Annotated in this window: 65 protein-coding genes (2 of these 65 only partly in view); 11 read left to right on the top strand and 54 right to left on the bottom strand. The window is 37.0% G+C overall.

Going from position 1 to position 56,092, the window contains the following annotated elements:
- From DRF67_RS06260 to DRF67_RS06230, 7 genes are all read right to left on the bottom strand, one after another.
- Positions 1-1,308: the 5' portion of a DUF58 domain-containing protein gene (locus DRF67_RS06260; protein ID WP_115927443.1), read on the bottom strand. The gene continues 15 nt to the left of window position 1, outside the view; the window shows 1,308 of its 1,323 coding nt (coding positions 1-1,308); it begins with the start codon at positions 1,306-1,308; the stop codon falls past the left edge of the window.
- A gap of 142 nt (positions 1,309-1,450) precedes the next feature.
- The gene (locus tag DRF67_RS06255; RefSeq protein ID WP_228435751.1) at positions 1,451-1,735 is read right to left on the bottom strand and encodes a four helix bundle protein; all 285 of its coding nucleotides are present in this window, start codon (positions 1,733-1,735) and stop codon (positions 1,451-1,453) included.
- A gap of 54 nt (positions 1,736-1,789) precedes the next feature.
- On the bottom strand, positions 1,790-2,821 hold the full coding sequence (locus tag DRF67_RS06250) for an AAA family ATPase (protein ID WP_185142062.1): 1,032 nt from the start codon (positions 2,819-2,821) through the stop codon (positions 1,790-1,792).
- Between the two features lie 110 nt (positions 2,822-2,931).
- On the bottom strand, positions 2,932-4,089 hold the full coding sequence (locus DRF67_RS06245) for a DUF4350 domain-containing protein (RefSeq protein ID WP_115927442.1): 1,158 nt from the start codon (positions 4,087-4,089) through the stop codon (positions 2,932-2,934).
- A 10-nt stretch (positions 4,090-4,099) separates the two neighbouring features.
- On the bottom strand, positions 4,100-4,888 hold the full coding sequence (locus DRF67_RS06240) for a DUF4129 domain-containing protein (protein ID WP_115927441.1): 789 nt from the start codon (positions 4,886-4,888) through the stop codon (positions 4,100-4,102).
- Entirely contained in the window at positions 4,881-5,843 is a 963-nt protein-coding gene (locus tag DRF67_RS06235; protein ID WP_115927440.1) for a DUF4013 domain-containing protein, read from the bottom strand. Before DRF67_RS06235 ends, DRF67_RS06240 begins: the two co-directional genes overlap by 8 nt.
- Positions 5,827-6,810: a stage II sporulation protein M gene (locus DRF67_RS06230; protein WP_115927439.1), complete on the bottom strand. Its 984-nt coding sequence runs from the start codon at positions 6,808-6,810 to the stop codon at positions 5,827-5,829. Before DRF67_RS06230 ends, DRF67_RS06235 begins: the two co-directional genes overlap by 17 nt.
- Positions 6,811-6,838: 28 nt before the next feature.
- Between DRF67_RS06230 and DRF67_RS06225 the strand changes: the two genes are divergently transcribed.
- Together DRF67_RS06225 and DRF67_RS06220 are read left to right on the top strand one after the other, a co-directional pair.
- Complete coding sequence (locus DRF67_RS06225; RefSeq protein ID WP_115927438.1) at positions 6,839-7,588, top strand: RDD family protein; 750 nt, start codon at positions 6,839-6,841, stop codon at positions 7,586-7,588.
- Between the two features lie 153 nt (positions 7,589-7,741).
- Positions 7,742-8,032 (top strand): GNAT family N-acetyltransferase, encoded by a 291-nt coding sequence (locus tag DRF67_RS06220; RefSeq protein WP_115927437.1) that lies wholly within the window; start codon positions 7,742-7,744, stop codon positions 8,030-8,032.
- Here the strand turns inward: DRF67_RS06220 and DRF67_RS06215 are convergent.
- From DRF67_RS06215 to smpB, 5 genes are all read right to left on the bottom strand, one after another.
- On the bottom strand, positions 8,021-8,992 hold the full coding sequence (locus DRF67_RS06215; RefSeq protein WP_115927436.1) for a glycosyltransferase family protein: 972 nt from the start codon (positions 8,990-8,992) through the stop codon (positions 8,021-8,023). The genes DRF67_RS06220 and DRF67_RS06215 overlap by 12 nt on opposite strands.
- Positions 8,992-9,816, bottom strand: coding sequence for a UDP-2,3-diacylglucosamine diphosphatase (locus DRF67_RS06210; RefSeq protein ID WP_115927435.1), 825 nt, complete (start codon positions 9,814-9,816; stop codon positions 8,992-8,994). Before DRF67_RS06210 ends, DRF67_RS06215 begins: the two co-directional genes overlap by 1 nt.
- Positions 9,817-9,946: 130 nt before the next feature.
- Positions 9,947-10,687 (bottom strand): YebC/PmpR family DNA-binding transcriptional regulator, encoded by a 741-nt coding sequence (locus tag DRF67_RS06205; protein WP_115927434.1) that lies wholly within the window; start codon positions 10,685-10,687, stop codon positions 9,947-9,949.
- 94 nt (positions 10,688-10,781) lie between these two features.
- A complete protein-coding gene (locus DRF67_RS06200; RefSeq protein ID WP_115927433.1) occupies positions 10,782-12,290 on the bottom strand; it encodes an OmpA family protein in 1,509 nt (502 codons plus the stop codon).
- Between the two features lie 77 nt (positions 12,291-12,367).
- A complete protein-coding gene (smpB, locus tag DRF67_RS06195) occupies positions 12,368-12,826 on the bottom strand; it encodes an SsrA-binding protein SmpB (protein WP_047096870.1) in 459 nt (152 codons plus the stop codon).
- Between the two features lie 121 nt (positions 12,827-12,947).
- On the opposite strand from smpB, the gene DRF67_RS06190 reads away from it, so the two are divergent.
- On the top strand, positions 12,948-14,570 hold the full coding sequence (locus DRF67_RS06190; RefSeq protein WP_115927432.1) for an ABC-F family ATP-binding cassette domain-containing protein: 1,623 nt from the start codon (positions 12,948-12,950) through the stop codon (positions 14,568-14,570).
- Positions 14,571-14,651: 81 nt separating this feature from the next.
- Here DRF67_RS06190 and DRF67_RS06185 read toward each other — a convergent pair whose 3' ends face one another.
- Positions 14,652-15,464, bottom strand: coding sequence for a M48 family metallopeptidase (locus DRF67_RS06185; RefSeq protein WP_115927431.1), 813 nt, complete (start codon positions 15,462-15,464; stop codon positions 14,652-14,654).
- A 109-nt stretch (positions 15,465-15,573) separates the two neighbouring features.
- Here DRF67_RS06185 and recJ point away from each other — a divergent pair, with 109 nt between their 5' ends.
- From recJ to DRF67_RS06155, 6 genes are all read left to right on the top strand, one after another.
- Positions 15,574-17,286, top strand: coding sequence for a single-stranded-DNA-specific exonuclease RecJ (gene recJ, locus DRF67_RS06180; RefSeq protein WP_115927430.1), 1,713 nt, complete (start codon positions 15,574-15,576; stop codon positions 17,284-17,286).
- A gap of 131 nt (positions 17,287-17,417) precedes the next feature.
- Positions 17,418-18,002, top strand: coding sequence for a nicotinate (nicotinamide) nucleotide adenylyltransferase (gene nadD, locus DRF67_RS06175; protein WP_115927429.1), 585 nt, complete (start codon positions 17,418-17,420; stop codon positions 18,000-18,002).
- A gap of 77 nt (positions 18,003-18,079) precedes the next feature.
- The gene (locus DRF67_RS06170) at positions 18,080-18,421 is read left to right on the top strand and encodes a DUF3817 domain-containing protein (protein ID WP_115927428.1); all 342 of its coding nucleotides are present in this window, start codon (positions 18,080-18,082) and stop codon (positions 18,419-18,421) included.
- A gap of 241 nt (positions 18,422-18,662) precedes the next feature.
- Positions 18,663-20,924 (top strand): outer membrane beta-barrel family protein, encoded by a 2,262-nt coding sequence (locus DRF67_RS06165; protein ID WP_115927427.1) that lies wholly within the window; start codon positions 18,663-18,665, stop codon positions 20,922-20,924.
- Between the two features lie 43 nt (positions 20,925-20,967).
- Positions 20,968-23,220: an outer membrane beta-barrel family protein gene (locus DRF67_RS06160; RefSeq protein WP_115927426.1), complete on the top strand. Its 2,253-nt coding sequence runs from the start codon at positions 20,968-20,970 to the stop codon at positions 23,218-23,220.
- Between the two features lie 79 nt (positions 23,221-23,299).
- Positions 23,300-24,160, top strand: a complete 861-nt coding sequence (locus DRF67_RS06155) for an alpha/beta hydrolase (protein ID WP_115927425.1) — start codon at positions 23,300-23,302, stop codon at positions 24,158-24,160.
- Between the two features lie 47 nt (positions 24,161-24,207).
- On the opposite strand, the gene DRF67_RS06150 is transcribed toward DRF67_RS06155, so the two are convergent.
- From DRF67_RS06150 to DRF67_RS06105, 10 genes are all read right to left on the bottom strand, one after another.
- Positions 24,208-25,962 carry a discoidin domain-containing protein gene (locus DRF67_RS06150; protein WP_115927424.1) on the bottom strand — a complete coding sequence of 585 codons (1,755 nt, stop codon included), beginning with the start codon at positions 25,960-25,962 and terminating at the stop codon, positions 24,208-24,210.
- A 27-nt stretch (positions 25,963-25,989) separates the two neighbouring features.
- Complete coding sequence (locus DRF67_RS06145) at positions 25,990-27,015, bottom strand: hypothetical protein (RefSeq protein WP_115927423.1); 1,026 nt, start codon at positions 27,013-27,015, stop codon at positions 25,990-25,992.
- A 4-nt stretch (positions 27,016-27,019) separates the two neighbouring features.
- On the bottom strand, positions 27,020-28,507 hold the full coding sequence (locus DRF67_RS06140; protein WP_228435748.1) for an NAD(P)/FAD-dependent oxidoreductase: 1,488 nt from the start codon (positions 28,505-28,507) through the stop codon (positions 27,020-27,022).
- A gap of 79 nt (positions 28,508-28,586) precedes the next feature.
- A complete protein-coding gene (locus DRF67_RS06135; RefSeq protein WP_115927421.1) occupies positions 28,587-30,101 on the bottom strand; it encodes a polyamine aminopropyltransferase in 1,515 nt (504 codons plus the stop codon).
- Positions 30,094-30,309, bottom strand: a complete 216-nt coding sequence (locus tag DRF67_RS06130) for a DUF350 domain-containing protein (RefSeq protein WP_115927420.1) — start codon at positions 30,307-30,309, stop codon at positions 30,094-30,096. Before DRF67_RS06130 ends, DRF67_RS06135 begins: the two co-directional genes overlap by 8 nt.
- Before the next feature lie 12 nt (positions 30,310-30,321).
- Positions 30,322-30,516, bottom strand: a complete 195-nt coding sequence (locus tag DRF67_RS06125; protein WP_115927419.1) for a hypothetical protein — start codon at positions 30,514-30,516, stop codon at positions 30,322-30,324.
- Complete coding sequence (locus DRF67_RS06120; protein WP_115927418.1) at positions 30,513-31,970, bottom strand: DUF4178 domain-containing protein; 1,458 nt, start codon at positions 31,968-31,970, stop codon at positions 30,513-30,515. Before DRF67_RS06120 ends, DRF67_RS06125 begins: the two co-directional genes overlap by 4 nt.
- Before the next feature lie 3 nt (positions 31,971-31,973).
- Positions 31,974-32,333 (bottom strand): S-adenosylmethionine decarboxylase family protein, encoded by a 360-nt coding sequence (locus DRF67_RS06115; RefSeq protein WP_115927417.1) that lies wholly within the window; start codon positions 32,331-32,333, stop codon positions 31,974-31,976.
- A 21-nt stretch (positions 32,334-32,354) separates the two neighbouring features.
- Entirely contained in the window at positions 32,355-33,278 is a 924-nt protein-coding gene (ctlX, locus tag DRF67_RS06110) for a citrulline utilization hydrolase CtlX (protein ID WP_115927416.1), read from the bottom strand.
- Positions 33,279-33,343: 65 nt separating this feature from the next.
- A complete protein-coding gene (locus DRF67_RS06105) occupies positions 33,344-34,258 on the bottom strand; it encodes a dimethylarginine dimethylaminohydrolase family protein (RefSeq protein ID WP_115927415.1) in 915 nt (304 codons plus the stop codon).
- Positions 34,259-34,986: 728 nt separating this feature from the next.
- Here DRF67_RS06105 and DRF67_RS21470 point away from each other — a divergent pair.
- The gene (locus tag DRF67_RS21470) at positions 34,987-35,151 is read left to right on the top strand and encodes a hypothetical protein (RefSeq protein ID WP_165851742.1); all 165 of its coding nucleotides are present in this window, start codon (positions 34,987-34,989) and stop codon (positions 35,149-35,151) included.
- A 473-nt stretch (positions 35,152-35,624) separates the two neighbouring features.
- On the opposite strand, the gene DRF67_RS06100 is transcribed toward DRF67_RS21470, so the two are convergent.
- The 10 genes from DRF67_RS06100 to DRF67_RS06055 all read right to left on the bottom strand — a co-directional run bounded on the left by DRF67_RS06100 (position 35,625) and on the right by DRF67_RS06055 (position 45,621).
- The gene (locus DRF67_RS06100; protein ID WP_115927414.1) at positions 35,625-36,911 is read right to left on the bottom strand and encodes a citrate synthase; all 1,287 of its coding nucleotides are present in this window, start codon (positions 36,909-36,911) and stop codon (positions 35,625-35,627) included.
- An 84-nt stretch (positions 36,912-36,995) separates the two neighbouring features.
- Positions 36,996-38,288 (bottom strand): phosphopyruvate hydratase, encoded by a 1,293-nt coding sequence (eno, locus tag DRF67_RS06095; RefSeq protein WP_115927413.1) that lies wholly within the window; start codon positions 38,286-38,288, stop codon positions 36,996-36,998.
- A 263-nt stretch (positions 38,289-38,551) separates the two neighbouring features.
- The gene (locus DRF67_RS06090) at positions 38,552-39,763 is read right to left on the bottom strand and encodes a hypothetical protein (protein WP_115927412.1); all 1,212 of its coding nucleotides are present in this window, start codon (positions 39,761-39,763) and stop codon (positions 38,552-38,554) included.
- A 14-nt stretch (positions 39,764-39,777) separates the two neighbouring features.
- Positions 39,778-40,269: a hypothetical protein gene (locus DRF67_RS06085; RefSeq protein ID WP_115927411.1), complete on the bottom strand. Its 492-nt coding sequence runs from the start codon at positions 40,267-40,269 to the stop codon at positions 39,778-39,780.
- Between the two features lie 15 nt (positions 40,270-40,284).
- The gene (locus DRF67_RS06080) at positions 40,285-40,620 is read right to left on the bottom strand and encodes a hypothetical protein (protein ID WP_115927410.1); all 336 of its coding nucleotides are present in this window, start codon (positions 40,618-40,620) and stop codon (positions 40,285-40,287) included.
- A 124-nt stretch (positions 40,621-40,744) separates the two neighbouring features.
- Positions 40,745-41,533, bottom strand: a complete 789-nt coding sequence (locus DRF67_RS06075) for a sensor histidine kinase (RefSeq protein ID WP_115927409.1) — start codon at positions 41,531-41,533, stop codon at positions 40,745-40,747.
- Positions 41,530-42,174, bottom strand: coding sequence for a hypothetical protein (locus tag DRF67_RS06070; RefSeq protein WP_115927408.1), 645 nt, complete (start codon positions 42,172-42,174; stop codon positions 41,530-41,532). The genes DRF67_RS06075 and DRF67_RS06070 overlap by 4 nt, the downstream gene beginning before the upstream one ends.
- Before the next feature lies 1 nt (position 42,175).
- Positions 42,176-42,952, bottom strand: coding sequence for a hypothetical protein (locus DRF67_RS06065; RefSeq protein ID WP_115927407.1), 777 nt, complete (start codon positions 42,950-42,952; stop codon positions 42,176-42,178).
- A 6-nt stretch (positions 42,953-42,958) separates the two neighbouring features.
- Complete coding sequence (locus DRF67_RS06060; protein WP_115927406.1) at positions 42,959-43,591, bottom strand: response regulator; 633 nt, start codon at positions 43,589-43,591, stop codon at positions 42,959-42,961.
- A 173-nt stretch (positions 43,592-43,764) separates the two neighbouring features.
- The gene (locus tag DRF67_RS06055; protein ID WP_115927405.1) at positions 43,765-45,621 is read right to left on the bottom strand and encodes a glycoside hydrolase family 35 protein; all 1,857 of its coding nucleotides are present in this window, start codon (positions 45,619-45,621) and stop codon (positions 43,765-43,767) included.
- Positions 45,622-45,687: 66 nt separating this feature from the next.
- On the opposite strand from DRF67_RS06055, the gene DRF67_RS06050 reads away from it, so the two are divergent.
- Positions 45,688-46,122 carry a hypothetical protein gene (locus DRF67_RS06050; protein WP_115927404.1) on the top strand — a complete coding sequence of 145 codons (435 nt, stop codon included), beginning with the start codon at positions 45,688-45,690 and terminating at the stop codon, positions 46,120-46,122.
- 131 nt (positions 46,123-46,253) lie between these two features.
- Here the strand turns inward: DRF67_RS06050 and rplQ are convergent, their stop codons facing one another.
- The 21 genes from rplQ to rplP form a co-directional block, all read right to left on the bottom strand.
- Positions 46,254-46,775, bottom strand: coding sequence for a 50S ribosomal protein L17 (rplQ, locus tag DRF67_RS06045; RefSeq protein ID WP_115927403.1), 522 nt, complete (start codon positions 46,773-46,775; stop codon positions 46,254-46,256).
- A 6-nt stretch (positions 46,776-46,781) separates the two neighbouring features.
- A complete protein-coding gene (locus tag DRF67_RS06040; protein ID WP_115927402.1) occupies positions 46,782-47,777 on the bottom strand; it encodes a DNA-directed RNA polymerase subunit alpha in 996 nt (331 codons plus the stop codon).
- Positions 47,778-47,810: 33 nt separating this feature from the next.
- Positions 47,811-48,419 carry a 30S ribosomal protein S4 gene (gene rpsD / locus DRF67_RS06035; RefSeq protein WP_045491111.1) on the bottom strand — a complete coding sequence of 203 codons (609 nt, stop codon included), beginning with the start codon at positions 48,417-48,419 and terminating at the stop codon, positions 47,811-47,813.
- A 19-nt stretch (positions 48,420-48,438) separates the two neighbouring features.
- Positions 48,439-48,828 carry a 30S ribosomal protein S11 gene (gene rpsK, locus DRF67_RS06030; protein ID WP_034694697.1) on the bottom strand — a complete coding sequence of 130 codons (390 nt, stop codon included), beginning with the start codon at positions 48,826-48,828 and terminating at the stop codon, positions 48,439-48,441.
- 12 nt (positions 48,829-48,840) lie between these two features.
- Entirely contained in the window at positions 48,841-49,218 is a 378-nt protein-coding gene (rpsM, locus tag DRF67_RS06025; RefSeq protein ID WP_034738759.1) for a 30S ribosomal protein S13, read from the bottom strand.
- Positions 49,219-49,227: 9 nt separating this feature from the next.
- Positions 49,228-49,344: a 50S ribosomal protein L36 gene (gene rpmJ / locus DRF67_RS06020; RefSeq protein ID WP_007839480.1), complete on the bottom strand. Its 117-nt coding sequence runs from the start codon at positions 49,342-49,344 to the stop codon at positions 49,228-49,230.
- Positions 49,345-49,406: 62 nt separating this feature from the next.
- Complete coding sequence (gene infA, locus DRF67_RS06015; RefSeq protein ID WP_034684855.1) at positions 49,407-49,622, bottom strand: translation initiation factor IF-1; 216 nt, start codon at positions 49,620-49,622, stop codon at positions 49,407-49,409.
- A 3-nt stretch (positions 49,623-49,625) separates the two neighbouring features.
- A complete protein-coding gene (secY, locus tag DRF67_RS06010) occupies positions 49,626-51,005 on the bottom strand; it encodes a preprotein translocase subunit SecY (RefSeq protein ID WP_002983253.1) in 1,380 nt (459 codons plus the stop codon).
- 9 nt (positions 51,006-51,014) lie between these two features.
- Positions 51,015-51,464 (bottom strand): 50S ribosomal protein L15, encoded by a 450-nt coding sequence (gene rplO / locus DRF67_RS06005; protein ID WP_027371709.1) that lies wholly within the window; start codon positions 51,462-51,464, stop codon positions 51,015-51,017.
- Positions 51,465-51,484: 20 nt separating this feature from the next.
- A complete protein-coding gene (rpmD, locus tag DRF67_RS06000; protein ID WP_029297759.1) occupies positions 51,485-51,661 on the bottom strand; it encodes a 50S ribosomal protein L30 in 177 nt (58 codons plus the stop codon).
- An 11-nt stretch (positions 51,662-51,672) separates the two neighbouring features.
- Complete coding sequence (gene rpsE, locus DRF67_RS05995; RefSeq protein ID WP_042721505.1) at positions 51,673-52,194, bottom strand: 30S ribosomal protein S5; 522 nt, start codon at positions 52,192-52,194, stop codon at positions 51,673-51,675.
- Positions 52,195-52,213: 19 nt separating this feature from the next.
- The gene (rplR, locus tag DRF67_RS05990; RefSeq protein WP_115927401.1) at positions 52,214-52,567 is read right to left on the bottom strand and encodes a 50S ribosomal protein L18; all 354 of its coding nucleotides are present in this window, start codon (positions 52,565-52,567) and stop codon (positions 52,214-52,216) included.
- A 15-nt stretch (positions 52,568-52,582) separates the two neighbouring features.
- Positions 52,583-53,128, bottom strand: a complete 546-nt coding sequence (gene rplF / locus DRF67_RS05985; protein WP_034694687.1) for a 50S ribosomal protein L6 — start codon at positions 53,126-53,128, stop codon at positions 52,583-52,585.
- A 17-nt stretch (positions 53,129-53,145) separates the two neighbouring features.
- On the bottom strand, positions 53,146-53,544 hold the full coding sequence (gene rpsH / locus DRF67_RS05980) for a 30S ribosomal protein S8 (protein WP_047376575.1): 399 nt from the start codon (positions 53,542-53,544) through the stop codon (positions 53,146-53,148).
- A 146-nt stretch (positions 53,545-53,690) separates the two neighbouring features.
- A complete protein-coding gene (gene rpsN / locus DRF67_RS05975) occupies positions 53,691-53,960 on the bottom strand; it encodes a 30S ribosomal protein S14 (protein WP_047376574.1) in 270 nt (89 codons plus the stop codon).
- Positions 53,961-53,963: 3 nt separating this feature from the next.
- Positions 53,964-54,515 carry a 50S ribosomal protein L5 gene (gene rplE, locus DRF67_RS05970; protein WP_115927400.1) on the bottom strand — a complete coding sequence of 184 codons (552 nt, stop codon included), beginning with the start codon at positions 54,513-54,515 and terminating at the stop codon, positions 53,964-53,966.
- A gap of 11 nt (positions 54,516-54,526) precedes the next feature.
- Positions 54,527-54,853: a 50S ribosomal protein L24 gene (rplX, locus tag DRF67_RS05965; RefSeq protein ID WP_047427597.1), complete on the bottom strand. Its 327-nt coding sequence runs from the start codon at positions 54,851-54,853 to the stop codon at positions 54,527-54,529.
- 21 nt (positions 54,854-54,874) lie between these two features.
- Positions 54,875-55,243, bottom strand: coding sequence for a 50S ribosomal protein L14 (gene rplN, locus DRF67_RS05960; protein ID WP_002983226.1), 369 nt, complete (start codon positions 55,241-55,243; stop codon positions 54,875-54,877).
- Between the two features lie 2 nt (positions 55,244-55,245).
- Positions 55,246-55,500: a 30S ribosomal protein S17 gene (gene rpsQ, locus DRF67_RS05955; RefSeq protein ID WP_027371715.1), complete on the bottom strand. Its 255-nt coding sequence runs from the start codon at positions 55,498-55,500 to the stop codon at positions 55,246-55,248.
- Between the two features lie 12 nt (positions 55,501-55,512).
- Positions 55,513-55,698: a 50S ribosomal protein L29 gene (rpmC, locus tag DRF67_RS05950; RefSeq protein ID WP_027371716.1), complete on the bottom strand. Its 186-nt coding sequence runs from the start codon at positions 55,696-55,698 to the stop codon at positions 55,513-55,515.
- Between the two features lie 12 nt (positions 55,699-55,710).
- On the bottom strand, positions 55,711-56,092 hold the 3' portion of the coding sequence (gene rplP, locus DRF67_RS05945) for a 50S ribosomal protein L16 (RefSeq protein ID WP_002983219.1). 44 nt of this gene lie beyond the right edge of the window; the window shows 382 of its 426 coding nt (coding positions 45-426); the start codon falls outside the window, past its right edge — the gene reads right to left on this strand; it ends in the stop codon at positions 55,711-55,713.

The following is a 56,092-nucleotide window of genomic DNA, read 5'->3' as shown; positions in this document are numbered from 1 at the left end:
TGCTTTTATCTCCAGATATTTATTGATAACATCGATATTCAAATTTTCCGGAAGCGTATACACCGTATAAATTCCATATTTACGGAGCTCCTGGATAATGAGTTTCTTTTCAAACTCAAATTTTTCAGCGATGATCTCATCATATATTTCCTGCATATTTTCAGGATTTTTATTAATCAGGGTGTGCAGTTCTGAATTTTTGAAGAAAACGACGACCAATAAATGATTCTTAGCAATACCGCGAAGGTACTTCAGCTGGCGGTTAAGCCCATCTACTGTTTCAAAATTGGTGAATAAAAGAATCAGACTTCTCTGGTTGACAGAATATTTTATATCCTGATACAATCTGTTGAAATCGCTTTCAAAGAAATCTGTCTTAATGTTGTATAGAGCCTCAGAAATTTTCTTAAGCTGTCCGGATTTGTTATCCGCCGCAATTTTGTTTTCAGCTCTTTTGGAGAACGTCATCATTCCTGCGCGGTCACCTTTTCTCAGAATAATATGTGATAATGCCATGGCAGCATTAATAGAATAATCCAGCAGGCTCAGTCCATTGAAAGGCATCTTCATGCTTCGTCCTTTATCAATCAGTATAAAAATACGTTGAGATTTTTCATCCTGAAACTGGTTTACCATGAGCCGGTTTGCTTTAGAAGTAGCCTTCCAGTTGATCGTTCTGATATCATCTCCCGGTACATAATCTTTGATTTGCTCAAATTCCATGGTATGCCCCAGCTTTCGGACCTTTTTGATCCCTCCCAGCATAAACTCACTCTGCAACGCCATCAGTTCATACTTTCTTAAATGAATGAACGAAGGATAAGACTTCAGCATAATGTCTTTCTGAAAATTAAATCTCTTTGAAACGAATCCCAGAGGGGAAGAAATGTAAATATTAAGGCTTCCGAAATAATATTCGCCTCTTTCTTTAGGCTCTAAAGTATACTGAAAAAAGGCATTAGCTCCTGAACGGATATGCTTTTCAATCAGAAAATCTCTCTTCTGAAACTGAAAAGGAATTTCATCGATGACCTTAGCCGTAATATTAAAGCTATAATTATTTTTTATATCAATTTTTACAAAATTCTCATCACCGTTAGAAAGTTTTTCCGGTAATATTCTTTGCGCCTGTAGTGCATTCTTTTGATTAAATATCAATAGGTAATCTACCATCGCAGCAAGAAAACACATCATAAGGACAATGTGTGCGACCCACATCATCCCCGGAAAGAAAAATGCCAGGACATACAGAATCCCCACTCCAACGAGTGAAAAGAAGAAACGTGTATTGATGTATAAATTTTTCATTGGTTAGGTTGCAGGTTGCAGCTAAAAGGTTTTCGGTGGACGTTTATGAACTTTATCTCTGTCATTATTATTGTTGGAGAGCGTTTTTTAAGCCGTTTAACATTTTCGATATTTCTATAAGCCTCTATTTAATTTTACATATTCATCTCCGTTTAAAAATTTGAGGTTTTTTGAAATTACTAATTGTGTTTCTACTTCTGCAACTGCCTCTTGATATTTTTAAAAATTGCAGATAAGCAGGTTTGCTTATTCTCGAGTTTTCCTCAGCAATATGGGATGGTATAGAAATAACGGCTCTTCTGATTTGTGACACTAATCTGTAGATTTCGGCTTTAGGAAAAGTTTCTGTAATTCTATACATTTCAGTTACAAAACCAATAGACTGGTGCCAAACTAAAAGCTCTTTAAAATTTGCCCTATTGAATATTTTGGCTTTTAATTAATTTTGCCTATCCATTACCTCTCACCTATTATCTGCTACCTATCTCGGAATTTCTATTCCCTCTAAAATCTGACGGATAATTTCATCTGCAGTAAGTCCTTCCATTTCACGTTCTGGAGAGACAATGACCCTATGTCTTAAAACAGCATAACTTGCTTCTTTAATATCTTCAGGAGTGACAAAATCCCTGCCTCTTAATGCAGCGAATGCTTTTGAAGCAGTAAGGAGAGCCAGCGATGCTCTGGGTGATGCTCCCAGATACAGAAACTGATTTTCTCGGGTATTAATGATTATTTTGGCGATGTATTCCATCAGCTGCCCTTCCACAATGATTTCTTTCACCAGGTGCTGATAGTTTTTAAGCTGTTCGGCATTGATAACGTGGTTAACGCCTTCTGTTTTATCATCTTTCTTACTTTCGTGCTGGTTTTTTATGATCGCAATTTCCTGTTCCAGGTTTGGATATCCAACGTTGATTTTAAACAGAAAACGATCCAGCTGAGCTTCCGGAAGTCTGTAGGTCCCTTCATGCTCAATAGGATTTTGTGTAGCCACTACCAGAAATGGCTCATCCATTACATAGCGGGTGCCATCCATGGTAATCTGCCTCTCTTCCATCACCTCAAACAGTGCAGCCTGTGTTTTCGCAGGTGACCTGTTGATCTCATCAATTAATATGAAGTTGGAAAAAATGGGTCCTTTTTTAAATTCGAATTCAGAGTTTTTCACACTGAAAACTGAAGTACCCAGAATATCGGATGGCATCAAATCGGGAGTGAACTGAATCCTGCTGAAACCTACATCTACGGTTCTGGCCAAAAGTTTTGCGGTAATGGTTTTTGCTACTCCGGGAACCCCTTCAATCAGAACATGCCCGTTGGAAAGCAACGCAGCCAAAAGATGTTCTATCATACTTTCCTGCCCCACGATTACTTTTGCTATTTCCCTTTTTACTTTATCGAGACTGGCCCGAAGCTCTATCATGTCTATCCTTGAGTGAAACTGATCTTCCTGCTTATTGAGGTTTATATCACTTTGATTTTCTATGTTTGACTGATCTGTGTTTTCCATATTAATGTATTTGTCTAACAAATGTATTCATGTAACAAATTATCCTGTATTCCGGAATGGTCGTTCTGATCATTGATAACTGCTCCATTGTTATAGTTTATATTGTTATATTATTTTAGTATTTCATCGAGAAGAGTATTAATCTTTGTAAGATCTTCCTTCATCACACTCGCATAAGGATCCTGTGCTCTTTTGATGAGGGCAATTGCTTCACTGATCTGTTCCACGGGTTTCCCTGTTTTCAGCTGTAGTTTTTTTTCAAACTCCGCATCTAAATTCTGTGTATCAATAAGCAGATCGATTCTTACTTTATTCAAAAAATATTGAGCCTTCTTAGCCATCATATCATGAAAATCTCCTTCCTGAAGATACAGATTTCCGATGCTTTTTACAAAGTCCAGCGAAGTATTTCTCAGAGGCTCTACGATGGGTACTATTCTTTGCTTTCTTTTTGCATTAAAGAAAATAAACAGTACAAGTCCGCCCAGAAGCACCCACCATGCATATTTTAAGGCAGGATTCCCCAATACAAATCGCATGAAAAAGCGGGACACTTTTGTATCATTTGTAACAAACCAGAGTGTTTCCCTATCCGGAAGATAAGAAAAAATATCCTGGGCGTATTTTACATTTCCCGGCTTTAGAAGGTAATAGTTCGTAAGAAACAGAGGCTCACTATGAACATATAGGTTACCTTTTCCAAATTTCACTTTGATAAAATTCGCCTGATCGGCATTCTTTTTCTCAACAGTCTTTCCAAGAACCTCCACTTTAGGTTTGATATATGAGAAGCCTCTTCCGGATGGGAATTTATCTAATTTAATAAAATCATTCTGATACTTTTTATCCGTCAGTTTCAGTACATTTTCATCCTGAAATGAGATCTCTGAATCATAATATCCGATACTGTCCGAAATTTCTTTAGGAATGCGGCTTGCCATAAGCATAGCGTCTGAACCTTCAGATACCTGAGTCAGGATTTTCTTCCACGATTCAGAGTCTATATCATTTTCGATAACCACAATATTGTGAACCGCTTTTTTCCGCTGACTATAATATTCATAGGGAGTCTTATCTACCTTCGTGAGCTTATTTTTAAAGAGATGGCTGGCCTCACTGTTAAAGACAAACAGACCGAAGGGAGACTTTTCATTAATATCAAAATTTTTACGCCAATCCGTCGTTTCTTTCTTGTTAACTTCAAGCAACGCCAAAATAATCATCACAACGATGAAAATTACAGCATATATTTTGAAATTTTTATTCATGGTCAATTAGTTACGGTTTAAAAGTCTGATACTGATTCTTGAATTTCTGATAGTTTTCTTCTTCAATATTGAATTCTCCGTACCAAACATAATCAAAAATGTATGACAACGCAGAAAATTCACTTTTCAGATGTGGAGCCTTTAACTCTGCGGCGTAATCCCTGTTTGTTTTTTCCGGATTCCAGTTAATGAGTTTTTTATCACTTAGCTTTTTAAGGATAAGTAAAAACTGATACCGTATTGCTGAACGGAAATCTCCTTCCCGCTCAAATTTTGCAATACTCTCCGGAAAATTAATCTCGTGGATATTTTCATGCAATTCTTCCACATTGAGATTCAGCTTTTTATTTCTCTTAACAAAAATAAAATTACCATCTTTACCAATAATATAGCGAATAATGAAATAAAGAAGGAAGCCTACAAGAATGATCGCAAACAGGCGGATCAGTACATTTGTCAATTCAGCCGATTTGCTGAAAGCCGTCTCTCCAAAAATTCCTCTCAGAATTCTGTCTACTTTCCTGAGCAGCTTCTCCCAGAAAGACTCCCGGGGTTTAGAAACCGAATAGTCAAATTCATTTCCCTTATATCTTGACGGAATGTTTTCTTTAAATTCTTTAGGATATACAATGTTCTCTGATACCGGATTTTTCAATAACACAGAGTCTGCACGCAGCATATTCCTGTAATGGACCGTCCCGAGAGAATCTCCTAAATAATCATCTGCAAGGGTTCCGTCCTGGGCCTTAAAAGGTCCGGAAATTGTGAAAAACAGTAAGAAAACAAGATATTTATTCATTGATACCAATGGTGTCTATTTCTGCAAGTTCAACTTTCTGATGAAGATCTGTTCTGCTGTCATAATACATTAGGCCGGCATTCACATACATCAGATTCGAAAGAAAAAATGAAAGAAGAATTGAAATTCCATAAAATACAAAAAAGATAATTCCCGCAGTACCCGTAAAAGGATTTTGCTCAAAATTTCCGTCCGGTGCCGAAGTAAGAATTGATCCGTAAAAAAACAGCATAGGAACAAAAGTGAATACTGATGTCGTCATGTAAATCATAATAAACATGATAAATGCTGATGCCCAATACTTCCAGTACGGCGATTTCTCACTTCCATTCGGGTAGGAAAACTGTGACCGTATCGAGTAACTCAAACTTTCCAGAAATCCCCTTTTTGAATTAAAATAGTCATACATCAAAAAGGTAATAACATTAAATATCGTTGGATAAATAAGAAGTATAAGGAAGAATCCGATAATAATAAACATCAGTGCATAGGAAAAGCCAATCACGAAAACAGCCAGCGGCATAACGATAAACATCATTCCCAGACATAGCTTTCCGATCTTTCCTATATTCGTTTTAAAATCACCCAAAATCTCATCTGTCTTTATATTTTCTTCACCCTGAGCAATTCTTTTCAGATAAAAGACAGGATACAGGTAATTTACAATCGCCAAAACCATACAAAGAAAAAATATAATAATTCCAACGGTAATCAGCATTCCGGCATTATCTGAGAAATAGCGCTCAAAATAATAGGTATCACCACCCAGATTAGATCCAAAAAGCTGTGAAAAGATCTCTCTGTACCCAAAAATAAGAACAGTGACCATTAAAATCAACAGCAAACCATTGATCAAAATATAGTTTTTGAAATAATTCTTTCCGTAAAGTTTGAAAAAGCTGAGACTGTCACTGATGAAAGTTCCGAAATCTCTTTTTTTATAAAATTGCATCATCGATGTGTTTATTAGTTTTTTTATGAACAATAGATGGATACACAAAATAGTAAAATCCTATGATTGCAAGCGAACCCAAAATGATCACGAGGTTCAGCGCTAAAGGCATTTTTAGCGCATGCCTTGTAACATATCCTTCAATAATCCCTGCACATATTGTGAATGGAACTGTACTTAGAAATATTTTAAATGAGTCCTTAAAGCCTTTTTTAAAAGAATTAAATCTCGAAAAAGTTTTCGGAAAAAGAATAGAAGCGCCCAGGATCAATCCGCACATAGCCTCCACCACCATGGCAAAAATCTCAAAAACCCCATGCAGCCATATTCCTCTGGCACTGTCTTTCAAAGCACCGTAATCATAGAAAAAGTATTGAAAGGACCCCAGCATTACACTGTTGGAAAGAAGGGCAAACAAGGTGCCTACCCCACCTGCAACGCCATAGATGTAGAGTTTCGCACCCACTTTGATATTATTAAAAATAATACCAATCGTACTGCCCCAGGTACTTCCGCTCTGATACACGCCTACGGCATTATCATTCTTAATGTTCTCAATGGTTTCATTGACGTAGCTTTCCCCCAGGATAATATTGACAAAATCTTTATCATAGATGGCAGAAAGCACGCCGATTGACGTAAATAATATAAAAAAAAGAAACGCATACAGGAGATATCTTCGATACTGGTAAACCAGCAGCGGAACTTCGGTTTTGAAGAAATAAATCAATCTGTTTTCTTCTACTCTTTTGGTTTTATAAATCTTCTGAAAAATCTGAGAGGACAGGTGATTCAGATAAACCGTAGTATTACTTTTAGGATAATAAGTCTGAGCGAAAGAAAGGTCATTGATCAGGTTGATATACAATGAAGACAGGTCATCAGGATTTTTTTTAATTTTCCCTTGAATAACCTGTTCTATTCCCAACCATTTTTCTTTATTTTGTTTAATGAAATAAACTTCTCTCATAATTGTAAAGGCTAAAATAATAAAAAATATGTCTCAAATTGCGATAAATACTTCACAAAATGTAAATATTAACTTTAACATTGCCAGTGTTGGAGAAAGGATGCTCGCATTCATCATAGATCTTCTGATAAGGGTCGCCTATGTTGTTCTGGTGCTCTATCTGTTCTTTACTATTTTCGACCTGGGTTATTTATTGAGAGGCCTTGATGAGTGGTCTGTTATGGCAGTTTATATTGTACTTACTTTTCCTGTTTATATTTATCCTGTAGTTCTGGAAAGCCTTATGGAAGGCCAGACCCCGGGTAAAAAACTGATGAAAATAAAGGTTGTAAAAATTGACGGCTATCAGGCAAGTTTCGGAGATTACATGATCCGATGGGTATTCAGGCTGATTGATGTTTCTTTTGCAGGAGCGGTAGGCCTTATATCCATGATTATTTCCAAAAACAATCAGCGGTTGGGGGATATAGCATCCGGAACCGCCGTCATCTCCCTGAAAAATAATATCAACATTTCCCATACTATTCTCGAAAACATCCGAGAAGATTATGTGCCTTCCTTTCCTCAGGTTATTGCATTAAGCGATAATGATATGAGGATTATCAAAGATAATTACACCAAAGCGTTAAAAGTAGATGACCGCCAAATCATCAGCAGGCTTTCGGATAAAATAAAAAGTATCCTGAAACTGGAGATAGACCCCACTAAAATGACGGAAAAGCAGTTTATCAATGTGATTATCAAAGATTATAACTACTACACCGGGAAAGATAATTGATCCAGCCAAGGTTTTACCTCCTTAACCCGATGATAAATTTAATACCACTAAGTTGAGTGCAAAAACCAATATACTATTCACTATTGCCTATTACTTGAAACCGAAACGGTCACTCGGTGCAATTTTTGCATCATTCAATTTAAATTATGAATTATGAAATTTGAAAACAACAAATCCGGAAATGGAGGTGTTCTTACACTCAATAATGATATTAAAGAAATCGGAAGACTCACCTATACCATTTTTCCAGAAGATCATAAATTAATTATTTCTTTTGTTTTGGTACATCCAGAATTTGAAGGAAGAGGAATGGGAAAATATTTAGTAGAAGAAGCGATCAGATTTGCAAGGGAAAATAGCTGGAAAGTATATCCACACTGTTCTTACGCAAGGTCGGTCATGACCAGGATGAGTGATGTAGAAGATATCTTTTTACAAAATTAAAACTTCCCTCATCAGAATTTCTTCGATATCATCCGGGTAATCCACTTTCAGATGATGATCTGCTGCCACCCACTCCATAATCTCCTGCAGCTTTAAAACTTTAGAATTGGGAACTCCCATCTGGTCCAAGGCACATGCGTTACATTCCTGTTCGTACTGATTATGGATTGGGATTACAAATAACTTTTTATCCATAAAGAGGGCTTCTGCGGGAGTTTCAAAACCAGCATTACAAAGAATTCCGTCACAGCCTTCAAAATATTTTAGGTACTCATTTTCATCGATGGGAAATACTTCAACATTTTTTATTTTGACCCGTACTGTACTGTATTTTGAGAACACTTTCCATTCCACCGGAATTTTCCGCAGAACTTTGATAATATTTTCATCTGCAAAACTGGGAAGGTATACCAAATAGTATCCCTGTTTAAAAGGGTTCAGATTTCTGATTTTTTTTCTGATTACCGGCTTCTTGATCTGCGGATGATAATTTTCAAAATGAAAACCTATTTTCCTTTCACTCGGAACATAGTATTTTAAAATCATTTCGCCCAGGAAATCTTTTTTCAAAGGTTTTGGGGTTTCCGGAAAACTCATGGATGCCTGATGACTCAGCTCAAGCATCGGTAATTTTTTCAGTTTGGAAGCCCATCCTGTTAAGGGTTCATAATCATTGATGATGAGATCATATCCGGAAAGGTCAAGATCTCTTATCGTTTTTGCTGCTTCCAGGAATTTATTTTCAGTAAAAGTTTTTCGATAGGATAAACCGCCTGTTTTGTTATAAAGCAACGAAATACCTTTATATTGGAAATTAATGTCAAAATCAGCCTTTAATTGCGATTGGTGACCACTGATCAAAGTATCCACTGATGCATGCTTTTTGAGAATAGGAATAATCTCCTGTGCCCTGGCTATATGGCCATTGCCTGTACCCTGAAATGCATAGAGGATTTTCATTAAGAAAAATTAGTTACGATTTTTAAAAGTGCTGAATTATCCATTTCATGAATCTCTTCCGCCTCATCATCCTGCAGCAAATGCTTATGCTCATCATAATAAAAGATCTTCCATTGCTTCTCATTGTATTCCAGTGCAGATAGATTTTCAATCCAGTCTCCGGAATTCAAATAGGTACAAGATCCTTTTTTATTAACCACCTCGCGGATCTGCGGCTGGTGGATATGCCCACATACCACATAATCATAATGATTATCAATGGCCAGTTCGGAGGCAGTGAGTTCAAAGTCGCCAATGTACTTCACCGCTTTTTTTACGTTATTTTTGATCTTTTTTGAAAAGGAATATTTCTCCTTGCCCATTTTCTCAAGCAGCCAATTAACCACATTGTTGATCATGATTAACAGATCATACCCCTTCCCTCCAAGCTTAGCAATCCATTTGGAATGTTGCACGGAAGCATCGAAGACATCCCCATGGAATATCCATGTTTTCTTGTTATCGATATCCAGACAGATTTTATTACATACTTTAAGCTTGCCAAGTTCAAAATCTGTAAACTTACGGAACATCTCATCATGATTCCCTGTGATGTAATAGACCTCTGTATTCTTGGTAGCCAACGAAAGAATCTTGCGGATTACTTTCAAATGAGGTTTAGGGAAGTAAGACTTTTTGAACTGCCAGATATCTATAATATCACCATTCAAAACTAAAGTTCCAGGCTGTATGGAGTTGAGATATCTCAACAACTCTTTAGCCTTACATCCATAAGTTCCCAAATGAACATCCGATATGACAACTAATTCAACGTTTCTTTTCATCCGTATATTCAGCTTTTTAAATTCGCCGGATGGAACGCCTTATCGTTTTCACAAATCTAACAAGGCGTTTCATAGTTTTGTACAAAGAAACTAATTGAAAGTTAACTGTATATGAATGCTATATTATTTTTTATAAAGAGTTCATCAGTTCTTCTGTGATTTCCATATTGTGGTAAACATTTTGAACGTCATCGTCCTCTTCAAAACGTTCCAGCATCTTCATATTAGCTTTGAACTGTTCTGCATTGACTTCTTTTGTATTATTTGGAATTCTCTGAAGTTCTGCGCTCTTTGCCTCAATTCCAAGTTCATCTAATTTGTGGGATAAAGAACCGAAGTCTTCAAACGCAGTTGTAATCATTACTTCTTCTTCATCTTTTTCCACATCTTCAGCTCCGCCATCGATCATTTCCATTTCAAAGTCATCCCAATCCATCTTAATCTGAGCCAAATCAATGGTAAAAATTCCTTTTCTATCAAAGATAAATGCCAACTCACCATTTTTCCCAAGGTTACCATCAAACTTGTTAAAAACAGCCCTTACATTAGCTACTGTTCTGGTCGTATTGTTGGTGGTACATTCTACAAAGAAGGCAACTCCACCCTGGCCATATCCTTCGTAAGTAATTTCTTCATAGTTTTCAGCATCAGCACCGCTCGCTTTTTTAATCGCACGTTCTACGTTGTCCTTAGGCATGTTTGCCCCTTTCGCATTTTGGATACATCTTCTCAGGGCCGGATTGGATTCCGGATCTGTTCCACCAGCTTTTACAGCTAATGCTATATCCTTACCTATTTTAGAGAATGTTTTGGCCATTTTATCCCATCTGGCCATTTTAGAAGCTTTTCTATATTCAAATGCTCTTCCCATTTTAATTTTTTAATTTTCAACAAAATTACTCAAAAGTCAACAAAAAAAAAATACCTCCAAAAAATTGGAGGTATTCATTATTTAGAAAAATTAATTATTTTCTTTTTTTAGCTGGAGCTTTTCTCTTAGCTGGAGCTTTACCTTTCTTCACTACAGTCTTCTTCACTACTACGTCTAGATCAGATTTCTTAAGTGCATCCCAAGCAGCACCGTTAACAGCTTCAACAACTACTTTTCTGTCTACCATTCTGTCAGCGTCAGAAGCTTTAGCAGGAACTTTAGCGTCTCTAGAACCAACACCTACAGATTTCAACTGGTTAGCGTTAACTCCTCTAGCTTCAAGAGCACCTACTACAGAAGCAGCTCTTTCTCTTGAAAGTTTCAAGTTGTAAGCAGCAGCACCTTTAGCATCTGTGTGACCTGTTACTAAGAATGTACCGTCAGAAGATTGCTTAATGATCTTAGCAGCTTCATCTAATTTACCATTAGACTCTGGTCTGATCGTAGCTTTGTTGAAGTTGAACAAGATACCTTTAAGAGCACCTGTAGCTTCTTCACCAATAACTTCTTTTGGCTTAGGACATCCGTTGTATTCTGGAAGACCTGGAACAGTAGGACAAGCATCATCTTTATCTAAGATACCGTCACCGTCTGTATCTGGCCAAGGACAACCGTTGTTTTCAGCAGGACCTGCTACTGTAGGACAAGCGTCATCTTTGTCGATTACACCGTCACCGTCTGTATCTGGCCAAGGACAACCGTTGTTTTCAACTGGACCAGCAACATCTGGACATTGATCGTCTTTATCTGGAACACCATCTCCGTCTGTATCAGGACATCCTTGGAATTCTGGTAAACCTGGAGTATCTGGACAAAGGTCATCTTTATCTAGGATACCATCTTTATCTCTGTCTCTGTTTCCGAATCTAAATAAGATAGATGCAGAAGCTTGCCAAAAGTTAGCAACTGTAGACTTATCACCAGGAGTTGATACGTAATCACCTTGGATACCAAGACCGAAGTTCTTAGTTACCCAGAAGTTAGCACCAGCACCTGTAGATACTGTAAAGTGGTTAGCTTTACCATTCTCGTTACCATTATCACCGTTAGATACAGTTTCAATTGGGTTACCGTTAGCATCTACACTTGTTCTTGGGAAAGAAACACCTGTATAGTCATGTCTAAGGTAGTTAGCACCTACTCTTAAATATGGATCAAACCAAGATTCTTCGTTCCATAAAAGACCTGCAGCTTTAGCCTGGAAACCAATACCTGTCATTAGGAAAAATTCTTTCCCCATGTTGAATCTTTTGTTTTCAACATTTCCAACAGTAGTCTGCCAGTCAATTACTAAACCTTTTCCAATGTTTCTAGCAACTGTTAACTTAGATAATGGAGGTGTAATAGAGTAATTGTTCACATTGAACACACCCTTTGTAAAATTTTTAGCAGAGAACGTATTACTGAAGCTACTACGTGCTGCCACGTGGTTTTCTGCGTGAGCACCAACTCCGATCAACCACGGATTGTTGGTAGTCTGTGCGAAAACAGTAGAAGCAACAGTAAGCGCCAATGCTGAAATTCCTAATTTTAGATTTTTCATAGAATTAAATGATTAAATAATTGATAATGCAAAATAAATATAATTTTTCTTTATATACAAAGTTTTTCAAATGATTTTTAACTTTTCTTTAATATTCTGTCCAGGTTCCGTTTATTTTCTCTATCTTTTATCGCCTCCCTTTTATCGAAAAGCTTTTTCCCTCTACCCAGCGCTATCAGCACCTTTGCCTTACCTCGATCAGTGATATATAATTTTAAAGGTACAATGGTGTTCCCAGCATCCTTTAACTTTTTTTCAAGTTTCTGTAATTCTTTTTTGTGCAAGAGCAATTTCCGTTCCCTTTTTGTTTTGTGATTGTAAAAAGTTCCCAATTTATATTCATCAATCATCATGTTGATGATGTATAACTCCCCATCAATAAACTGACAGAAGGATTCTGTGATGGATGCTTTGGACGAACGCAAAGATTTTATTTCTGTACCGGTCAAAACCATGCCAGCTTCATATTCTTCAAGAATTTCATACTCGAAGCGGGCTCTTTTGTTTAATATATTAACTGTTTTCTCAATCTTCATCATTTTAAAATTTCGTTATCGGAATATATAAAAAATACGATACATTTAAAAACTTGACTATTATATTATTACACAATACCCAAATTCTTTTCGTATTTTTGCGCCAAATTTACAAAACTATATGTTAACAGTATCTAACTTATCTTTACAATTCGGGAAAAGAGTTCTTTTTGACGAGGTAAATATTATGTTTACCAAAGGAAACTGCTACGGAATCATCGGAGCAAACGGTGCGGGAAAGTCTACATTCCTTAAAATATTAACAGGAAAGCAGGATCCTACAACAGGAAATGTATCTCTGGAGCCAGGGAAAAGAATGTCAGTTTTGGAGCAGGATCACTTTGCTTACGATCAGTATACTGTTCTTGAAGCTGTTTTAAGAGGTAACAAAAAATTATATGAGATAAAGGAGGAAATGGATGCGTTATACGCAAAAGAAGATTTCTCCGATGAAGACGGAATCAAGGCTGGTGAGCTGGGTGTAATCTATGATGAAATGGGTGGATGGACTGCAGAATCTGATGCACAGACCATGCTTTCAAACGTAGGGATCAGTGATGATATGCACTGGCAGCTGATGGGTGAACTGGAGAATAAAGACAAAGTAAAGGTTCTTTTGGCTCAGGCACTTTTCGGTAATCCTGATGTATTGATTCTGGATGAGCCTACCAATGACCTTGATATTGATACAATCTCATGGTTAGAAGATTTCCTTGCTGATTATGAAAATACAGTAATCGTGGTATCTCACGACCGTCACTTCTTAGATACAGTGTGTACGCACATTGGTGACCTTGATTATTCCAAGCTTAACCTTTACACGGGTAATTACTCTTTCTGGTATCAGGCTTCTCAGCTGGCCACAAGACAGAGAGCTCAGGCTAATAAGAAAGCTGAAGAGAAGAAAAAAGAGCTTCAGGACTTCATTGCCAGATTCAGCTCTAACGTTGCTAAGGCAAAACAGGCTACGGCAAGAAAGAAAATGATCGACAAATTAAATATTGATGATATCAAACCTTCTTCAAGAAGATATCCGGCTATTATTTTCGAGATGGAAAGAGAAGCAGGAGATCAGATTTTAGATGTAAAAGGTCTTGAAAAAACAAAAGATGGAGAATTATTGTTCTCAAATATCGATCTAAATCTTAAAAAAGGAGATAAAGTAGCTGTTCTTTCTAAAAACTCATTAGCCATTACGGAATTTTTTGAAATTCTGGCGGGTAATGTTGAGGCAGACAAAGGAACAGTGGCTTGGGGAGTGACAACGAATCAATCTCACATGCCCCTTGACAACACAAATTTCTTCCAGGAAGATTTAAGCCTTGTGGATTGGTTGAGACAATTCACCAAAAATGATGAAGAGCGTCATGAAGAATTCGTAAGAGGATTCTTAGGTAGAATGCTTTTCTCAGGAGATGAAGCTTTGAAATCCTGTAAAGTGCTTTCAGGAGGTGAAAAAATGAGATGTATGTTCAGCAGAATGATGCTTCAGAAAGCAAATGTTCTTTTACTGGATGAACCTACCAACCACCTTGACCTTGAAAGTATTACCACTTTGAACAACTCACTATCTAATTTCAAAGGAAATATTTTACTGGCGTCCCATGACCACGAAATGCTTTCCACGGTGTGTAACCGAATCATTGAACTTACTCCTAACGGAATCATCGACAGAGAGATGACCTATGACGAATACCTTGCTGACAAAAAAGTAAAAGAATTAAGAGAGAAAATGTACTCTTAATCTGATACATTATCAGCTGAAGATAAAAATACCTCAAAGCAATGCTTTGAGGTATTTTCGTTTAAACAATAAATAAAATAATTATTTTGTCAGTTTCGAAGTAGGAAGAGAAACGGTTCCCGGATCTTTCCATAGCCCGTCTTTTTCAGCTCTCTTTTTGATAGCCTGCGCTCTTTTTTCGCTATCCGGGTGAGAATTGAACATTTTCTCAAAACCGGTTTGTGTGCTTCCTTGTGAAAGCAACGCTAATTTTTTGAACGCAGAATACGCTCCTACAACGTCATATTTGTTGTTTTTCATAAAATCATAAGAATAGGTATCTGCCTCAGACTCCTGTTTTTTACTGTGTGAAGCATCCAGAAATGCATTGGCCATTTTTCCCACCTGGCTATCGTTAAGCGTTGCTACTGTGGAAGAGGCTGATGAAGCGGCATCTAGAGCTGCAGCTTTCAGATAAGCCGATTTCATGGCATCCTTGGTATCCTGGTTTTTAACGTGACCGATCTCGTGGCCGATGATAGCCAACAATTCGTTATCATTCATAATGTCCATCAAAGATGAAAATACCCTTACACTTCCATCTGCACAAGCAAAAGCATTGATATCTTTTACCTTATATACTTTATAATTCAAATTAAGTCCATCCTGGGATTTGTGTTTCGCAAACAGTTTATTCAATCTCACAGTATACGGATCTTTGGGTCCGGCTACAGGATTGTTTTTATCCATCCAGTCTACTGACTCTTTGGATAATTTAATAGCATCGTCGTTGGTAAATGTTAAGGCTTTTGCACCATTGGAAACTATTCCGGCTGCTTTACCGAGATTAATCTTTTGTGCATTAATTGAATTCATCGCGCCTAAAAAGATCAGGCATAGTGTAATTTTTTTCATAGTCATTTCAAATTTGGAGCACGAAGATAATTATTTTTTAACAATTATAAAGTCAAAACTTCATTCTCTATCTTTTCACAATGCTATTTTTTTTCCTTATTTTTGTGAAATGAGTCAAAAATGGATTTACAAGCCCGAACCTGATGAGGAAGTTGTGGACCGACTAAGTTCGTCACTTGGTTTTGGTACTTTTGAATCTAAGCTCCTCGTTCTAAGAGGGATTGACAATTATCAAAAGGCCAGAGAATTTTTCAAACCGAACCTTACCGACATTCATAATCCGTTTTTAATGGCAGATATGCAAAAAGCTGTAGAGCGTATTGCAACGGCAATTGAAAATGGTGAAAAAATATTGGTATATGGAGACTATGATGTGGACGGAACCACAGCAGTAGCCTTAATGTACCTTTATCTCAGCAAAATTGTTGAGAAAAAATACCTGGATTATTACATTCCTGACAGAAATTCCGAAGGCTATGGAATTTCTACTGAGGGAATTGATTTTGCCAAAGAAAATGGTTTTTCACTGATTGTTGCCCTGGACTGTGGTATCAAGGCGATCGATATGATCAACTATGCTTCGGGGCTGGGAATAGATTTTATTATCTGCGACCATCACCTTCCGGGTGAGGAGATTCCTGCTGCAGCAGCAGTTCTTGATCCTAAAAGAAGTGACTGCCGCTATCCCTTTAAAGAGCTTTCCGGATGTGGTGTAGGCTTTAAGCTTTGCCAGGGATTGAATACCATCTATAAATTACCGGAAGCGGAATTATTCGAACTGACCGATCTTCTTGCTATTTCTATTGCAGCCGATATTGTATCTATGACAGGTGAAAACAGGGTATTGGCAAAAATGGGATTAAAAACTCTCAGAAAAACCAGAAATCTTGGATTAAGGTTACTTATTCCGGAGGACAAGCTTTCTCATTTTGAAATTTCGAATATTGTTTTTGAGATTGCGCCAAAAATTAATGCTGCCGGAAGAATTTCACATGGCAGAGCTGCGGTAGAGCTGATGGTTTCTGATAACCTGAAGCATGCCCATCAGATCGTCAGTGATATTATGGATCTCAATGATGAAAGGCGTGAACTTGACATGAATTCCACACTCTCTGCATTGAATCAGATTATCGAATCACAGCAGGAAACCAAATACACCACTATTGTTTACCATCCTGAATGGAATAAGGGTGTGATTGGTATTGTGGCATCCAGGCTCATTGAGACGTACTATAAACCTACGCTGGTATTCACAGATGGTAATAACGGAGAAATGGTAGCTTCAGCGAGATCTGTTTCTGATTTTGATGTTCATGAAGCACTTGATATGTGTTCGGAACATTTCCTTAAATTCGGAGGACATCATGCTGCGGCAGGCTTGTCTATGGAGAAAGAGAAATTTGAGGCATTCAAAGAAAAATTTGAGAGAATTGTTTCGGAAAAAATCCAGGAACATCAGAAAGAGCCTTCTATCACTATAGACTGTGAAATCAAAGTGGATGAAATAAACAGAGAGTTTATCAATTTCCATAGAAAACTTGCTCCATTCGGACCTCATAATATGAAACCTATCTTTACGCTGACGAATCAGAAGCTTTCGGGATATGTAAAAACAATGGGAAAAGATAATAATCATCTTAAGTTTTATATCCGGCAGGAAGCTACCGGACGAAATATTGAATGTGTAGGATTCAAGCTCGGACAGTTTGTTGACGATTTTAAAAACAAGAACTTCGATCTGGCCTTCACCGTGGAAGAGAATCACTGGAAGGGAAATGTCACCCATTATCTTAATATCAAGGATGTAAAATTCAGAGAGTAACTGAGGTTGCAGGATTTAGGTTGCAGGTAATGGAATCAGAACAAATCAATCCCGTAAACCTTAAAAGAATCCTGATGCCAATATTTAAATTCTGAAGTACAGCCACCTGCTATCTACTACCTAACAAAAAAATGAAAAAAATCGGTTTATTTTTCGGATCTTTTAATCCTATCCATATCGGTCATCTTATTCTGGCCAATTATATTCTGGAAAATTCTGATATGGATGAGCTTTGGTTTGTTGTAAGTCCTCAGAATCCGTTTAAAGACAAAAAATCTTTACTGAACGATCACAACAGGCTTGATATGGTGCAGCTTGCAGTAAAAAATTATCCGAATATGAGAGCTTCCAACGTGGAATTCTCTCTTCCCAAACCAAGCTATACCATCGATACCCTGACTTATCTTCACGAGAAGTATCCTGAATATTCTTTCAGCCTGATGATGGGAGAAGATAACCTGAACAGTCTTCACAAATGGAAGAATTCTGATATCCTGATCAAAAACCATCATATCATTGTGTATCCAAGAGTGTTTGACGGGGAAAAGAAAGATTCCGACTATCTGCAGCACGATAATATTTCACTAATAAAAGCTCCGGTTATTGAGCTTTCTGCAACCGAAATACGCAATATGATTAAAGAGGGCAAAAATGTTAGGCCTATGCTTCCCCCAGAAGTTTTTGAATATTTGGACGGAAGCAGTTTTTATAAGTAATTTTACAGGTAAGAAATTATTAAGTTTTTGAAGCCTGAAAAAGGCTTTTACCTCAATCTACAACCAATCAACAAAGAATGGACTTCATAAACAAATTTTTCTCCAAATATCCCCAGGACAAAATCATCAAATGGTTTAAACAGATCTGCGTAGCAGAGGCAATCACCTGTTTTCTCCTGTATGGAATTGCCATGATCTGGAAAAGATATGATGATGAAGGTCTTCTTCCTACTATTTTCATTATTGTTGTTGGTAACATCCACGGCTTATTTTTCACTCTTTATCTCTTATTTTGCATCCCGGCAAGAAATATTTTTAAGTGGGATGATGAAGATTTTGTATTCGCTTTATTAGCTGCATTTTTCCCGTTTGCTACCATATGGGTGGAGAAAAAACTGGCAAGATTCGATAGAGAATAATCTCCTTTTTTAATAAAATTTAAGTTTTCGCTGTAACAAAATTATTGTTGCAGTTGTCTTATTATGTAGAAAAGGCAAGCAAGCAGTATTTACACTTAAATTTTTATCACCTGAAAATCAATAAGTTAAATTTCGATAATAATATTTTTAAGTACTTTGTATTGCATAATACTAAATTTATTATATATCTTTGTAATATTAAATAACTAACCATACAAGCTATTAATTAAAAAATAATATCATGAAAACTCAAATTCTTATTGCAGCGATATTCTTCAGTGGATTGGTTACAGCCCAGCAGAAAAAAGATAGTTTGAAAGTACACAGTATTGACGCAATCAATATCAGAAAGCAGGTTTTCAAGAAACAAGGAGACCGTCTTGTATATGATGTAGCCTCCTCGCCTATTGCCAAAGGAACAAACACCTTCAATTTATTAAAGCAAACTCCAATGATTTCAAGCATCGATGGTAAAACGCTGAAGATCCTTGGAAAATCTGATGCGATCATCTATATCAACAACAAAAAAACGAATATGGATTCTGAGGCATTGATCGAAATGCTGAAATCCACACCATCGGAAGATATTCAGAAAATTGAAGTGATTACGGTTCCTGGCAGTGAATTCCAGGTAGAATCTAAAGAAGGAGTCATTAATATCGTAATGAAGAAAAATAAGAATAATGGTTACAACGGAACAATGAAGATGCAGAACGAACAGGGGTATTATAACAATCCTTCGGCCGGAGCGTCCTTCAATTTCAGGCAGGGAAAATGGTCCGGTAATTCTAATATCAGAATGGGAAGCTGGACAGAGAGACAAAAATATACGTTGTCTAACGGGGATCCCACTTTCAGAAATGAATCCTATGGATCCAATGACGATCCTAATAAGAACTTTGGTGGCGGATTCAATATCGACTATGAGATCAGTGCAAAGCAAAGTCTGGGGCTTTCCTACAATATGAGATACAATAAAAGCTTCAACTCTATACTGGATATCAACAACTGGCAGGACGGCGTATTAACCAACCAAACTGTAAACTATGAGAATGCACAAACGAGAAATCATTCTTTTAATTTAAACTACGAAATAAAAACGGATTCTCTGGGCAGTAAACTGACTTCTAATGTTTCGTATTTATGGTTTAACAGGGATAAAGCCAGCTTTAATGAAACCTTCCCACTCAATAATAAACCGAAAAACAAATATTCGGCATTGCACCAGTCTGTACCGCAGATCATCAACAACTACGCTGCTAATATTGATTATCTAAAGAAAACAGCAAAAGGCGAAACCTGGCTGATGGGGATAAGCTATAACCGAACCCATACTGATAATGATACTCAGCAGGATAAACTTGTCAATGGAGAGTTCATTCCGAATATCAATCAAACCAACCATTTCATTTACAAAGAAAATATCCTGGGTCTTTACCTCAACTATGAGAGAAAGCTGACTGAAAAACTGTCCGGAAAAATAGGGGCCCGTTATGAAATGACAAGAAGCACGGGGGATATTCTTGGAAAAACAGGATTTGAAAGAAATTACAATAACCTTCTTCCCTATTTGAACTTAAATTATGCCATCCACCCTGACCATAATCTTAGCTATACCTTTTCCAGCAGGATCCGAAGACCTAGATTCTGGGAGCTCAATCCTTCGAGAACGTATTTTACGCCTACAAATTATACCCAGAACAACCCATTTATATTGGCTTCCAAATTTTATAACCAGGAACTCAATTATATGTACAAAAATGCATTCTATGCCAATCTAAGTTTTAATATCGTAGAAGATGCATCTGCTTCTGACCTGCTTCCTTTGCAAGGAACTGTAACAGCACCCAAAAAAGATGACGAGGGTACTATAATCTATGACGAAGACGGAAATCCTGTAATGGAAACCACTAAGTTTCTAAGATACATCAGAACAAATTATGGGAAGAACCGGGAACTCAGCTTAACGCTGGGAATGAACAAATCCTGGTTTGAAGACATCTGGACAACCAACTATTCTGTCAATATGGGATATGTTACATACAAGGGTGCCGTACTGGAAGATCCTACTTCTATCCCTACTCCGGGAGAAACTGAAGTTCTGGAACCTTACATCATTGATATCAAAAACTTCAATGTGTCTGCTACCATCAATAACACGGTTCGCCTTTCATCAAAAAAAGACTGGTTTTTAGGTGTTAATTATTTTATCTCAAGCAAAGTAGCCATGGAAGGAGGTACAATAGGAGCCAGACAAAGTTTGGATATCAGTCTGAAAAAAATTATCGGGGACTGGACCGTTATAGCGGAAGTGAATGACCTGTTTAACCAAAGCTTTTACAGAGTGAGAGGAATACAGCCCAACGGGCAATACAACAATATCACCAATTTCAACTATCCGAGATTAATAAGCATTGGTGTTACCTACAATTTCGGAAATCAGAAACTGAAAAAAGCAAGGGAAATGAAATCAGCCAACGACGCTGTAAAATCAAGAACCTAAATCATACACTCTATTTCATATAACCACTCTTAAAAAAACAAACATGAAACGTACTCTTTTGTCAATGGCCATTATATTCGGAACCTGTGCATTTGCCCAGGAAAAGAAACCCGATACGGCGAAAACAAAAAATATAGAAGGAATTACCATTACCAAACAGGTTTTTAAAAAGCAAAGCGACCGTTTTGTATATGATGTTGCTGCTTCTCCTGTTGCAAAAGGAAATACTACTTTTGACCTTCTGAAGCAGACCCCATTACTGTCGTCCACCGATGATAAAACACTGAAGATTGCAGGAAAAAACAATGCCCTGATCTATATCAATGGAAGAAAAACGAATATGGATGCTGAGTCATTGGTTCAGTTCCTGAAAAACACCCCCGCAGAAAATATCCAGAAAATAGAAGTGATTACTATTCCCGGAAGCGAATATCAGGTAGAGTCCTCTGATGGAATCATCAATATCATTCTAAAGAAAAAAATGAGTGACGGGCTCAACGGAAATATGAGATTCTCCAATACTCAAAGCAAATATAATGCAAGCCAAACCAGTTTTTCAGCGAACTACAGAAAGGATAAGCTGGGAATAAGCGCTAACCTTAATGGTGGTGAAAACATTCAGGCCCAAAGGTATACTTTGAGAAATGGTACTGTGAATACCTCCAATGAGTCTACAGGAGATATTGATGATCCGAACAAAAACATCGGCGGGTATCTGAATATTGATTATCAGCTGAATGACAAAAGCAACCTCGCTTTATCATGGAATACATGGGCTAATAAAAGTTATAATTCTACAGTAAATCTGTTTAACACCATTGTCACTAATGGAAAAACGAGGTATACATGGTCCAAAAATAAAGAAGATGCAAGATCATACAACAATTCCCTGAATTTAAATTATGAATTAAAAACCGATTCTCTGGGCAGCAAGCTGAATGTAAATGCCGCCTATCTTAATTATAAAAGATTTCAGTTTACGGATAACCGTACCTACAAGTCCAACATCAACGGGGACGTACTGGATATGAGCAGTCAGGTATTTCAGGATCTGCCACAGATTATCAATAATTTCTCCGGAATGGTAGATTATATTCAGAAATTTAAAAATGACCTTACGGTTTCAGTGGGTGGCAATTATAACAGGACAAAAACAGACAACGATTCTAAAAACATTACTTATTCTTTCGATCCCTCGAAGGCTCCCGATTCCAGACCCAATCATTTTATCTATGACGAAAATATTTATGGTTTCTACGTAACGGCAGAAAAGAAATTTTCTGATAAATTCTCGGGAAAAATAGGTGCCCGCTATGAGATTACCAATAGTCTGGGAACCTCAGACAACGCGCCTACGGACGCCTTGAAAAGAATTGAAAGAAATTACAACAATATCCTTCCTTACGCCAGCTTCAATTATGCGATCAATGATAAAAATAATATTTCATACTCTTTTTCAAGCCGGATGAGAAGACCAAGCTTCTGGGAAATCAACCCTGTCAAAAATATCCTGACAGACGATAACTACACACAAAACAACCCTTTTGTGAAAGCTTCTTCCACGTATAACCAGGAACTGACTTATATGTACAAAAATTCCTATTTCCTGATTTTAAATCATTCCTATTTTAAGGATGCTATTACCCAGGTGCCGCTTCAGGGTTATCCGGAATCGCCTAATGGAGATCTGGGAAAAAATCCTGTTTTGAGATATATCAGGACCAATTTTGGAGATAAGCAGGAAATGTCAGCGATGGTTGGGGTTCAGCGTTCTTTCTTTAAGCAGTACTGGACGACGAATTTCAATATAGGAGTACAGCATAACATCAACAATGGAAGTCTGGATACGGATCCGACAACGGGAGACCGGTTCAAAAATAAAGACGGCAAGTATATCACTTATACGAATATGGTAAGATCTACCAGTCTTTTGATTCAGACCAACAATACGATTCGCCTTGATAAAAAGAAAACATGGTTCTTTGGGGTTAATTATTTCTTTGTAGACAAGCAACAGATCGAACTTGGATTACTAAAAAGTTTAATGAGTTTAGACCTCAGCATCAAGAAAGTATGGAATGAGTGGACCTTCGCTGTTAATGCTAATGATATTCTTAATACCAATATCGTTAAAATTGAAGATTTCCAGGAGAACGGGAACTATAATTACATCCATCAAAATCGTTATAACAGAAACGTAATGGTAAGTCTTACCTATAATTTCGGAAATCAGAAAGTGAAAAAGGTAAGGGATATAGAAGGGGCCTCAGATTCCATCAAGAGCAGAACGAGATAAACTATCTTTCTTCATATTCAATCAATTATTTTGTACCGTGAACCCGTTGATTCTTCAGCGGGTTTTTTATCTTTAATGTATGAAAATAAAGTTGAGCAGTGTACTTATTATCTCTACCACATTATTTTTTCTTCTGATAAACTGTAAAGACAAAACGATCAGTTTTGATAACAAAGTCAGTTTTAATAAAGAGGAAAACATTTCATATGGTAACCACTCCAGTCAAATCATGGATCTTTATATGCCTGTCCAAAATGCTGATATAAAGAGAGATGTCATTATCATGATCCACGGTGGCGGATGGCGCTCCGGAAACAAATCACAACTTACCTTTTTTGGACTGTCTCTTATGAAAAAGTTCCCCTGGTATATTTTTGCTAATATCAATTACAGGCTGGCGTCAGCAACAGATTACGCCTTACCTGGTCAGCTTGATGATATTACTGCTGTAATGGATTTTTTAGAGAATAAACTTCATTATAGTCCTCAATTTATTTTATTGGGAAACAGTGCTGGTGGGCATTTGTCAATGCTGTACGGATACCAGGCTGATCACTCGAGAAAAATTAAAGCTGTCATTAATATTGTGGGGCCTACAGATCTGTCCGATTCGGGTTTCAAAAATTACCAGGAATATTCATTTTTGGAAAAACGATTGGTTAATCCCCGGTGTATCGAACCCGGAGGTTCAAGTTTCAATTTCGCCAGTCCTGTTTACTGGATTTCAGAAAACTCACCTCCGACTTTATCTTATTATGGCAACTCTGATCGTGTCATACCTTCTACCCAGGAGAAAATATTAGATTCAGCTTTAACTAAAAACAATGTTATCCATGAGTCTTATCAATTCAATGGTGGACATCTGGATTGGGATAAACAGCCCAATGATAAGTTTCTTATAGATAAAATCGAAGCCTTTCTTAAGGCAGACAAAAAATAACACGTTCTGATATTTCAAAACGTGTTATTTAATATCTTTATTTTAATTTATTCAGATTTTGCAACGGCTGTTCTTTCTGAAACTCCGTTAGCATTGAAAGCTTCGATCTGGAAATAATAAGCATCTGTTCTGTCTGCTCCTGTAAAAAAATATTCATTCTTTCCGTATACCATAATACTTCCGTACAATTTATCAGGAGACTTTCCGAAATAGATTACATAGCCGTCTGCATCAGGATTCTGCTGCCATTTCATCCAGATACTTCTTCTTTCACCATATTTCTTGGGGTCAGCTCTTAAAGGCACAAATCCCTCAACTTTGGCTGGCTGCTTCCCAGCTCCTTTTCCAAATACTCTGAAACCGCTCAGTGCAAATTTTCCTGTAGGCATTTTCAGATTTTCCATTTTAAGGAAACGGGCTTTTGCAGGCTGCTCCAGTTCTACATAATCGTGAGGAACGTCTTTCGTATTTTTGCTTTTATCCACAATCACATTCCATTTCTTCCCATCATTGGAACCGTAAATCTTATATTGATGCATTTTTCCTAAAGTTTTCCCCATAAACTCGGCATCCTGGTCCGCATAATTGATCTGGATGGCATTGATTGAAGAAACTTCACCCAAATCCGTCTGGAACCACTCTCCTGAATTTCCGGTCTTGGCACTCCAGTAGGTTTTGATATCTTCATCTACAGCATAATTAGGCTGATATCCACCTAAAGTAGATGAAACCTGAACGGGTTTATTATAATTCAACAGCATCCATCCTGCAAAAAGACCTTTGGAAAAATCTTTTCCCTGTGCATATTGGGGAAGATAGGTAGGATAATCTCCATAGGCAGTATTGCAATACATCACATCATCTTTATCGAATCCTGCGGGCCAGATTCCAAGCCTTCTCTCAAAATTATTTTTAGTGGAAATAAAGATGGTTGAAATGTGCCACCAGTTTTTGTAATTGTCTTCGAAAGTTGCTCCGTGCCCCGCTCCTCTGGCAAAACCACCCGGCTTATAGGAAAACGGATTATGCTGTTGGTATTCAAAGCCCTCCAAAGGATTTTTACTAACGTATACTCCATCAGAATATCCACTGAATTCTGTTGCCGGAGCACCATACTGCATATAATATTTCCCATTATGCTTTGTCATCCATGCTCCTTCTACAAAAGGCTGAAGAAAAACGTTGTCATTATATTCCCCAAACCTCTCCCATCCGTGATCTTCAGGTTTTAATTTAATAATAGGCTTGACGAAACCTTCCGACTGAAGATTTTTTACTTTTACTTCTGTACCCAGGAGAGGCCATTCGTTACTTGAACCCCAATACAGGTATAGTTTGTTTTTGTCTTCATCATAATGGAATGCCGGATCCCATGCTCCTACTTTTAAAGTATCTACCGCAATTTTCCAATCGTCTTTGGTAGGATTAGTACTTTTCCAGATCGGAAAGTCCTGCTCCCATGTAGAACCGTAGACATATAGCGTATCTTTCATAGCCCAAACTGCCGGAGCATTAAGGTCGTGGATATATTTATGATCCCTCAGAAACTTTCTTTTTACAAATTTCCAGTCCAGCATATCGTCACTGTACCAATACCCCTCCTGATTGGTGGAGAAAAGGAACAGCTTATTTTTAAAATTAACGATGACAGGATCTGCTGTAGCCCGATGCTTTCCCTGTTTTGAAAAAGACTCAAAAGGAGTATAACCATAATCAATATTAATGGGATTGCAGAATGTTTTCTGCTGTGCTCCAACAATCATTCCAAGGAAAATTGCTAATGATAAAAAATATTGTCTCATTTTTAGACTTTAAAGATTAAGGCAAAGTTAGCTAACTTTTTTTGGTTTTCTCCAAATAAAGCCATCCAAATGATAATGAGTAAGCTGTGGAACAACCAATAAAGGAACAAGGAACTGAATCAGTTTTTCTGAGATCAATAGATTCAGGGAAAAGTGTTCATTCCATACTAAAGTTTCCCATAAAAATTCTTCCAGAAAAGCGAATAGCAAAATAACACCTACAAACAAAAAAATTCCTGAAAAAGATTTAAAAATCAGCATTCGGTTCAACTGATGATTTTCTTTTTGTCGTATTTCCCGGATATAAATCAGTGCGATATAAGGAATTCCATGAGAAATTACATTCAGAAACGTAAAAAGGAGATCATTGTTAAAGTATACGATCCCGAAATACCAGGAAAGAAAAGTTCCGATGATCAAGGTAATTTTGGGGATATTTATATTTTTCGTTTTAGAAACTTCAAATACAGTTTTGGCGGTCCAAACAATCAGAATTACAAAATATAATGGTGTAATCCAAGGAATATAATCAGGTAGGTTTTGAAGCCAGTCAAATTCATTGTTTACAAACCATGTAAAAGCACGAGGGGTCTTAAACCAGTACAACATGGGATAGACTGTAGCGGAATAAACAGCCATTTCATCTATTTTTTTACTCCAGTTATTCGGTTCGAAGCGGGCATAAATTCTCATAAAGCCATATTGCTGACGTACAAAATGAAAAACAGCGATTAATGCCAATACCGACCAGAAGGTAAGACTTCCGAACTGAAACAGGATACAGCCAAAGACCCAGCTTACAATAGGAACTCCGAGATAAAGCAATCTATTTTGCTGTATTTTCCCCTTTACAAAATAGGTTTTGAACAATGTAGAATATACATGAGCCACATCCACAAAAACAATCAGGAAAAGCCATGTATAAAAGGAATAATAGTCTTCCAACCCCTGAATCTGTTTCTGAAAAAGAAAAATGACAAGCAACACCAAAAAAGGAGGTGATAAAATAAACCAACAATCAGTTTTTGCGTTATGTATCCAGGGCTGTTTCATTCTTTTATTTTATCATTTGTTCAGCTGTTCGTATTCCCTGATAAAAGGCCTCTTCAAAAATAGATATTCCTGAAAGATCGGAATGGGCAAAGAAAATTTTACCTTCTACAGGCTCTTTCGCTGATTTGGCTTCTTCACCAAAAATCTGGTTGGGAACCGGAGCGATCATGGCATGTCCCATTTTATGAAACTGCATTTCCAGAATGAAGTCTTCTATCAAAGGATGTGCTTTCTTCAGATCATCCAAAACTAAAGTTTTAAGTTCGGTTTCATTCATCGCGTAGAGTTTTTTCCGTGCTTTTTTACAGTCTCCTGTCGAAAAACTCTTATAATGGGTAATCACTTTTTCTCCTATTATCTGGTTCAGATTCTGGTGCTGGTCGTAGATATATCCCAATCCGGAAGAACCGTAGATGACATTATCCCACGCCAGCTCTTCATCTCCTCCGAATTCATTCTTCAGCGTAATAGTTGTTAAAAGCCAGGGAACATAATGAAAAGATGATGCTTTTTTATGATTAAAAATCCTTTCGTTGACAAACTGTGGTGAGGCAAACAGCACTTTATCTGCAATAATCTTTATGGTTTTCTTTTGGGCATTATCAAAGCTCAACACCTCAACATTATCATTGATTTTTACATCAAAAACAAGATTTTCGGGCATATGTTTTCCCTCAGTGTATTTTGAAAAATATTTTGCAAGCCTTGCATTTCCTTCCGGCCATGTGAACACCTGATCTTTATACTTATTACTCCAGTTATTTTTTCTTCCAGCAAAATAATGGATTCCTGCCCATGCTGATACGTAGTCTATTCCCAATCCGAAATCGTCTCTGCAGGAATAATCCAAAAGCCAGAGAAGTTCTTCGGAGTGATAGTTATTTTCTTTGAGCCAGTCTTTGAAAATGATTTTTTCAAGCTTTATAACCTCATCTTCCCTGCTCGAATCATGTACAGGAATAGCAAACCAGTATTTTCCCTGCGAATCTTTCTTTATGCGAAATTCATCCATCAACTTAAAAAAGCGGTTAAACTCTTGCTGTGTTGTTGCTGAAATACCTCTTTGAGGCACAACATCATTCTGCCATGAATTTTTATAAAACAATCTTTCCTGCTGTGGAAAAGTCATTTGGTATTCATCAAGAACAGGTTCACCGTTTTCTTCTGTTCCGAGGCAGATTTTGCACTCTTTCAAAAAGTCTATAATTTCTATATTCTCTTTATTGGGTAACGGCAGATAATGTGCCCCTAAAGGGAATTTTGAAAATGAATTTTGTCCGTTTGAAGAATTTCCTCCCAGATGATTTTCCATTTCAAGGAGAAGGTAATCCTGTTCATTATTCACACTGAGAAATCTACATGCCGAAAGTCCGGTGATCCCACCACCCACAATAAGATATTTGGTATGGATAATTTCTGAAAACGATGGAAAATCTTTTGCCCAAAGTTTATGTCCTAGAACATGGTTAGTGGATGTGATTTTCAGAAGCAATGATTTTACCTTCTTTCCACAATAGTGCAAAAAGGGTAGCATTAAACTACCTAAAAATATCGTTTTAAGAAAATCTTTTCTACTGTACTTTCCCCCACTCTTCATCAAAATAACGAACTAATATCTGGTTGTCCAGACGGTTAACTTCTACGTCTTTCACTCTCATATCTTTATTAAAATAAGACATCTGTGAAAAGTTATAATCATAATATTTTAAGCCGGGAAGCTTTCTGTAGATTCTGTTGTTGATTGGTTCAAATGAAGCCATAGAAAATCCCCACTCTCCAAAAGACGGCACATAGGTATGATAGGCTGCTGTGAAAGGAAAAATCTGATTGATCGTTTTCTCTATACACCAGAAAGATTTGGGAGCGAAATACGGAGAGGTGGTCTGAACCACAATTTTGGTATCAAGGGTAGTCAGTTTCTCCAGTTCTTTATAAAACTGCAGGGAATAGAGTTTTCCTAAGCTGTAATTGGATGGATCCGGAAAATCTATGATGATAACATCAAACTTTTTTTTGTTCTCTTTCACCCAAATGTAAGCGTCTTTATTGATTACTTCCACTTTAGAATTGGAGAGGGAACCCTGATTTAGCTTACGCATGGTTTCATTGGTCTTAAAAAACTGAGTCATGTCTCCATCAAGGTCCACGAGCGTTATTTTTTTAACGTCTTTGTATTTTAATACTTCTCTTGCTGCAAAACCATCACCCCCTCCCAGAATCAGAACATTATCAATATGTTTGGCCATAGACATCGCGGGATGTACTAAAGCTTCATGATAACGGTATTCATCGGTGGAGGAAAACTGTAAATTATTATTCAGATACAGTCTGAATTCATGGGTATTTCTCGTCAAAACGATCCTTTGATACGGTGAGCTTTTGGTATATACTACATTTTCTCCATATAGTTTTTCTTCGGAATAAGACAAAATCGTATCTGAGAAAAAGAAAAGACCTAACAAAAAGGCAAATGCTGCAATTGACTTTATTTTTAATGCTAAAGGTTTTGATAATTCCTTTGTAAGATAATAGCACAAGAATATTGCGATAGAGATATTGATCAATCCAAAAAACAGAGGTGTTTTTACAATTCCCAATTTCGGAATCAGTACTAATGGAAAAAGAATTGATGCCAGCAAAGCTCCGATGTAGTCGAAAGCGAAGACATTTGAAACTAAATCTTTAAACTGAACTTTGTCTTTCAGAATGTTCATCAGAAGCGGAATCTCTACTCCAACGAGACAGCCCGTGAAAAAGACAAAAAGGTAGAGAACGCTCTCAAAATGTGCCAGTGTATTAAACAGAATAAACAGCACAACAGAGCTGATTCCGCCTACGATTCCTACAAGGATTTCGATCTCAATGAATTTATCAATAAGATTTCCTTTGACGAATTTGGCAAGATAAGAACCTACCCCCATCGAAAAGAGATACACCCCGATAATGAACGAAAACTGCTTTACAGAGTCTCCTAAAAGGTAACTGGCCAAGGCTCCCGCCACCAGCTCATAAATCAATCCACATGTAGCAATGACGAATACTGAGAACAATAAAAGCAGCTCAAGAGGAATCCTCTTCTTATCCATGAATTGCTGCGCTTATAATCATTGAAATTCCGATGATAAATGCTCCAAAGACAATAGCCAGTGCTATGTTTTTGTTCTGGGCGATCTCATGCCATGTTTTCTCCGGCGTCAACTTTTCGATAATGAAATAGCATAGCAGCAGAATTGCAATTCCTAAAAATGAGTAAAGAACCGAGTTTAATATGGGTAAGAAATTAATATTGTCCATAGTTTTTATATTTTATTTATGATAGTATCTGTAGAATCCTGCTCTGGAATGGCTTCTCGTGGTGCCGTCGCGGTATGTTTCTGTTTTTGCACAATCGCAGACCTGATTTCCCTGGTAGGTCAGGTATACAAACCAGGTCATAAAAAGTCCTCCCATCAGACAGAGAATCCAGTTTTGTTTTATATAATTTAAAATAGTAGTCATCATGATGTGGCATAAGGTGTATTTGAACTATTCTTCCATTTATTGACATTAAATAAATGTCTTCCTATCCACATTGCCACAAAGAGCGTAAGCATTATGAATAAAATAAATCCGAAGTTCCAGAATGAAACAGGAAGCCAAGTTGCCTTGAGCTGCACATAGGTATTGCTTGAAATGGGATCTGTACTGAGTTTAGGTGCTTCAGCATTAATCAGCGAGTCCAGCTTTTGAGTTCCGAAAGATGCCTTGGCAAGCCTGGCTACCTCCGAAGTGTCTTTTTCCAGTGTCTTTCCGTCTGCAAAGGTTGCACTTTGACCTTTAAATAGATCTGTAATTTCTATAGTTCCTAATTTATCACGAGATATTGTCACCTTTGAATCCGGAGACTGAAGGTTGGAAAACGTTGGCAAAGTCCCTTCTTTTTCCGCAGAAATAATAAAGTGATACTGTCCGGAGCTTACTCCACAAAGATTGAATTCTTCGGACTGACTACCTTCAGACCAGCTTTCTCCACCTTCGTAACCATGATATTGTTCAATATCTTTTGAAGTATAGATAATTTCATTGGTTTTTTCATTTACAAGACTCAGCTGGATGTTTGCCCAGGAATTATCAACCCCTGAAAACGCATTCACCTTTAAAGGTGCTGAGCCTCCTGAAAGGGTAAAGCTTTTGCTCACCATTTCTTTATCCTGTACATCTGCAAAGTTGATGGTCTCTTCAAAAACGGTTTCATTGGTTCTTGAAGTATATACGTACAGCTGAAGCAGGCATATCGTTAATGCGGCCACACAAAAGATGTTTACCATCTGCCTGATATTGAAATAATAAGGCTGAACGATCCCAATTCCTGTATAATAGGGCATATGAGCTATTCTAAAAGCTCTTTTAACATCGTGCTTTGAAATGTGAACTCCGTAAAAAAACTGGCTTTTCTTACCGGTTTTCTCCTGAGAGATCATACGGGTTCCGTTAACATATTCTTTGTAAGTAGCAATACTGAAATCCACATGCTCATCAAAAAAACCGGCTGCTGCATCAATACTGCATGGAGTATTCTCATACCAGCGATAAGTTCTTCCGAGATAAGTGGGTAATTTCGAATTTTTACTTTTAAAATCGTCAGGGTGCATTGAGGTTATGAAAACCCAGTGGCCATCACTCTCACTCAGGAAAACATCATTTCCCATGCTGTCTTTTAAAGAGTATTCACGCCAGAAAATACTGTTTCCATATTTCTTGACAACAATTGCTATAACGGTATATTCTACACCTTCAATTTTTCCTTTCTGTCCGACGACCAAAACAACGTTTTCCGTCGGCACCTTCAAATGCCTGATCTTCTTATTTCCGGCTACATCAATGAGATGAGAGCAGGTTTTACAAACATATTCCTCAATAGGAAAAGTAAGATCCAATGTATTTTCTGATTCGCATGCTGGGCAGACATAATGCATTCTTTATCTGTAAATTTTGTGTTTCTGAATGGTATTAGCTTTAAAATACTGAACCACCTCATCTGCAATCTGCTCTACTTTTTTGGTGTTATTCAGGGTATAATTACAAAGAAAAACATCAAAAGTAAGCTGTTTAAATTCCGGCCATGTATGGATACAAAGGTGAGACTCTTTCAGGATCAGCGCAGAAGTAAAGCTATCGTTTTCAAATATATGATTGGTTACTCCTACAATTTCTACATCTTTTGTTTTCAGAATTCCTTCTGTAAACGACAGAAAACCTTTGCTGTCTAATAACAAATCTTCTGACTCTGTTTCCAAAGTCAGAAGAATATGTAAACCTTTACTTGATAATGGGTTCAATTAATTTTTTTGGTAAATATATTATTTTTTGGGAAGAAATACCTCAGCAAGCATACATCTTGCACTTCCGCCACCATTTACTTCAATGGTATTCAGATCAGAATAGATAATTTCGCAGTATTTTTCAATAGCGGATACCTGATCTGTAGCTAAAGATTCGTATGCTGTCTGGCTCATCACCAGAAATTTCTCACCATCTTTGTTCTGGACCTGAAGCATATTTCCAGCAAACTGCTGCATCTGTTCTTCAGAGATCTCAATGATTTCTTTTCCTGAGGTCTTAATGACCTCAATTACTTTTTCGCGTTCCAGCTCATCATCGATACAGTCTAGGCAGATAACGACAAACTGATCCGCCACACACATCATCACATTGGTGTGATAGATGGGAAGTCTCTCTGTACCTACTGTCTGATAAGAATGGAAAACAACGGGTGTGAAACCATATTTTGTACAAAACTCCCTGAATAGCTTCTCATCCAATCGTAAAGAAACAGAACCATAGGCTATTTTGTTGTCATGATCAAATATCATACTTCCGGTACCTTCCAGGAAGTGCCCCTGCGTTTCAGAAAAAGACCAGTCGTCAATGTCAGTAACTTTGAAACCCTGGCTTTCTACAGTTTCAATGATATCTTCTCTTCTTTCTACTCTTCTGTTGGAAGCAAACATCGGGTACAATACCACTTGTCCGTCTTTATGGAAGCTTACCCAGTTGTTGGGAAAAATAGAATCCGGAGTATGAGGATCCAGCGTATCTTTTACGGTGATCACATTAACCCCTTTGCTTCTCAGTTTTCCAACAAAGGTATTGAACTCCGCTAATGCCTTAGACTGAATATCTGAACCTGTCTGTTCTACCTGAAAGTAATTGTTTTCTGCAGTTTCTGCGTTGTAACCGAATGCTATCGGCTCTATCATTAATACGGTATCTGTTGTTTGCATTTCTTTGATTTAAAAATTGAAAAATTGAAGATTGAAAGATTAAACTCTAAAACTCCTCCACTCAATTACTCCCTCACAAGCGGCATTGTAGAACATCTCAACAAACCTCCCATTTTGGATATTTCTCTATAAGGAATTTCTTCAACCGTCATTCCCCACTCGTTTCTTAAATGATCGTTCATTCTTGTGAATGCTTTGTCCGAAATTACCACTTCCGGAGAAATGGAGAAAATATTTGGGAACATTTCAAACATTTCTTCATCGTTGATATGGAAGCAATTTTCTTCGCCAAAAATGTCGATGATCAAACGGTAATCACTTTCATCTACAAATCCGTTTTTATAAATAATACATTTATCTTCTCCTATAGGGTTGAAGGTACAATCCAGATGCAAAATACCTTCAAACGGCACTTTATCATTTTTTTTCAGTTCAAGATCGATGATTCTTTTTTTCGGAAAATATTCCTTTAAAATTTCGATGGCATATTCGTTGGTTCTTGCCGTTTTATAGTTTCTATAGTCTTCGCTGAAACAGGTTCCTATAAACAGGAAATCGTTCCATACAATGACATCACCACCTTCAATATGGGCTGTTTCGGGTAGATTAATAATTTTTCTCCAGGCTACTTTTTCAAAAACACTTTTATATGCTTCCTGTTCATCTGCTCTATCTGCAATTACGTTAGAAATAATCATTTTATCATCAATGACAAAAGCGACATCTCTTGAAAATACCTGGTTATAGTCTTCAATAATACTTGGACGCAGTACTTCTACGTCATACTTTTTTAAAACCGCCTCGAAGGCGTTCATTTCGTTGATGATATCCTCCTCTCTAGGATAAATATTGTGTTCGATTGAGTAATATGACTTGGCGTCATAACTTTCTTCTAATGTGGGAACCGGCCCCAGTGAATTAGGCTGGCCTAGTACTACAGACCTCAGCCTACCCGTTTCGTTTTTAATGTTTAGTCTCATAAAGATTTATGCAATACTACAAATATAAGTAAAGGTCTCTACCTGTAAAACTTTTGGATTATTTTATGACTGAAATTTAGCCTCTGCAAGAACCCTCTTTTAGCGAAATTCTCCCTCCATTGAACAAATTATAGTATAGAGCATGCAAAAACATCTACAAACTACTATATTTCATCTACATAAGAACAAAAAAATAGATTTTTTTTACAATTTAACCTCCTACCTTAGCGATATCATTTCCGCGGAATTAGACATGCTAAAACTTTATTATTAACATCAAAAAAAACAAAGTCATGAACAACAACAAATCTGTACTAAAAAAAGCACGAAAATTAGAAAGAGACCAACAAAAGTATATTATTGGAGGCGAGTTTACCGGCCCTAGAAGGTGCTGTGAGTGGGACGACGTAACCGGATCCTGCTTCCTTTGGGTGTGTAATAGATGTGGCTGCCCATAGCCTATTAAGAAGGCCGTTTCAAAAATTGTGAGGCGGCTTTTTTATGTTTTTCGACCTGATCTACCCACGAAAGAATTTTCCATCTCAATCTACTTTTATTGTAGGTCCAAATGCTTAATAATACTGAGTACACCTTTACAACTCACTATATTTCAAACAGATTGTAATAAAATTTTCGTAAAAACAAAAACAAATTCCTATATTAGGGATATAATTTTGCAAGATTATAAAAAATTAAAACTTAACTATTAACATCAAAACAACAAAGTCATGAACAACAAAAAATCTGTGCTGAAAAATGCACAAAAATTAGGAAGAGAGCAACAAAAATCAATTTCCGGAGGAATAGGCCCATCCAAACCAAGATACTGCTGCGAATGGAACGACGATGGCAGCTGTAGAATCTGGACGTGTGGCAACTGTGTTTGTCCGTAAAAATAATTAAGAGGCTGTCTCAAAAGTGAGACAGCCTCGTTTAATTTAGAAATATCATTTATTTGGCTTTAGCCAAAACTTATCTTTTGCAAGAGTAAACTTAATAAATTATTACATTGAATTTCAGATAGATGAAATATTTTTTTTTAGGTTTTGGCTGAAGCCAATGGAATGTTTTTATTCTAAACGGGCTAAAGCCCGTTTCTATTGAATAATAGGTGTTGTGGAAAATGGTATTGGGATCCTTACGAGATGACAAAGTATCACATAGTCAATAGCTATGGGACAGAATGGAAATCGCTATAGATATTCGCTTATCCATTACTGTGAAATAGAAAGGGGTTTAGGTTGGTGGAATTCCGGTGTTGACGTACGTTGGTGTGAGGAGTACAAGTGGATCGCGGGAAAAGCCTCCAATAAATAAAAAATCCCAAAGCAAGCCTTGGGATTTTGAATATGGTAAAAGCAAAATATTATCTGCTTGCAATATCGATATAGTTTCTCTGTTGAGCACCTTGGTATACCTGTCTTGGTCTTCCGATCGGGTCTCCTTTCAGTCTCATTTCTTTCCATTGAGAGATCCATCCCGGAAGTCTTCCTAATGCAAACATTACGGTAAACATTTCTGTAGGGATTCCCAATGCTCTGTAGATGATACCTGAATAGAAATCTACGTTTGGATATAGTTTTCTCTCGATGAAATATTCATCTTCAAGAGCTACTCTTTCCAACTGCATAGCAATATCTAAAGCTTTATCCTGGATTCCTAATGCACTAAGGATATCATCAGCAGCTTTCTTGATAATTTTCGCTCTTGGATCGAAGTTTTTGTACACTCTGTGTCCAAAGCCCATTAGACGGAAGTTATCATTTTTATCTTTAGCCTTAGCAACATATTTAGATACATCACCACCATCTTTTTCAATAAGTTCAAGCATTTCAATTACAGCTTGGTTAGCCCCTCCGTGAAGAGGTCCCCAAAGTGCAGATACCCCAGCAGAGATAGAAGCGAAAAGACCTGTATGGGCAGAGCCTACCATTCTTACAGTAGAAGTAGAACAGTTTTGCTCATGGTCAGCATGAAGAATTAATAATTTATCTAAAGCATCTACTACAACCGGATCGATTTCGAAGTCGGCGTTGGGTAATCTGAATGCCATTTTGTAGAAGTTTTCTACATAGTTTAAGTTGTTATCACCGTGGTTTAATGGTAAGCCTTGCGTTTTTCTGTAAGTCCATGCACAAAGGTGAGAGAACTTAGCGATCATCAGCTCAGCAGCATGATCCATTTCTTCTTTAGAGTTTACATTAACGGCTTTCGGGTTGAAGGCTGTCAATGCAGAGGTCATAGAAGAAAGAACTCCCATAGGGTGAGCAGAACGAGGAAAAACATCAATGATCTTTTTCATCTCATCTGCGATGAAGTTATATTTTTTAATATTGTTGTCGAAAGAAGTAAATTGATCCTGAGTAGGTAATTCTCCATGTAGTAAAAGATACATTACTTCTGTGAAGTTAGATTTTTCCGCAATTTGTTCGATTGGATAACCTCTGTAGAATAATTCTCCTTTATCTCCGTCTAAGTAAGTGATGTCGCTAATAGTAGCTCCTGTATTTTTGTAACCTAAATCCAGAGTGATTAAACCTGTCTGGTCTCTTAATTTTGAAATATCAATCCCTCTGTCTCCGATAGTACTATCCACGATTGGATATTCATATGAATTACCGTCGTAATTCAATATTACTTTGTTGTCTGACATTATTTATTTATTTTTTTTAAATATACCACTTTCCATAAAATACGGCAAACAAAAATTATCGCTTGCCGTTATTTATAAATTCAATTATCTTTTAATTTTAAATGCTTCTAAACCTGGGAAAATTGCAGTTTCACCAAGAGCTTCTTCAATTCTCAGCAACTGGTTGTATTTTGCCATTCTATCTGATCTTGAAGCTGAACCTGTTTTGATCTGTCCACAGTTCATCGCCACTGCCAGATCAGCAATTGTAGAATCTTCTGTTTCTCCTGATCTGTGAGACATTACTGAAGTGAACTTATTGTTCTGAGCCATTTGCACCGCAGCCATTGTTTCAGAAAGAGAACCGATCTGGTTTACTTTTACAAGGATTGAATTAGCAATACCTTCTTTTACTCCTCTTGATAATCTGTCTACGTTGGTTACAAATAAGTCATCACCTACAAGCTGTACTCTGTCACCGATCTTGTCGGTAAGCATTTTCCATCCTTCCCAATCATCTTCCTGCATACCGTCTTCGATAGAAATAATAGGATATTTAGCTGCCAATTCTGCAAGGTAAGAAACCTGTTCTTCTCTTGATCTGTGAGCACCTTTGTCCCCTTCAAATTTTCTGTAATCGTACGTTCCGTCTTTATAGAATTCTGAAGCAGCACAATCTAATGCCAACATGATATCATCACCCGGCTTATAACCCGCTTTTTCAATAGCCTGAAGCAAAGTATCCAAAGCATCTTCTGTTCCATTGAAGGTAGGAGCAAATCCACCTTCATCACCTACTGCTGTAGAAAGGCCTCTACCCTTAAGGATAGATTTTAAGTTGTGGAAAATTTCAGTTCCTTTTCTCAATGCATGAGAGAAAGAATCTGCTTTCACAGGCATGATCATAAATTCCTGGAAAGCGATAGGAGCATCCGAGTGAGATCCACCATTGATAACATTCATCATCGGAACAGGGAGTGTGTTGGCATTTACTCCACCCACATATTTATACAACGGCATTCCCAATTCAGCTGCTGCTGCTCTTGCTACGGCCAGGGAAACACCAAGAATTGCGTTAGCCCCAAGGTTTCCTTTGTTTGGAGTTCCGTCAAGATCAATCATGATCTGATCGATATAGTTTTGTTCAAAAACCGGTTGTCCAACTAATTTTTCTGCAATTACTTCTTTTACATTTTCAACAGCTTTCAGAACTCCTTTTCCCTGGTATTCTGCACCTCCGTCTCTTAGTTCCACTGCTTCGTGTTCTCCGGTAGAAGCTCCTGATGGTACAGCTGCACGGCCCATGGCCCCATTCTCTGTAAACACATCTACTTCAATGGTAGGATTTCCTCTGGAGTCTAAAATCTGTCTTGCTTCTATATAAGAAATTGCACTCATTTTTTATTTTTTTTAGTTTAGACAAATTTAATCAAAATTTAACTTTTAAGGGTATTTCGAGGGATTTTTTTGAAATATTTCGAAGTTAAATTTTAGTTAATTTATATTATGATAACTCCATCATTTATTTATGAAATCAGTACCGGAATTTCGATACATAAATCCTGATTTAAACATAAAACATTCCCTGAATTTTTATGATTCCAGGGAATATTCTATACGAGGTTTTTAGTTTATTCTGAAATAATATGGAGAGCCTGCGGCTATAATTTAATTTTGCCCAATCCTACCAATAGGTTTAATGCAACGATTAAATTTCCTTTTCTCTGATAATCTCCGTTGAAATCCTTACCAAATGAAAATGTAAGCTTTTGATTTTTAGCAAGCTCATACTCGAAGTTGATAAGATATTTCCAGGAAGATTCAAAATCAGATGTATTCAGGATACTTCTATACAAACATTCACCACTCAAAAGGAATTTTTCATCAAAAAGTTTGAATACCAACCTTGATCCCATATCCAGGGTGTGTAGATTTTCTTTTTCCAATGACGGATTGGCTAGCGCTGAGTCCGGATTGTATAAATATCTGGCCATAAAGATAAATGTTGAGGGTTGTTTCTTCCAGTTATAGCCACCGGTAAGCCAGCCCCCCACTTTGGTGATCTGCGAATTATTAAATGTATTGTCTCTGAAATCCAGGACCGTTCCCATAGACATATCTAAAAAGAATCCGTAGCGTTCTAATTTAATGTTCTGGACATCTTTTCTTATTTGATCATCCAATTCAGTAAACTTGATATTGTGTTCTTGAACTAATAATGAAATACGATTGGTTTCAAGTTCATTTAGTATGGCAATTTCTTTTTCAAGTTGTATATATCTGGGGCTATTCCGGTTATCAATAGTTTTCTGCTCATTTAAAAGTTTCATCTTATCATTGTGATATTGTATCAAAGTTTCATCTTGATCCAATTTTTCTATCCTATTCTGACGATCTATATGATAGTCATATATTTTGGCTAAAATGGTTTTGGTGTCTTTGTCGAATGTCCCTCTGATCAAAGAAAGTTTAGCTCCAAGTCCCAGCCTTGATCTATCTCCAATATTCAGTTCATCATCTTTTTCAATACCTCTGAAGCCTAAAGACACCACAAAACTTTGCTTAAAGCTCTCATTAAAACTTGTGCTGTCCATTAGATTCTGATATTTTCCATTCAGCTTAAATGGGGCAATATCCACTGCAAAAGATGTTGGCAGAGCAGAAAAGTTTCCTGTGCCCTCCCGCAAAGAAACCATCAAAATTTTCAAGTCCGTAGGCTTTTCAATATCAGAATTGGCAATACCTAATAAATTGGCAGCTGGAGATGCCTGCGCACGCAAAAGATCCAAATCGATCTCATCTTTTTCCTGGCTAAAACAAAAATGAGAAAACAAGATAAGGATCAATCCTATTGTTAATTGTACAGTCTTCATGATCTTTATTCTAATTAATAAAAAGTAATATAATGGGTAAAGCTAGCCGTAGCTCCTTCGTTCCCCACATCAATGGTGTGATTGTCATCATAGATCCTATTATTTCCCTGTTTTATTATCACTCTCAAAATAGTCTTATTATTTTCGGGATTCTGATTAGAATCAGTAATATCTGCAGCTATGGCAAGCACATTACCAATCAGTTCTCTGCAGTTTCCCATCAAAATATCATCTGTGGATGTTTTAATATACAGTGAAGGTTTATTTGTTCTCAAAATTTTAAGTCTTGCTGACCCAAGCTGGTCATCACCTCCAAAATATATTGAGACCGTCACCTCAGATTCATCATTAGGCAGTCTGAGATTCTTCGACGCCACATACTGGCTATCTTTTTCCTGCGCATCTAATAAAGGGCTGTTGATCATCTGCATCTCCCAAATTTTATAGTTGAGCAGCTGAGTCTGAGCATTTAAAATTCTTACTGTTTGATTTTTCTTTGTTTTCATGATTTTAGTTTTTAATTATTGTTTGTTGGGTGAAGGAGCCAGAAGCCCGGCGAGGGCACCAATTGCTCCGGAGGAAATGGCTGTAAAAATGGTGATGATTTGAGGGCTTAAGGCGTCCTTATTTTCCAGTCTGATGACCATTATTGTCAGTGTTATGATAATGGTAAGAATAGCCAGCCCTAGGGCGATGACTATTATTCTGTAGATCCACGAGTCGGTATCTTTGGGGTTTTGAGTAACTATACCTTCTAAGGCGTCAACGGGACTTTCCTTAAATTTGGTCTGGAGCTCCGGACTGTTTACTAAAGCTGCTTTAAAGTCGTCAAAGGTATTGGCAATTAAAGTTTTCATGGCTATTTGTTTTTATACCTCAAAGTTCCATGAAAAAAAGACCTCAGTCAATTACACAAAAGGGTGATTATACCACAAAAGCAGCACCATTAAAAATGATGCTGCCTGTAATTTATGGGAAGAGTTACAATTTTATTCTGAAGATTAAACGGGTTCCATGGCTTTCTGTTGTCATCATACATTCTCCTGTCAGCTCGCTCATTCTCCTTTTCATATTACGGATTCCATTCCCTTCGTGATGGTTTTTAGGAATTCCACATCCGTTATCTGAAATGATCATGGTAAAAATAGCAGCTTGAAGAGAGAATGAAAGGGTGATTGTATCTGCCTGGCTATGTTTGTATGCATTGTTGACAGCCTCTTTTAAACACAGAAAAAGATTTCTTCTGAGTTCCGTAGAAATTTGAGTCCGTGTGCCGATATTCTCGGAGTCCGAATGAAGCACTATTGTCGTTTTCTTCAGAAAATGCTCAGTGTACCGGATCGCATACTCTATAAAATTCCCTAAGGTGTCATTTTCTGAATTCAGGCTCCAAAGCATTTCCCTCATGGAGATATTCATTTCTTCTGAAGTTTTGAGAAGCTCATCGATATCATCCTGTAATTCTTGATCATCAACCCGCTGTTTTAAGAATTCTGCCTGAAGTTTAATGGCTGAAATTCCTGCGCCAAGATCGTCATGCATATCGTGGGAAATACGTTCCCGCTCTTTTTCTATCGATCTCTGCTTCTCGAGTTCTTTCTGAAGCATTTCATTTTGGTGCTCTACCTCTCTAAGCCGTTGCTGCTGTATAAAAAAAACCTGTCTTTTATTATATACAATCACCATCATCACAATAAACACCACAAAAGTGACCAGCAAAACAGCGGCAATAAGATACGTCAGCTTGATCGTGTCCGGCAATTGTTTCATGCTGATCTTCTATTTGTTGATTTGTCAAACTGAACCAAAGCAATATAGAACATTCCATACATTACGATATTCACTCCATATTGTATATTCTTTAAAATTTCCAGGAAAGCGGGGTCATTATCTTTAAGAAAAAACATAGGAATCGATCTGAAAATAAAAAAGATACTCCAGAAAAGCAGCCCACAGGAGACCCAGAAATGAGGATCATCTGTAATTTTTATTTCATCATAATTTTTAAGCCTGGTATAAAACCAGACCAAGGTATTGATAATGAAATAGAGGCACACTAATATTCCGAGCTGATTTTGGTAGTGTTCGTCATAGAATTTTACAAAGACCAGGATATAGGCAAGTATGGCCATAACGACATATAACGACACAGTCTTTAAGGCACCTGAAAATATTCTTTGATAATAGCTGTAAAAAAATACAATCATAAAGATGCTGTAATAATTAAACATATAAGCAAAATCAAACTCCCTGATATAAATTTTATAATGGCCATAGATCTCCAGTCCCAGGGAAACGGTTAAGAAAATGGTTAAAAAGTTTTGGCTGGAAAGGCTTTTCTTTCCAGCTAAAACTGTAGACTTCACTGCAGCTGCCACAAGCACTGCAATGTATATGATCTGAATTACCATTTTATGGATAAAGAGAGCCCATATCGTAGTACCCTGTGTCTGTCGTAAAAACCAGCGTCATTTGTTTTTCGCGCGTTTCAAAAAATCTTCTATACCGATCCCATCGAAGTCTACTAGTGTCAGAAACCACATTCTGCACATCAGTAATCTCACAAAGATTGACTTTAAATTTTTCGCAAGGATCCTTTGATAAAGTATTTATCAGATCCACAATATGATAACTGATACAAATTGTATTCTCCTTGTTTGAGTACTTTGTCAAAACTTTATGCCCGTGATCACGATAGAGTTTGCTAAGATCTTTTAGACTTTGATCTGAGATCTTGAGATCCTTAATGGAAAGATTCAAATCTGCATTCATGATGAGATAATTGTTTCCGTCAATAGTCTCTTTATCTGATGTTTGTAAAGAGGCTACCATATAGATCATTTTACCTTCAGAATACGGATTAAGCTTTATTCTGGAATCTTTTGGGTCTATCTGCACAAAATTAAACGTTAAATATGTGGCCTTTATATCTTTCATCATCTGGCACATATTATCCAGCATTGAACGGCTCACCTCATATTTGCCATCACGATTGAAATTCACCTGATGATCTTTCAGAAAAGATAAAGATCCCGTTTTTGCGGTAGCCATAAAGCTCTCCGCCAGTTTCTGACTAATGGGCGTTATTTCCACTCCATCTATCAGATCAAGTTTATTTCCGATTGGACCTTCTGTGTAAGGCAATGTGTCTTGCACAACCTCTTGACTGGTTTGATTTAAATTCTCCATGATTTCTTAGTTTTTAAAATGGTTAAATTTATTAATTGCTTCAACTTTATTGTTGACATGCAGTTTTCTATAGATATTTCCAACGTGTTTTTTTACCGTATCGATGCTGATGCATTTTTTATCCGCAATTTCTTTGTAAAGGAGGCCCTGGGAAAGAAGTTCAAGAATTTCCCTTTCACGGGCTGTAAGCTCATCGAAGTCTTTACAGTCAGGAAGTTTTCTTTCGAAGTGCCCCAGTACCCTTCTGGCAATAGAAAAACTCATGGGAGCTCCTCCATGATAGACATCCCGGATCGAAGAAAGAATTTTATCCATGCTTTCACCTTTCACAAGGTATCCCATAGCACCGGCTTTTAAAGAATTGAATATCTTTTCATCGTCTTCAAAGCTGGTACACATAATAAATTGGGTATCCGGCATTTCTTTTTTGAGCTTTTCGATGATTTCAATCCCCAGCATATCCTGCAGCTGGATATCCATCATCACAACATCAGGAGCAAGATCCGGAAGATTTTTTAAGGCCTCATTGCCATCAAAAAACTGAGCTATCACCTTCATATCCTGCTGATAATTGATGATCTTCTTCAACGCATTGTTGTAGTTTTTCTCATCTTCCACTATGGCTATAGAAATGCTCATGTCTTTTTTGTTTGAAGCAAATTTCAACAGAAAACAGGTTGGAATCAATTACACTTTTGTGTAATCTTAACGGTTGAGTTTGTGGTTATGTTTCAATTTTTGGCTGTATTAAATTTAATTATTTATTCGCTATAAAACCAATTTCATTACAAATAATTAATCATAATGCTTTATTATTTCACAAGCTGATCCAAAATAGGATGATCAATACTGTTAATGGAACGGTTTCCTTCAAAAATCTGTTCAAAAATCTGAATGGTATTTTTCCCTTTCTTCAACCAAACTCCCGGAATATACAAAGTCTGTTGAGGACCTACTTTACTCCAATACCTACCCAGGTTCCTTCCGTTAATAAAAACAATTCCTTTTCCCAGTTTTCGCACATCCAGAAATGTATCTCCGGGCTCAATCAGGTTAAATTCCGCTTCCTGGACAACGGGTGAATGGACTGCAATAGTTTTAGATTCATATGGATGCCTGGGAAATTTGTCAAAAGGCAATGGAAACATCTGCCAGTTTCCCAAAATCTCAGTTCCATTGATTTTCACAGGACTGATAATTCCCTTTAAGTTATAAATAATGTTAGCTCCATAGTTGATTCTTCCCATACTTTCAACCAAAATATCGAGCTTATCTCCTTTTTTGATATCAATATCAAGACTGTATTTTTTAGTTACCCTGTTCACTTCTCCTTTCCAGATTCCGTTGATATAAACATTGGCGTAATCTCTCAGACCATCGATATCAAGGGATCCTTTGTGATCTTCATCCATTTTTTTTCTGTACAAGACATATCCATGACCTATATTCAGATCCTCAAAGGTAAGCGGAGCATTATTCACAATGGGTTTGCTGTTTTCAATGATATCAAACAAATTACCTGTTTTCAAAAATTTTATTTCCGGGAGCGTGATCACTTTTGTCGGCTGTGGAATATCTGGCAGATTCTTAGGGTTCAGCTTTTGGAAAACAGCTCTTAAAGCTTTATACTTTGGTGTTGCCCATCCTGACTCACTGATCGGAGCATCATAATCGTAACTCGTAATGTCTGGCTGGATATCATGGTCTTTATCATAATTGGCACCACTGGTAAAACCGAAATTCGTTCCCCCATGAATCATATAATAGTTAAAAGAAATATTATTCTTTAGATATAATTCTGTTTGCCTTACGACGTCTTCTGTACTTACTTTAACAAAAGGTTCAGCCCAATGGTCCAGCCACCCGGGATAATATTCTGCTACCATGTAGGGTCCCAATCCACCATTGTATTCGTTCACACTTTTCTTTAAAACATCAATATCGCTTTCTCCATTGGCAGTTGGCAAAGCTCCTTCAATCGCTCCTCCTTTAAATAATGAACTTCCGTCCGAAGTAAATAATGGAACGGAAATCCCTTTTTTTACAAGCATTTCTTTAATCTTGTGGCTGTACTTCCGGTGTTCTTCCAAAGAAATATCTTTTCTTTGGGCAACATAAGATCCGAATTCGTTTTCTGCCTGTACCATAATAACAGGACCGCCACGATCGATCTGTAACGGTACAATTTGTTTGGCCAGCTCTCCTATATACTTTTCACATTCCTCTAAAAATGCAGGATTGTCTCTTCTTATTTCGAGATTTCTATTCTTTTGGAGCCACCATGGATATCCTCCAAACTCCCATTCTGCACAAACATACGGTCCCGGACGGATGATCACATATAATCCCACTTCCTGTGCAGTTTTTATAAATTTCCGCAAATCTTTCTCCCCGGAAAAGTTCCACTTTCCAGGTTTCTCTTCGTGATAATTCCAAAACACATAGGTGGTAACTGTATTCAATCCCATTGCTTTCATCATTTGCAAACGGTGTTTCCAATACTGAGATGGAACTCTTGGATAGTGCATTTCTCCGGAATAGATGTTGAAAGGTTTCTCATTTAACATAAAATGACCTTCTTTGATCTCAAACTTTCCTGTTTGGGAAAACACCGCATTAACCGAGGTAATAAAAAGAATAATGCAAAAATATCTGCTGAAATTTCTCATAGGACAAGGCATGATTTTTGTAAAATTAAAGATTAAAAATTATATTGGATATTAAATAAAATAATCATGAAAAAAAACATCTTAGCCCTTGCCGCGATTCTTTCATTAACAGTGATCAGCTGTAAAAAAAGTGAAAGCGGAAATAAGAGCATTATTAAAACCGATAGTACAGAAACTCTGGTTACAGATACAAATGGTAAAATTGACTCTATAAGCGAGAGCTCTTCCACTGTTGATGTGAACGGAAAAAAAATTGAGAAAACAGATTTTGTATATAAGGCCACGGATGGTACCCTGGTAAAAGTCGTATTCAAAAACGATCCCAAAGAAAGCACAGTTGCCATTACCAGCAATAAAAAAACATTTACATTGCCTAAGATTGAATCAAAAGGAAATGAAACCATCTACAAAAAAGATGATATGACTGCCAGAGTGCAAGGAGACAGCCTGCATCTCGAACAGGGTAATAATATTATTGAGTTGAAGAGAACGAAAATATAAATGATAAAACCGCTCAAAAGGGCGGTTTATTTTTTTATTTATAAAGGAGCCCAAATGGCAAAGACTATACGCTATAAAAACAAAAAACCATCCGTAGTACGGATGGTTTTTATGATATATCTGAATGAATATTATTCTTCAGTTTTCTCTTCAGTAGAGTCAGCTTTAGCTTCTTCTACCTTCTCTTCTACTGCAGGAGCATCAGCTACTACAGCTTCAGCTTTTTTAGGTGCAGCAGTTGATCTTCTGCTTCTTCTTGTAGCTTTTTTCTCTTCAGCATTAGGGTTGTAAAGCTCGTTGAAATCTACCAATTCGATAAGAGCCATATCAGCAGCATCACCTGGTCTGAAACCTGTCTTAATGATTCTTGTATAACCACCGTTTCTTTCAGCGATTTTCGGAGCTACAGTTCTGAATAATTCAGCAACCGCAAATTTATTTTGAAGGTAAGAGAATACTACTCTTCTGTTATGTGTAGTATCTTCTTTTGCTTTTGTTAATAGAGGCTCAACATATACTCTTAAAGCTTTAGCTTTAGCTACAGTAGTGTTGATTCTTTTATGCTCAATTAGAGAACAAGCCATATTAGAAAGTAAAGCACTTCTGTGAGAAGCTGTTCTTCCTAAGTGATTGAATTTTTTACCGTGTCTCATTATTAATTATTTATCAGCGTCTAACTTATATTTTGCAACGTCGAAACCGAAGTTAAGACCTTTTGAATGCACTAATTCTTCTAGTTCTGTCAAAGATTTTTTACCAAAATTTCTGAATTTCATCAAATCAGACTTACTGTAAGAAACCAATTCTCCAAGAGTTTCTACTTCAGCTGCTTTCAGACAGTTTAGGGCTCTTACAGAAAGATCCATATCTGCTAATTTAGACTTAAGAAGTTGTCTTGTGTGAAGTGTTTCTTCATCGTATTGGATAGATGCTTTTACAGCTTCCGTTTCAAGCGTGATTCTCTCATCAGAGAATAGCATGAAGTGATAAATTAATATCTTAGAAGCTTCAGTTAAAGCATTCTGAGGGCTGATAGACCCGTCAGTTTCTATATCTAATACAAGTTTTTCGTAGTCTGTTTTTTGCTCTACACGATAATTTTCAATGCTGTATTGTACTTTCTTGATTGGCGTGAAAATAGAGTCGATCGCAATAGTACCTACCGGTGCATTGTTTGACTTATTTTGTTCTGAAGGAACATATCCTCTACCTTTTTCAATATTGAAAGTAATTTCGAAAGTTACATCACTGTTTAGGTTGCAGATTACCAAATCCGGGTTAAGAACCTCGAATCCGTTCATTGACTTTCCTAAATCACCAGCAGTAATAACCGTCTGACCTGAAACTTTAGCAACAACCTGCTCGTTAGCCTGGCCTTCTGCTGCAGCTTTTAATCTTACCTGCTTAAGGTTAAGAATAATTTCGGTAACATCTTCGATTACTCCTGGAATAGTTGAAAATTCGTGCTCTACACCTTCTATTTTGATAGATGAAATAGCATATCCTTCCAGAGAAGAAAGCAACACTCTTCTCAAAGCATTACCGATTGTAAGCCCGAAACCTGGTTCTAAAGGTCTGAATTCAAATTGACCTTTAAATTCATCAGAGTTAAGTAAAATTACTTTATCGGGTTTTATGAATTGTAAAATTGCCATATTATTGGGTTGAGCAAAAATTTGATTAAAAAATTATTTAGAGTAAAGTTCGACGATAAGGTTCTCCTTAATGTCCTCCGGAATCTGGATTCTTTCAGGAGCAGAAATGAAGGTACCTTCTTTCTTCTCATCGTTGAATTGTAACCACTCATAGTTTGACTTAGAAGCCAATGCATTGGTAACAACTTCAAGAGACTTAGACTTTTCTCTTACAGCGATTACATCACCAGCTTTTACCAAGTAAGAAGGGATATTAAGAATTTCTCCGTTCACAGTGATGTGTCTGTGAGAAACCAATTGTCTAGCACCAGATCTTGTTTTAGCAAAACCTAATCTGTATACTACGTTATCCAATCTTGATTCACAAAGTTGTAATAGAACTTCCCCTGTTACTCCCTTGCTTCTGTGTGCTTTTTCAAATAGGTTAGCAAACTGTCTTTCTAAAATACCGTAAGTATATTTAGCTTTTTGTTTTTCCGCTAACTGAACTGCATATTCTGATTTTTTAGCACCTCTTCTTTTGTTAGGACCGTGTTGTCCTGGCGGTTGGTTTTTTCTTTTTTCGAAGTTTTTATCATCTCCGTAGATTGCAGCACCAAACTTTCTAGCAATCTTAGTTTTAGGTCCAATATATCTTGCCATAATGGGTAAATTCTAAAAATTAAACTCTTCTTCTTTTTGGTGGTCTACATCCGTTGTGTGGCATAGGAGTCACATCAACGATTTCGCTAACTTCAATTCCTGAATTGTGGATTGATCTGATCGCAGATTCTCTACCTGCACCTGGACCTTTCACAAACACCTTTACTCTTCTTAAACCAGCTTCGTGAGCTACAGCAGAGCAATTTTCAGCTGCCATTTGAGCAGCAAATGGAGTATTCTTTTTAGAACCTCTGAATCCCATTTTACCGGCAGAAGCCCAAGAGATAACCTCTCCGTTTTTATTTGTTAAAGAAATGATGATGTTATTGAAAGAAGCTTGGATATGAGCTTCGCCAATAGCTTCAACTTTTACTTTTCTTTTTTTAACTACTTTAGTTTGTTTTGCCATAATTCCTAACGATTATTTACTAGCTTTTTTCTTGTTAGCAACAGTTTTTCTCTTCCCTTTACGTGTTCTAGAGTTGTTTTTCGTTCTCTGGCCTCTTAAAGGTAATCCAAGTCTGTGACGTATTCCTCGTTGGCATCCTATGTCCATCAATCTCTTGATGTTCAATTGCACTTCAGATCTTAATTCTCCTTCTACTTTTACGTTTTCAGAGATATAGGTTCTGATTGCAGCCAATTCATCGTCATTCCATTCGTTGACTTTCTTGTCTTCGCTGATACCGGCAGCTTTAAGGATTTCAGAAGAAGTATTTCTTCCTACTCCATAGATGTAAGTTAAACCGATAACACCTCTTTTGTTTTTTGGTAAATCAATACCTGCAATTCTCGCCATAATTTAATGTTAACCTTGTCTTTGTTTAAATTTTGGGTTCTTCTTGTTGATTACGAACAGTACACCTTTTCTGCGTACGATTTTGCAATCAGCGCTTCTTTTTTTAATTGATGCTCTTACTTTCATTTTGATAGTATTTATTTTTTACAAATGCCAAATGGAATGAGTATTCCATTTGGCTAAATGTTTTAATATCTAAATGTGATTCTCCCTTTCGTTAAATCATAGGGAGACATTTCTAGTTTCACCTTATCACCAGGTAAAAGTTTAATATAGTGCATTCGCATTTTACCGGAAATATGAGCAATAAGAATATGCCCATTTTCAAGTTCTACACGGAACTGAGCGTTCGAAAGTGCTTCCGTTATAACGCCGTCTTGTTCAATATGTTTTTGTTTTGCCATAAATTAATATCCAGTCGTTCTAGACAGTTTAGACTGCATTAAGCCATCATAATGATGATTCAGCAGATATGTATTAATCTGTTGAACAGTATCTAAAATTACTCCTACCATAATTAATAGTGACGTTCCCCCGAAAAATAGGGCAAACGCATCTGTCTGAACAAAGCTTCCATGCACAATTGCTGGAAGGACTGCAAAGATAGATAAAAAAATTGCACCTGGCAAGGTAATTTTTGATAAAATATCATCTAAATAATCTGCTGTCTCTTTTCCGGGTCTTACCTTCGGTACTAAACCTCCGTTTCTCTTTAAATCATCAGCCATTTGGTTTACCGGAATTGTAATTGCAGTATAGAAAAACGAGAAGATAATAATTAATAGCGCAAACAATACGTTGTACTGCCAGCTAAAAACATTCTTGAAACCTGCAAGAAAAGTGTTGGACTCATCGAACTTTGTTAATAGTCCTGGTACGAACATCAATGCCTGGGCAAAGATAATCGGCATTACACCAGCAGCATTTACTTTCAATGGGATCCATTGTCTTGCTCCCTGCATAAGATTTCTGTTTACACCTCCTCTTGCTTGAGCTCTGCTTACATACTGAATAGGAATTTTTCTAACAGCAACTGATAAAATCACTGCTAAAAGAACCACCAACATCCAGAATAATACTTCGATAAGGATCATGATAGATCCCATTCCTCCTTTTCCGTTTTGCACGGCCATCTCCTGTACGAATGCCTCAGGCAATCTTGAAAGGATCCCCACCATAATAAGGATAGAGATACCATTTCCGATTCCTTTATCGGTAATCTTTTCACCCAGCCACATTGCAAATACTGAACCGGCAACCAGGATAACAATACTTGGTAACCAGAACATGATTGAATTAGGCTCTACATAATATGCAGACTGGAATTGAGCATAGGGTAAGAATAATTGAGTAATAGAAGTTAAGTAAGAAGGTGCCTGTACCAGACAAACCCCGATCGTTAACCATCTTGTAATTTGGTTCAATGTATTTCTACCGGACTCTCCATCTTTCTGAAGTTTCTGAAGATAAGGAATAGCCATCCCCATCAACTGAACAATAATAGAAGCAGAAATATAAGGCATGATTCCCAACGCCATTACGGAAGCATGGCTGAAAGCCCCCCCCGTAAACGACGAAAGCAAGCCAAGGAGACCTGCTCCTTGCTTGTTACCGCCTTGATTTTTATAATGCTCTAAGAGATCTCCCACCTCTGCAAGGTTAATCGCAGGAAGCGAGATATAAGATGCGAATCTATACACAAGGATAATACCTAAAGTGAAGAGAATTTTATCTCTTAATTCTTTAAGACTCCAAATATTTTTAAGTGTTTGTATAAATTCTTTCATTAGTAAGTATTATAAGGTAATTGCTTTTCCACCTGCCTTAGCAATAAGCTCTTCAGCAGATTTAGTGAACTTGTCAGCAGAGATTGAAACCGCAGATTTCAATTCTCCTCTACCCATAATTTTCACTAATTCGTTTTTAGAAACGATCCCGTTTTCTACTAAAACTTCTTTCGTGATATCTCCAGTGATGGATTTGTTCTCGATTAAAGTCTGGATAGTATCAAGGTTTACGCCTCTAAACTCTTTTCTGTTTACGTTTTTGAATCCGAATTTAGGTAATCTTCTCTGTAAAGGCATCTGTCCACCTTCGAAACCGATTTTCTGAGAATAACCAGCTCTAGCTTTCTGACCTTTGTGTCCTTTTGTTGAAGTACCTCCTTTTCCTGTACCCTGACCTCTACCAATTCTCTTTGAGTTGAAAGTAGATCCTGCAGCAGGTTGTATGTTATTTAAATTCATTTTAATTCTCTTTTATAAAATTATTTTTGAACTTCAAGTAAGTGGCTTACTGCAGCGATCATTCCTAAGATAGAAGGAGTCGCTTCATGTTCTACAACTTGGTGAAGTTTTTTTAATCCTAATGCTTCAAGCGTTCTCTTTTGGGTTTTTGTTCTACCAATAGCGCTTCTTACTTGCTTTACTTTAATTGTTGCCATTGTTTTATGTATTAACCGTTAAACACTTTACTTAGAGAAACTCCTCTCATTCTAGCGATCTCTTCTGGTCTTCTGATATCCAATAACGCTTTGAAAGTAGCTTTCACCACGTTGTGAGGGTTAGAAGATCCTTTAGATTTTGAAAGGATATCGTGAATACCAGCAGACTCCAATACCGCTCTTACCGCACCACCTGCGATCAATCCTGTACCGTGAGAAGCAGGTCTTAGGAAGATATCTGCACCACCGTATCTAGCAGTAGTTTGGTGAGGAATAGTATGGTTCATTACCGGAACTTTAACAAGGTTTTTCTTAGCGTCTTCAACTGCTTTAGCAATTGCAGAAGCTACCTCTTTAGATTTTCCTAAACCAAAACCGATAACACCTTCTTCATTACCTACTACAACAATAGCAGAAAATCCGAAAGCTCTACCTCCTTTAGTTACTTTTGTTACTCTGTTAACAGCTACGAGACGATCTTTTAATTCTAATCCTCCCGGTTTTACTCTTTCTATATTATCTAGTCCTAACATATTTTCCGAAATTTAATGATTAGAATTTAAGTCCTCCTTCTCTCGCACCATCAGCTAGAGCTTTTACTCTACCGTGATATACGAAACCGTTTCTGTCAAATACAATACTTTCAATTCCTGCAGCTTTAGCTTTGGCAGCGATCGCTTTACCAACAGCAGCAGAAACTTCAGTCTTAGTACCTTTAGCGTCTACACCTTTCTCTCTTGAAGAGGCGAATGCTAAAGTTTTACCATTTTTATCGTCGATTAACTGAGCGTAAATTTCCTTATTACTTTTGTATACAGATAATCTTGGCAATTCAGAAGATCCAGAGATTTTCCCTCTTACTCTTCTTTTGATTCTTATTCTTTTTTCTAATTTACTTAATGCCATAATACTTATAATTTATTAAGCAGATTTACCAGCTTTACGTCTAACAATTTCTCCTACGAATCTTACACCTTTTCCTTTGTATGGTTCAGGCTTTCTGAAAGAACGGATCTTTGCAGCTACCATTCCTAGAAGTTGGTTGTCGTGAGACGTTAAAGTAATAATTGGGTTTTTACCTTTTTCAGTCAATGTATCAACTTTTACTTCACCTGGAAGTTCTAATACGATACCGTGAGAGAATCCTAAAGCTAACTCAAGTTTTTGACCTGCGTGTGAAGCTCTATATCCTACCCCTACTAATTCAAGTTTCTTTTCGAAACCTGCACTTACACCAACAATCATGTTGTTGATTAACGCTCTGTATAGACCGTGAAGTGCTTTGTGTTGTTTAGAATCAGATGGTCTGTTTACGTTAAGTTCACCATCTTTTTGTTCTATAGTAATTCCTGCTGTAAGCTCCTGAGAAAGTTCTCCTTTAGCTCCTTTTACAGTTACTACACCGTTGTTTTCAGTGATTGTAACTCCTGCTGGAATTGTTATAATTGCTTTACCAATTCTTGACATTTTCCTCTGATTAAAAATTAATAAACATAGCAGATTACTTCACCGCCTACTTTCTCTTCTCTAGCTTTCTTGTCAGTCATTACTCCTTTAGAAGTAGAGATGATAGAAATACCCAAACCGTTTAGTACTCTTGGAAGTTCAGTAGAACCTTTGTACTGTCTCAAACCTGGTCTAGAAGCTCTTTGAATAGACTTGATAGCTGGTTTGTTGGTTTGCTTATCGTACTTTAAAGCGATTTTGATCACTCCTTGAACAGCGTTATCTTCAAACTTGAAGTTTAAGATATACCCTTGATCAAATAGGATCTTAGTAATCTCCTTTTTGATTTTCGATGCAGGAATTTCCACCACTTTGTGGCCTGCGCTTTGTGCGTTCCTTACTCTTGTTAGGAAATCTGAAATTGGATCTGTTACCATTTTTCTTTTATAAATTATTGGTTAAAGAACAATCAGTTTTGCAAAGACTTGAAGAGTAAAATATCAGACTTCAGAAATCTTCAGTCTGATATTTGTTATCTTTAGTATCTGAACAACTTAATTGTTCCGATTTTAATTAGTAATAATTACCAACTAGCTTTTCTTACCCCTGGGATAAGACCGTTGTTTGCCATTTCTCTGAAAGTTACTCTGGAAATTCCGAACGTTCTCATATATCCTCTTGGTCTACCTGTCAGTTTACATCTGTTGTGTAATCTTACAGGAGAAGCATTTTTTGGTAATTTTTGAAGTCCTTCGTAATCACCTGCTTCTTTAAGAGCTTTTCTTTTGTCAGCGTATTTAGCAACTAGTGCTTCTCTTTTGCGCTCACGCGCTTTCATTGATTCTTTAGCCATTTCTTAGTTCTTTTTAAATGGTAAACCGAAGTGAGTTAATAATGCTTTAGCTTCTTTATCTGTCTTCGCAGTTGTTACAAAAGTAATGTCCATCCCTTGGATTTTTTTCACTTTGTCAATTACGATTTCAGGGAAGATAATTTGCTCAGTAATACCTAAGTTGTAGTTACCTCTACCATCGAAACCATCTGCCTTGATACCAGAGAAATCTCTGATACGTGGTAAAGCAGAAGAAGTAAGTCTGTCTAAGAACTCATACATTCTGTGAGCTCTCAAAGTTACTTTAGCACCTACAGGCATTCCTTTTCTCAATTTGAATGCAGCTTCGTCTTTCTTAGAGATCGTACCTACTGCTTTCTGACCTGTGATGTTTGTTAATTCTTCTACAGCATAATCAATGATTTTCTTATCTGCAGTAGCATCTCCTAAACCTTGTGATACAACGATTTTCTCTAATTTAGGTACTTGCATTACTGACTTATACCCGAATTCTTCCATCATTGCAGGAACAATTGTTTCTTTATATGCTTTTTTGGGTCTTGCTATAAATTCCATGTTAATTCAAATTATAAAGTTTCACCCGTTTTTTTGTTAATTCTTACTTTCTTATCTCCTTCGATTTTGTAACCGATTTTGATCGCTTTTCCGTCTTTACCAACTAAAGCTACGTTTGAGATATGAATAGAAGCTTCTTTTTCAGTAATTCCTCCCTGAGGATTTGAAGCTGAAGGCTTAACGTGTTTTTTAACGATGTTAAGTCCTGCAACGATTACTCTTGGGTCTCTACCTTCTTTCTTAATCACTTCAATAACTTCACCAGTCTTACCTTTGATATCTTTCTTACCAGTAGTAATGATTACGTTATCTCCTCTTTTTATTTTTAACTTTGACATTTCTTTAAAAAATTTTAAAAATTAAAGTACTTCAGGAGCTAATGAAATGATTTTCATATATTCTTTGTCTCTCAACTCACGAGCAACCGGTCCGAAAACACGTGTTCCTCTCATTTCTCCCGCTGCGTTTAGCAATACACAAGCATTGTCGTCGAACTTGATGTATGAACCATCTTTTCTTCTTACTGCTTTTTTAGTTCTTACTACTACAGCTTTAGATACCTGACCTTTCTTTGCGTTTCCTGATGGTGTAGAATCTTTGATCGTAACAACGATTTTATCACCAACTGAAGCATATCTTCTTCTGGTTCCTCCCAGAACTCTAATAACCAGTACTTCTTTAGCACCTGTGTTATCAGCAACTTTTAATCTTGATTCTGTTTGTAACATTATTACTTAGCTTTTTCAATGATTCTTACTAATCTCCATCTCTTGCTCTTGCTTAAAGGTCTAGTTTCTTGGATCAAAACTGTATCACCTTCTGTGCATTCGTTGTTCTCGTCGTGTGCAGTATATTTTTTCGTTTTCAAAACGAATTTACCGTACATCGGGTGCTTTACTCTTGTAGTCTCGCTAACAACAATAGTTTTTTCCATTTTATTGCTGGAAACCACTCCGATTCTTTCTTTTCTTAAATTTCTATCCATTGTAAAATGAAATTATTGTTTGTTAGTTAACTCAGTATTTAGTCTAGCGATTGTTCTTCTCAAATCTTTGATTTGAATCGGGTTTTCAATTGGGCTGATTGCATGAGCCAATTTCAATTTTGAATATTGAGCTTTTGCTTCAGTTAATTGAGCTTGAATATCACCCGCGCTTAAATTTTTAATATCAGCATTTTTCATTGTACTCAAAGATTATAAAGGTTTAACAAAATCGTTAGCAACGATGAATTTAGTAACTACTGGCAATTTTTGTGCAGCAAGTCTAAGAGCTTCTTTCGCAACTTCGTAAGGAACTCCACCTACTTCAAACATAATTTTACCTGGTTTTACTACAGCTACCCAGTATTCAACAGCACCTTTACCTTTACCCATACGTACTTCCGCTGGTTTCTTAGTAATTGGCTTATCCGGGAAGATTTTGATCCATAGTTGACCCTCTCTCTTCATATATCTTGTCGCAGCAATACGAGCAGCTTCAATTTGTCTTGCAGTGATCCAAGCACCTTCAGTTGCTTTGATCCCAAAAGTTCCGTAAGCAAGTTGACTACCTCTTTGGGCATTCCCCTTCATCTTC

The organism is Chryseobacterium pennipullorum (genome assembly GCF_003384725.1).
Classification (GTDB): Bacteria; Bacteroidota; Bacteroidia; order Flavobacteriales; family Weeksellaceae; genus Chryseobacterium; species Chryseobacterium pennipullorum.
This window is presented reverse-complemented; position numbering and strand designations above follow the sequence as displayed.

Excerpts from the sequence above, each read along its gene's own strand:
- rpsQ (WP_027371715.1), bottom strand. The coding sequence starts at position 55,500 with ATGGATAGAAATTTAAGAAAAGAAAGAATCGGAGTGGTTTCCAGCAAT.
- DRF67_RS06070 (WP_115927408.1), bottom strand. The coding sequence starts at position 42,174 with ATGGTAATTCAGATCATATACATTGCAGTGCTTGTGGCAGCTGCAGTG.
- DRF67_RS06205 (WP_115927434.1), bottom strand. The coding sequence starts at position 10,687 with ATGGGAAGAGCATTTGAATATAGAAAAGCTTCTAAAATGGCCAGATGG.
- DRF67_RS06100 (WP_115927414.1), bottom strand. The coding sequence starts at position 36,911 with ATGTCAGACAACAAAGTAATATTGAATTACGACGGTAATTCATATGAA.
- rpmC (WP_027371716.1), bottom strand. The coding sequence starts at position 55,698 with ATGAAAAATGCTGATATTAAAAATTTAAGCGCGGGTGATATTCAAGCT.
- DRF67_RS06215 (WP_115927436.1), bottom strand. The coding sequence starts at position 8,992 with ATGAAAATCCTCTATGCATTTCAGGGTACAGGCAATGGCCATATAGCC.
- DRF67_RS06080 (WP_115927410.1), bottom strand. The coding sequence starts at position 40,620 with ATGAAAACTTTAATTGCCAATACCTTTGACGACTTTAAAGCAGCTTTA.
- rplE (WP_115927400.1), bottom strand. The coding sequence starts at position 54,515 with ATGGAATTTATAGCAAGACCCAAAAAAGCATATAAAGAAACAATTGTT.
- rplX (WP_047427597.1), bottom strand. The coding sequence starts at position 54,853 with ATGTCAAAGTTAAAAATAAAAAGAGGAGATAACGTAATCATTACTACT.
- DRF67_RS21470 (WP_165851742.1), top strand. The coding sequence starts at position 34,987 with ATGAACAACAAAAAATCTGTGCTGAAAAATGCACAAAAATTAGGAAGA.
- DRF67_RS06230 (WP_115927439.1), bottom strand. The coding sequence starts at position 6,810 with ATGAGAGAAGTTTATTTCATTAAACAAAATAAAGAAAAATGGTTGGGA.
- DRF67_RS06105 (WP_115927415.1), bottom strand. The coding sequence starts at position 34,258 with ATGAGACTAAACATTAAAAACGAAACGGGTAGGCTGAGGTCTGTAGTA.
- DRF67_RS06165 (WP_115927427.1), top strand. The coding sequence starts at position 18,663 with ATGAAAACTCAAATTCTTATTGCAGCGATATTCTTCAGTGGATTGGTT.
- DRF67_RS06185 (WP_115927431.1), bottom strand. The coding sequence starts at position 15,464 with ATGAAAAAAATTACACTATGCCTGATCTTTTTAGGCGCGATGAATTCA.
- DRF67_RS06055 (WP_115927405.1), bottom strand. The coding sequence starts at position 45,621 with ATGAGAAATTTCAGCAGATATTTTTGCATTATTCTTTTTATTACCTCG.
- DRF67_RS06060 (WP_115927406.1), bottom strand. The coding sequence starts at position 43,591 with ATGAGCATTTCTATAGCCATAGTGGAAGATGAGAAAAACTACAACAAT.
- eno (WP_115927413.1), bottom strand. The coding sequence starts at position 38,288 with ATGAGTGCAATTTCTTATATAGAAGCAAGACAGATTTTAGACTCCAGA.
- DRF67_RS06190 (WP_115927432.1), top strand. The coding sequence starts at position 12,948 with ATGTTAACAGTATCTAACTTATCTTTACAATTCGGGAAAAGAGTTCTT.
- DRF67_RS06160 (WP_115927426.1), top strand. The coding sequence starts at position 20,968 with ATGAAACGTACTCTTTTGTCAATGGCCATTATATTCGGAACCTGTGCA.
- DRF67_RS06155 (WP_115927425.1), top strand. The coding sequence starts at position 23,300 with ATGAAAATAAAGTTGAGCAGTGTACTTATTATCTCTACCACATTATTT.
- rpsK (WP_034694697.1), bottom strand. The coding sequence starts at position 48,828 with ATGGCAAAACAAACTAAAGTAGTTAAAAAAAGAAAAGTAAAAGTTGAA.
- rplN (WP_002983226.1), bottom strand. The coding sequence starts at position 55,243 with ATGTTACAAACAGAATCAAGATTAAAAGTTGCTGATAACACAGGTGCT.
- DRF67_RS06090 (WP_115927412.1), bottom strand. The coding sequence starts at position 39,763 with ATGAAGACTGTACAATTAACAATAGGATTGATCCTTATCTTGTTTTCT.
- DRF67_RS06065 (WP_115927407.1), bottom strand. The coding sequence starts at position 42,952 with ATGGAGAATTTAAATCAAACCAGTCAAGAGGTTGTGCAAGACACATTG.
- DRF67_RS06250 (WP_185142062.1), bottom strand. The coding sequence starts at position 2,821 with ATGGAAAACACAGATCAGTCAAACATAGAAAATCAAAGTGATATAAAC.
- DRF67_RS06050 (WP_115927404.1), top strand. The coding sequence starts at position 45,688 with ATGAAAAAAAACATCTTAGCCCTTGCCGCGATTCTTTCATTAACAGTG.
- rpsM (WP_034738759.1), bottom strand. The coding sequence starts at position 49,218 with ATGGCGAGAATTGCAGGTATTGATTTACCAAAAAACAAAAGAGGTGTT.
- DRF67_RS06120 (WP_115927418.1), bottom strand. The coding sequence starts at position 31,970 with ATGCATTATGTCTGCCCAGCATGCGAATCAGAAAATACATTGGATCTT.
- rpmD (WP_029297759.1), bottom strand. The coding sequence starts at position 51,661 with ATGGCAACAATTAAAGTAAAGCAAGTAAGAAGCGCTATTGGTAGAACA.
- infA (WP_034684855.1), bottom strand. The coding sequence starts at position 49,622 with ATGGCAAAACAAAAACATATTGAACAAGACGGCGTTATAACGGAAGCA.
- DRF67_RS06235 (WP_115927440.1), bottom strand. The coding sequence starts at position 5,843 with ATGATGCAATTTTATAAAAAAAGAGATTTCGGAACTTTCATCAGTGAC.
- rpsD (WP_045491111.1), bottom strand. The coding sequence starts at position 48,419 with ATGGCAAGATATATTGGACCTAAAACTAAGATTGCTAGAAAGTTTGGT.
- rplQ (WP_115927403.1), bottom strand. The coding sequence starts at position 46,775 with ATGAGACACGGTAAAAAATTCAATCACTTAGGAAGAACAGCTTCTCAC.
- ctlX (WP_115927416.1), bottom strand. The coding sequence starts at position 33,278 with ATGCAAACAACAGATACCGTATTAATGATAGAGCCGATAGCATTCGGT.
- nadD (WP_115927429.1), top strand. The coding sequence starts at position 17,418 with ATGAAAAAAATCGGTTTATTTTTCGGATCTTTTAATCCTATCCATATC.
- DRF67_RS06245 (WP_115927442.1), bottom strand. The coding sequence starts at position 4,089 with ATGAATAAAAATTTCAAAATATATGCTGTAATTTTCATCGTTGTGATG.
- rplF (WP_034694687.1), bottom strand. The coding sequence starts at position 53,128 with ATGTCAAGAATTGGTAAAGCAATTATAACAATTCCAGCAGGAGTTACA.
- DRF67_RS06040 (WP_115927402.1), bottom strand. The coding sequence starts at position 47,777 with ATGGCAATTTTACAATTCATAAAACCCGATAAAGTAATTTTACTTAAC.
- DRF67_RS06130 (WP_115927420.1), bottom strand. The coding sequence starts at position 30,309 with ATGGACAATATTAATTTCTTACCCATATTAAACTCGGTTCTTTACTCA.
- rplO (WP_027371709.1), bottom strand. The coding sequence starts at position 51,464 with ATGAATTTAAATAACATACAACCTGCTGCAGGATCTACTTTCAACTCA.
- smpB (WP_047096870.1), bottom strand. The coding sequence starts at position 12,826 with ATGAAGATTGAGAAAACAGTTAATATATTAAACAAAAGAGCCCGCTTC.
- rpsN (WP_047376574.1), bottom strand. The coding sequence starts at position 53,960 with ATGGCTAAAGAATCAATGAAAGCGCGTGAGCGCAAAAGAGAAGCACTA.
- rpmJ (WP_007839480.1), bottom strand. The coding sequence starts at position 49,344 with ATGAAAGTAAGAGCATCAATTAAAAAAAGAAGCGCTGATTGCAAAATC.
- DRF67_RS06085 (WP_115927411.1), bottom strand. The coding sequence starts at position 40,269 with ATGAAAACAAAGAAAAATCAAACAGTAAGAATTTTAAATGCTCAGACT.
- rpsH (WP_047376575.1), bottom strand. The coding sequence starts at position 53,544 with ATGGTAACAGATCCAATTTCAGATTTCCTAACAAGAGTAAGGAACGCA.
- DRF67_RS06125 (WP_115927419.1), bottom strand. The coding sequence starts at position 30,516 with ATGATGACTACTATTTTAAATTATATAAAACAAAACTGGATTCTCTGT.
- DRF67_RS06135 (WP_115927421.1), bottom strand. The coding sequence starts at position 30,101 with ATGGATAAGAAGAGGATTCCTCTTGAGCTGCTTTTATTGTTCTCAGTA.
- DRF67_RS06150 (WP_115927424.1), bottom strand. The coding sequence starts at position 25,962 with ATGAGACAATATTTTTTATCATTAGCAATTTTCCTTGGAATGATTGTT.
- DRF67_RS06200 (WP_115927433.1), bottom strand. The coding sequence starts at position 12,290 with ATGAAAAATCTAAAATTAGGAATTTCAGCATTGGCGCTTACTGTTGCT.
- rplR (WP_115927401.1), bottom strand. The coding sequence starts at position 52,567 with ATGGCATTAAGTAAATTAGAAAAAAGAATAAGAATCAAAAGAAGAGTA.
- DRF67_RS06075 (WP_115927409.1), bottom strand. The coding sequence starts at position 41,533 with ATGAAACAATTGCCGGACACGATCAAGCTGACGTATCTTATTGCCGCT.
- DRF67_RS06225 (WP_115927438.1), top strand. The coding sequence starts at position 6,839 with ATGTCTCAAATTGCGATAAATACTTCACAAAATGTAAATATTAACTTT.
- DRF67_RS06170 (WP_115927428.1), top strand. The coding sequence starts at position 18,080 with ATGGACTTCATAAACAAATTTTTCTCCAAATATCCCCAGGACAAAATC.
- recJ (WP_115927430.1), top strand. The coding sequence starts at position 15,574 with ATGAGTCAAAAATGGATTTACAAGCCCGAACCTGATGAGGAAGTTGTG.
- secY (WP_002983253.1), bottom strand. The coding sequence starts at position 51,005 with ATGAAAGAATTTATACAAACACTTAAAAATATTTGGAGTCTTAAAGAA.
- DRF67_RS06145 (WP_115927423.1), bottom strand. The coding sequence starts at position 27,015 with ATGAAACAGCCCTGGATACATAACGCAAAAACTGATTGTTGGTTTATT.
- DRF67_RS06240 (WP_115927441.1), bottom strand. The coding sequence starts at position 4,888 with ATGAATAAATATCTTGTTTTCTTACTGTTTTTCACAATTTCCGGACCT.
- DRF67_RS06220 (WP_115927437.1), top strand. The coding sequence starts at position 7,742 with ATGAAATTTGAAAACAACAAATCCGGAAATGGAGGTGTTCTTACACTC.
- DRF67_RS06210 (WP_115927435.1), bottom strand. The coding sequence starts at position 9,816 with ATGAAAAGAAACGTTGAATTAGTTGTCATATCGGATGTTCATTTGGGA.
- rpsE (WP_042721505.1), bottom strand. The coding sequence starts at position 52,194 with ATGTTAGGACTAGATAATATAGAAAGAGTAAAACCGGGAGGATTAGAA.